The 57,671-nt window shown below is 33.7% G+C and carries 54 protein-coding genes, 2 rRNA genes, 1 other RNA gene and 1 pseudogene (2 of these 58 cut by a window edge); 13 read left to right on the top strand and 45 right to left on the bottom strand.

What is annotated here, in order from left to right; all coding sequences use genetic code 11:
- From ACZZZA_RS00575 to ACZZZA_RS00725, 31 genes are all read right to left on the bottom strand, one after another.
- Window positions 1-80, bottom strand: partial view of a sugar transferase gene (locus ACZZZA_RS00575; RefSeq protein WP_463429333.1) — the 5' portion only. Its footprint begins 526 nt before the window's first position; only the first 80 of its 606 coding nucleotides appear in the window; it begins with the start codon at window positions 78-80; the stop codon falls past the left edge of the window.
- Between the two features lie 3 nt (window positions 81-83).
- Complete coding sequence (locus ACZZZA_RS00580) at window positions 84-1,277, bottom strand: glycosyltransferase family 4 protein (protein WP_463429334.1); 1,194 nt, start codon at window positions 1,275-1,277, stop codon at window positions 84-86.
- Between the two features lie 6 nt (window positions 1,278-1,283).
- On the bottom strand, window positions 1,284-2,423 hold the full coding sequence (gene wecB / locus ACZZZA_RS00585) for a non-hydrolyzing UDP-N-acetylglucosamine 2-epimerase (RefSeq protein ID WP_463429335.1): 1,140 nt from the start codon (window positions 2,421-2,423) through the stop codon (window positions 1,284-1,286).
- Window positions 2,424-2,492: 69 nt separating this feature from the next.
- Entirely contained in the window at window positions 2,493-3,611 is a 1,119-nt protein-coding gene (locus ACZZZA_RS00590) for a polysaccharide biosynthesis C-terminal domain-containing protein (RefSeq protein ID WP_463429336.1), read from the bottom strand.
- Window positions 3,612-3,666: 55 nt separating this feature from the next.
- A complete protein-coding gene (locus ACZZZA_RS00595; RefSeq protein ID WP_463429337.1) occupies window positions 3,667-4,071 on the bottom strand; it encodes a WxcM-like domain-containing protein in 405 nt (134 codons plus the stop codon).
- A gap of 18 nt (window positions 4,072-4,089) precedes the next feature.
- Window positions 4,090-5,124: a polysaccharide biosynthesis protein gene (locus ACZZZA_RS00600; RefSeq protein WP_463429338.1), complete on the bottom strand. Its 1,035-nt coding sequence runs from the start codon at window positions 5,122-5,124 to the stop codon at window positions 4,090-4,092.
- Entirely contained in the window at window positions 5,125-6,048 is a 924-nt protein-coding gene (locus tag ACZZZA_RS00605; protein WP_463429339.1) for an NAD-dependent epimerase/dehydratase family protein, read from the bottom strand.
- A 1-nt stretch (window position 6,049) separates the two neighbouring features.
- Window positions 6,050-7,222, bottom strand: a complete 1,173-nt coding sequence (locus tag ACZZZA_RS00610; RefSeq protein ID WP_463429340.1) for a glycosyltransferase — start codon at window positions 7,220-7,222, stop codon at window positions 6,050-6,052.
- A complete protein-coding gene (locus tag ACZZZA_RS00615; protein WP_463429341.1) occupies window positions 7,222-8,265 on the bottom strand; it encodes a glycosyltransferase in 1,044 nt (347 codons plus the stop codon). Before ACZZZA_RS00615 ends, ACZZZA_RS00610 begins: the two co-directional genes overlap by 1 nt.
- Window positions 8,247-9,569: an O-antigen polymerase gene (locus tag ACZZZA_RS00620; protein WP_463429342.1), complete on the bottom strand. Its 1,323-nt coding sequence runs from the start codon at window positions 9,567-9,569 to the stop codon at window positions 8,247-8,249. The genes ACZZZA_RS00615 and ACZZZA_RS00620 overlap by 19 nt, the downstream gene beginning before the upstream one ends.
- Window positions 9,566-10,519: a glycosyltransferase gene (locus ACZZZA_RS00625; protein WP_463429343.1), complete on the bottom strand. Its 954-nt coding sequence runs from the start codon at window positions 10,517-10,519 to the stop codon at window positions 9,566-9,568. The genes ACZZZA_RS00620 and ACZZZA_RS00625 overlap by 4 nt, the downstream gene beginning before the upstream one ends.
- Window positions 10,516-10,857: a hypothetical protein gene (locus tag ACZZZA_RS00630; RefSeq protein WP_463429344.1), complete on the bottom strand. Its 342-nt coding sequence runs from the start codon at window positions 10,855-10,857 to the stop codon at window positions 10,516-10,518. Before ACZZZA_RS00630 ends, ACZZZA_RS00625 begins: the two co-directional genes overlap by 4 nt.
- 31 nt (window positions 10,858-10,888) lie before the next feature.
- Window positions 10,889-11,434 carry a glycosyltransferase family 2 protein gene (locus ACZZZA_RS00635; RefSeq protein ID WP_463429345.1) on the bottom strand — a complete coding sequence of 182 codons (546 nt, stop codon included), beginning with the start codon at window positions 11,432-11,434 and terminating at the stop codon, window positions 10,889-10,891.
- 2 nt (window positions 11,435-11,436) lie between these two features.
- A complete protein-coding gene (locus ACZZZA_RS00640; protein ID WP_463429346.1) occupies window positions 11,437-12,921 on the bottom strand; it encodes an O-antigen translocase in 1,485 nt (494 codons plus the stop codon).
- A gap of 12 nt (window positions 12,922-12,933) precedes the next feature.
- Complete coding sequence (locus ACZZZA_RS00645; protein WP_463429347.1) at window positions 12,934-13,905, bottom strand: hypothetical protein; 972 nt, start codon at window positions 13,903-13,905, stop codon at window positions 12,934-12,936.
- The gene (locus ACZZZA_RS00650) at window positions 13,896-15,005 is read right to left on the bottom strand and encodes a DegT/DnrJ/EryC1/StrS family aminotransferase (RefSeq protein ID WP_463429348.1); all 1,110 of its coding nucleotides are present in this window, start codon (window positions 15,003-15,005) and stop codon (window positions 13,896-13,898) included. The genes ACZZZA_RS00645 and ACZZZA_RS00650 overlap by 10 nt, the downstream gene beginning before the upstream one ends.
- An 11-nt stretch (window positions 15,006-15,016) precedes the next feature.
- On the bottom strand, window positions 15,017-15,502 hold the full coding sequence (locus ACZZZA_RS00655) for an acyltransferase (protein ID WP_463429349.1): 486 nt from the start codon (window positions 15,500-15,502) through the stop codon (window positions 15,017-15,019).
- The gene (locus tag ACZZZA_RS00660) at window positions 15,495-15,911 is read right to left on the bottom strand and encodes a sugar 3,4-ketoisomerase (RefSeq protein WP_463429350.1); all 417 of its coding nucleotides are present in this window, start codon (window positions 15,909-15,911) and stop codon (window positions 15,495-15,497) included. Before ACZZZA_RS00660 ends, ACZZZA_RS00655 begins: the two co-directional genes overlap by 8 nt.
- A complete protein-coding gene (locus ACZZZA_RS00665) occupies window positions 15,901-16,305 on the bottom strand; it encodes a sugar 3,4-ketoisomerase (protein WP_463429351.1) in 405 nt (134 codons plus the stop codon). Before ACZZZA_RS00665 ends, ACZZZA_RS00660 begins: the two co-directional genes overlap by 11 nt.
- A 59-nt stretch (window positions 16,306-16,364) precedes the next feature.
- Complete coding sequence (locus tag ACZZZA_RS00670; protein WP_463429352.1) at window positions 16,365-17,666, bottom strand: nucleotide sugar dehydrogenase; 1,302 nt, start codon at window positions 17,664-17,666, stop codon at window positions 16,365-16,367.
- A 43-nt stretch (window positions 17,667-17,709) separates the two neighbouring features.
- On the bottom strand, window positions 17,710-20,082 hold the full coding sequence (locus ACZZZA_RS00675) for a GumC family protein (RefSeq protein WP_463429353.1): 2,373 nt from the start codon (window positions 20,080-20,082) through the stop codon (window positions 17,710-17,712).
- Window positions 20,083-20,105: 23 nt separating this feature from the next.
- Entirely contained in the window at window positions 20,106-20,915 is an 810-nt protein-coding gene (locus ACZZZA_RS00680) for a polysaccharide biosynthesis/export family protein (RefSeq protein WP_463429354.1), read from the bottom strand.
- A gap of 93 nt (window positions 20,916-21,008) precedes the next feature.
- Window positions 21,009-22,988, bottom strand: a complete 1,980-nt coding sequence (locus tag ACZZZA_RS00685) for a polysaccharide biosynthesis protein (RefSeq protein WP_463429355.1) — start codon at window positions 22,986-22,988, stop codon at window positions 21,009-21,011.
- Window positions 22,989-23,458: 470 nt separating this feature from the next.
- On the bottom strand, window positions 23,459-23,695 hold the full coding sequence (locus tag ACZZZA_RS00690; RefSeq protein ID WP_463429356.1) for a hypothetical protein: 237 nt from the start codon (window positions 23,693-23,695) through the stop codon (window positions 23,459-23,461).
- Between the two features lie 8 nt (window positions 23,696-23,703).
- Window positions 23,704-25,986 carry a T9SS type A sorting domain-containing protein gene (locus ACZZZA_RS00695; protein WP_463429357.1) on the bottom strand — a complete coding sequence of 761 codons (2,283 nt, stop codon included), beginning with the start codon at window positions 25,984-25,986 and terminating at the stop codon, window positions 23,704-23,706.
- Window positions 25,987-26,060: 74 nt separating this feature from the next.
- A complete protein-coding gene (locus ACZZZA_RS00700) occupies window positions 26,061-26,528 on the bottom strand; it encodes a regulatory protein RecX (RefSeq protein WP_463429358.1) in 468 nt (155 codons plus the stop codon).
- Window positions 26,529-26,683: 155 nt separating this feature from the next.
- Entirely contained in the window at window positions 26,684-27,949 is a 1,266-nt protein-coding gene (gene glyA, locus ACZZZA_RS00705) for a serine hydroxymethyltransferase (RefSeq protein ID WP_463429359.1), read from the bottom strand.
- Between the two features lie 107 nt (window positions 27,950-28,056).
- A complete protein-coding gene (gene arsB, locus ACZZZA_RS00710; protein WP_463429360.1) occupies window positions 28,057-29,085 on the bottom strand; it encodes an ACR3 family arsenite efflux transporter in 1,029 nt (342 codons plus the stop codon).
- 4 nt (window positions 29,086-29,089) lie between these two features.
- Window positions 29,090-29,701: a low molecular weight phosphatase family protein gene (locus ACZZZA_RS00715; protein WP_463429361.1), complete on the bottom strand. Its 612-nt coding sequence runs from the start codon at window positions 29,699-29,701 to the stop codon at window positions 29,090-29,092.
- 28 nt (window positions 29,702-29,729) lie between these two features.
- Window positions 29,730-30,203: a DUF6428 family protein gene (locus ACZZZA_RS00720; protein ID WP_463429362.1), complete on the bottom strand. Its 474-nt coding sequence runs from the start codon at window positions 30,201-30,203 to the stop codon at window positions 29,730-29,732.
- Between the two features lie 74 nt (window positions 30,204-30,277).
- Window positions 30,278-30,607, bottom strand: a complete 330-nt coding sequence (locus ACZZZA_RS00725) for an ArsR/SmtB family transcription factor (protein WP_463429363.1) — start codon at window positions 30,605-30,607, stop codon at window positions 30,278-30,280.
- A gap of 155 nt (window positions 30,608-30,762) precedes the next feature.
- Here ACZZZA_RS00725 and ACZZZA_RS00730 point away from each other — a divergent pair, with 155 nt between their 5' ends.
- Window positions 30,763-31,056, top strand: coding sequence for a hypothetical protein (locus ACZZZA_RS00730; protein WP_463429364.1), 294 nt, complete (start codon window positions 30,763-30,765; stop codon window positions 31,054-31,056).
- A gap of 109 nt (window positions 31,057-31,165) precedes the next feature.
- Here the strand turns inward: ACZZZA_RS00730 and ACZZZA_RS00735 are convergent, their stop codons facing one another.
- The 4 genes from ACZZZA_RS00735 to ACZZZA_RS00750 all read right to left on the bottom strand — a co-directional run bounded on the left by ACZZZA_RS00735 (window position 31,166) and on the right by ACZZZA_RS00750 (window position 35,854).
- Window positions 31,166-32,362 (bottom strand): efflux RND transporter periplasmic adaptor subunit, encoded by a 1,197-nt coding sequence (locus ACZZZA_RS00735; RefSeq protein ID WP_463429365.1) that lies wholly within the window; start codon window positions 32,360-32,362, stop codon window positions 31,166-31,168.
- Window positions 32,363-32,439: 77 nt separating this feature from the next.
- The gene (locus tag ACZZZA_RS00740) at window positions 32,440-33,711 is read right to left on the bottom strand and encodes an ABC transporter permease (protein WP_463429366.1); all 1,272 of its coding nucleotides are present in this window, start codon (window positions 33,709-33,711) and stop codon (window positions 32,440-32,442) included.
- Between the two features lie 144 nt (window positions 33,712-33,855).
- Window positions 33,856-35,085 (bottom strand): ABC transporter permease, encoded by a 1,230-nt coding sequence (locus ACZZZA_RS00745; protein WP_463429367.1) that lies wholly within the window; start codon window positions 35,083-35,085, stop codon window positions 33,856-33,858.
- Between the two features lie 79 nt (window positions 35,086-35,164).
- On the bottom strand, window positions 35,165-35,854 hold the full coding sequence (locus tag ACZZZA_RS00750; RefSeq protein ID WP_463429368.1) for an ABC transporter ATP-binding protein: 690 nt from the start codon (window positions 35,852-35,854) through the stop codon (window positions 35,165-35,167).
- A 430-nt stretch (window positions 35,855-36,284) separates the two neighbouring features.
- Here ACZZZA_RS00750 and ACZZZA_RS00755 point away from each other — a divergent pair, with 430 nt between their 5' ends.
- From ACZZZA_RS00755 to ACZZZA_RS00785, 7 genes and pseudogenes are all read left to right on the top strand, one after another.
- On the top strand, window positions 36,285-37,259 hold the full coding sequence (locus ACZZZA_RS00755; protein WP_463429369.1) for a ribonucleotide-diphosphate reductase subunit beta: 975 nt from the start codon (window positions 36,285-36,287) through the stop codon (window positions 37,257-37,259).
- A 2-nt stretch (window positions 37,260-37,261) separates the two neighbouring features.
- A complete protein-coding gene (locus ACZZZA_RS00760) occupies window positions 37,262-37,606 on the top strand; it encodes a hypothetical protein (protein WP_463429370.1) in 345 nt (114 codons plus the stop codon).
- 546 nt (window positions 37,607-38,152) lie between these two features.
- Window positions 38,153-39,811 (top strand): ribonucleoside-diphosphate reductase subunit alpha, encoded by a 1,659-nt coding sequence (locus tag ACZZZA_RS00765; RefSeq protein ID WP_463429371.1) that lies wholly within the window; start codon window positions 38,153-38,155, stop codon window positions 39,809-39,811.
- Window positions 39,812-39,970: 159 nt separating this feature from the next.
- The gene (locus ACZZZA_RS00770) at window positions 39,971-40,420 is read left to right on the top strand and encodes a hypothetical protein (protein WP_463429372.1); all 450 of its coding nucleotides are present in this window, start codon (window positions 39,971-39,973) and stop codon (window positions 40,418-40,420) included.
- Window positions 40,417-40,617, top strand: coding sequence for a helix-turn-helix transcriptional regulator (locus ACZZZA_RS00775; RefSeq protein WP_463429373.1), 201 nt, complete (start codon window positions 40,417-40,419; stop codon window positions 40,615-40,617). The genes ACZZZA_RS00770 and ACZZZA_RS00775 overlap by 4 nt, the downstream gene beginning before the upstream one ends.
- Before the next feature lie 164 nt (window positions 40,618-40,781).
- Window positions 40,782-41,171, top strand: a pseudogene (locus tag ACZZZA_RS00780) (endonuclease domain-containing protein).
- 50 nt (window positions 41,172-41,221) lie between these two features.
- Window positions 41,222-42,112, top strand: coding sequence for a DUF72 domain-containing protein (locus ACZZZA_RS00785; RefSeq protein WP_463429374.1), 891 nt, complete (start codon window positions 41,222-41,224; stop codon window positions 42,110-42,112).
- Between the two features lie 9 nt (window positions 42,113-42,121).
- Here ACZZZA_RS00785 and ACZZZA_RS00790 read toward each other — a convergent pair whose 3' ends face one another.
- Window positions 42,122-42,619 (bottom strand): hypothetical protein, encoded by a 498-nt coding sequence (locus ACZZZA_RS00790; RefSeq protein WP_463429375.1) that lies wholly within the window; start codon window positions 42,617-42,619, stop codon window positions 42,122-42,124.
- A gap of 143 nt (window positions 42,620-42,762) precedes the next feature.
- Between ACZZZA_RS00790 and ACZZZA_RS00795 the strand changes: the two genes are divergently transcribed.
- Window positions 42,763-44,013, top strand: coding sequence for an outer membrane beta-barrel protein (locus ACZZZA_RS00795; RefSeq protein WP_463429376.1), 1,251 nt, complete (start codon window positions 42,763-42,765; stop codon window positions 44,011-44,013).
- Here the strand turns inward: ACZZZA_RS00795 and ACZZZA_RS00800 are convergent.
- From ACZZZA_RS00800 to ACZZZA_RS00820, 5 genes are all read right to left on the bottom strand, one after another.
- The gene (locus ACZZZA_RS00800; RefSeq protein ID WP_463429377.1) at window positions 44,010-44,654 is read right to left on the bottom strand and encodes an HD domain-containing protein; all 645 of its coding nucleotides are present in this window, start codon (window positions 44,652-44,654) and stop codon (window positions 44,010-44,012) included. The genes ACZZZA_RS00795 and ACZZZA_RS00800 overlap by 4 nt on opposite strands.
- 110 nt (window positions 44,655-44,764) lie before the next feature.
- Window positions 44,765-45,604, bottom strand: a complete 840-nt coding sequence (locus ACZZZA_RS00805) for an alpha/beta hydrolase family protein (protein ID WP_463429378.1) — start codon at window positions 45,602-45,604, stop codon at window positions 44,765-44,767.
- A gap of 90 nt (window positions 45,605-45,694) precedes the next feature.
- Window positions 45,695-46,585, bottom strand: a complete 891-nt coding sequence (locus tag ACZZZA_RS00810) for a ribokinase (RefSeq protein ID WP_463429379.1) — start codon at window positions 46,583-46,585, stop codon at window positions 45,695-45,697.
- Window positions 46,586-46,646: 61 nt separating this feature from the next.
- Window positions 46,647-47,288, bottom strand: a complete 642-nt coding sequence (locus ACZZZA_RS00815) for a DUF4241 domain-containing protein (protein ID WP_463429380.1) — start codon at window positions 47,286-47,288, stop codon at window positions 46,647-46,649.
- Between the two features lie 79 nt (window positions 47,289-47,367).
- The gene (locus tag ACZZZA_RS00820) at window positions 47,368-49,983 is read right to left on the bottom strand and encodes a valine--tRNA ligase (protein WP_463429381.1); all 2,616 of its coding nucleotides are present in this window, start codon (window positions 49,981-49,983) and stop codon (window positions 47,368-47,370) included.
- A gap of 127 nt (window positions 49,984-50,110) precedes the next feature.
- Between ACZZZA_RS00820 and ACZZZA_RS00825 the strand changes: the two genes are divergently transcribed.
- Window positions 50,111-50,578 (top strand): DUF1573 domain-containing protein, encoded by a 468-nt coding sequence (locus ACZZZA_RS00825; RefSeq protein ID WP_463429382.1) that lies wholly within the window; start codon window positions 50,111-50,113, stop codon window positions 50,576-50,578.
- A gap of 105 nt (window positions 50,579-50,683) precedes the next feature.
- The gene (locus tag ACZZZA_RS00830) at window positions 50,684-51,553 is read left to right on the top strand and encodes a polyphosphate kinase 2 family protein (protein WP_463429383.1); all 870 of its coding nucleotides are present in this window, start codon (window positions 50,684-50,686) and stop codon (window positions 51,551-51,553) included.
- A gap of 73 nt (window positions 51,554-51,626) precedes the next feature.
- On the opposite strand, the gene rnpB is transcribed toward ACZZZA_RS00830, so the two are convergent.
- An RNA gene (rnpB, locus tag ACZZZA_RS00835) (RNase P RNA component class A) lies at window positions 51,627-51,950 on the bottom strand.
- 160 nt (window positions 51,951-52,110) lie between these two features.
- Between rnpB and ACZZZA_RS00840 the strand changes: the two genes are divergently transcribed.
- Window positions 52,111-52,602: an RNA polymerase sigma factor gene (locus ACZZZA_RS00840; RefSeq protein WP_463429384.1), complete on the top strand. Its 492-nt coding sequence runs from the start codon at window positions 52,111-52,113 to the stop codon at window positions 52,600-52,602.
- Entirely contained in the window at window positions 52,595-53,266 is a 672-nt protein-coding gene (locus tag ACZZZA_RS00845; RefSeq protein WP_463429385.1) for a beta-carotene 15,15'-monooxygenase, read from the top strand. The genes ACZZZA_RS00840 and ACZZZA_RS00845 overlap by 8 nt, the downstream gene beginning before the upstream one ends.
- 65 nt (window positions 53,267-53,331) lie before the next feature.
- Here ACZZZA_RS00845 and rpoN read toward each other — a convergent pair whose 3' ends face one another.
- The 3 genes from rpoN to ACZZZA_RS00860 form a co-directional block, all read right to left on the bottom strand.
- Window positions 53,332-54,798, bottom strand: a complete 1,467-nt coding sequence (gene rpoN, locus ACZZZA_RS00850) for an RNA polymerase factor sigma-54 (RefSeq protein WP_463429386.1) — start codon at window positions 54,796-54,798, stop codon at window positions 53,332-53,334.
- 535 nt (window positions 54,799-55,333) lie between these two features.
- Window positions 55,334-55,441: ribosomal RNA gene (gene rrf, locus ACZZZA_RS00855) — 5S ribosomal RNA — on the bottom strand.
- A gap of 149 nt (window positions 55,442-55,590) precedes the next feature.
- Window positions 55,591-57,671: ribosomal RNA gene (locus ACZZZA_RS00860) — 23S ribosomal RNA — on the bottom strand (it continues 681 nt past the right edge of the window).

Here is a 57,671-nt window from a genome sequence, read left to right on the forward strand (position 1 = left end):
ATAAATACAGGACTTAAAATGATGAGTCCTAATAATGCGACAGTGAAATCTATTAATCTTTTTATAATGTTTTTGTACATTTTTTAAATCTTATTCATAATCAAATTATAGGATCTTTCGATTACATATTCATTCATAAGCAATCTTTCTGCATTGCTACCCAATTTTTGCAAATCATCCTTAAGTAAAGCTCCAAGCTTAGTCTGCATATCATTTTGATTGCCCGCCATTACTTTATAGCCACACTGTGCCTTCTCAATAATATCTCCAATATCAGTATGAGGATCTGTGGCAGCAAGTACCGGTAGTTTCATTTCCAAATATGACAGCAATCTTGATGGAAAATTAGGAATTAAAAAGTTCTTATTTAAAAAAATCAAACCTACATCACATGCCGCCAATAGTTTATCATAATCTTCTTTTGGTAAACGTTGCAATAGTTTTGCATTGTTGGGTTTGTTATTATTGAACCAATCCTGAATTTTAGGAAACTCAGTTCCGTCACCAACTATTAAAAAAAATATATCTTCACATTTTGTTGCCTGAATGGTTTCTAATAAAAAATCTAATCCTTGAGGTTTCCCCAGATTTCCGCCATAAACAAATACTTTTTTGTCTGTAGGAATCTGATATTTGTTTCGTATTTCTTTTTTCTGCTGATCAGAATATTCGTAGACGACAGGTTCTATCGTATTAGGATTAACTTCAACTTTGCTTTTATTTATTTCAGGATTATGATTTAAAACAAAATCTACATTTGCTTGAGACATACAGCCAATCGTATCTGAAATCTGATACAATTTTTTTTCTTTTTTTAAAAATTGTTTATGCAGAAAACCATCTTTCTTCAGCATATTCATATCCACAGCATTTTGCGGAAAAATATCTTTCAACAGAAGATATGATTTTGCATGATCTCTCTTCTTTATATATTCAATTACCTTTCCAAAAGTGATGGGCGGTGTAGAATATAAAACCAGATCAAATTTTTTATGAGACGTATGTTTTTTTATCGCAGAAAGATATTGGTATTCTATCGCAAGAGTACCGATACCTTTTTCTATAATATTAGTTTTCTGAATGTTGAATGTTTTTACCTGCAGAATTGAAATGCCCTCTTTTTCAATGAAATTAGTAGAGATATCTCTTCGTCTTTCAACAGGAGTTATTATAGTAACATCATGCCCTTCGTTACGGAATTTACGTAACAAATCCTGATAGATACCTCTGTCTTCTACCGAATTAATCTCAACTAAAGTCAAAAAAATAATATTCATTTTATCTTAGATCTCTTCTGACCAAACTGTTCTTTTAATATAATCTGTATAAGAAATAATAATTCTCACTACTTTTTCAGAAACATTCGGCATAGAATAATCAGAAACAGGTCTGAAATTTCTTTCCGCTCCTACTTTTTGCTGTAAAACCTGTGTTAATCCCTGTAAAATACGTTCTGGCGATAAGCCAACCATCATTACGCTTGCTTCTTCCATTGCTTCTGGTCTTTCATGCGCCTGGCGAATATTTAATGCTCTGAAATTCAATATCGAAGATTCTTCAGAAATGGTTCCTGAATCTGATAATACGGCATACGCTCTTTTCTGCAATGCATTATAATCGTGAAAACCTAATGGCTTCAAGAATTGAATTTCAGGACGCATTTCGATCTGCATTTTGTCGATCATGTTTTTCGTACGCGGATGCGTTGACACAATGATTGGATATTGGTATTTCTCTGCAATTGCATTGAGAGAATCCATCAAACCTCTGAAATTTTTCTCAGAATTAATATTTTCTTCTCTGTGAGATGACACTACGAAAAATTTTCCTTCTTCTAAATTTAATTTTTCAAGAACATCTGAAGCATCAATCTGAGGTAAATAATGATTCAGAACTTCAAACATCGGAGAACCTGTTTTAATAATGCGATCTGCAGGAAGCCCTTCTCTTAATAAATATTCTCTTGCAATATCCGAATACGTCAAATTAATATCTGAAGTATGATCTACAATTTTACGGTTAGTTTCTTCCGGCACTCTCTGGTCAAAACATCTGTTTCCTGCCTCCATGTGGAAGATAGGGATATGTCGCTTTTTTGCAGGAATTGCACACAAACATGAATTTGTGTCTCCTAATACCAAAAAAGCATCCGGTTTTAATTCTTCTAATAAAGGATCAATTTTTATCAAAATATTTCCTACAGTTTCTGTCGCTGTCTTTCCTGCTGCTTCAAGGAAGTAGTCTGGTTTACGAAGTCCCAAATCTTCGAAGAAAATCTGATTGAGTTCATAATCGTAGTTTTGTCCGGTATGAACGATAATATGTTCTACTGCTTCAGAAGCATCTAAAGCATCTATTACTCTTGATAATCTGATAATTTCGGGACGGGTTCCTACCACCGTCATTACTCTAAGTTTTTTCATTGTATGGCTGTTAGCGATTTACCTATAGCATTGAGCTTTTTGTATGCTGCATTGTTTAATCGTTACTATTTATACTTCAACAAAATAAGTATCTGAGTCTTCCGGGTTGAATGCTTCATTGATCCAGAAAATCGTATATAATTCTTCTTCTCCTATGTTTTTAATATTGTGAGTATACCAAATCGGCATATCTACATACGCAGGCTCATTACCGTCAAGATAAAAATCTAAAACCTCGTCGGTATCTATTTTTCTTAATTGAATTAAAGCTTTTCCTTTGATTACAGCAAAGCGTTCAATTTTTCTTGTATGATAATGATTCCCTCTTGTAATATCCGGAACGGTGGTAGAAAAAGAACACTGACCCCCAATTCCCAAACGAATTACTTCTACAAAAGCTCCACGAGGATCTGTATGCTGTGTAAACTTTACCGGATAATGTGTTTTATGATCTATATAAGAACGATACGTATTGAATAAATTATGTTCAAATGAGTCGTTAATGACAGGAATTTCTCCGCCGTCAAAGTATTTTGTTTTATAATTATTTAATAATGCTAAAACTTCGGATACTTTTTTGGTTGCAGTAGCTTCAATAAAAAATTCAGCTTTACTATTACCTTCTCTGATTTCGGAAATAATGGTATCCACTAATTCCTGAACGTAAATTAATTTCACTTCTCCATCATTAGCAATTGTAGGTGTTTCACCATGTGTTAACTGATGACAAAATGTAGCCACAAAAGAGTTGTAAAAAGGTTTTCCGAATGCACCGAATACATTAGGAATGATCAATCCTGTTACTTTACCTCCATTCTGTTCAGCCCAATTGGCTAAAGCTTCTCTCCCATGTTTTTTTGATCTTCCGTATAGATTATCTCTTTCTTCCTGAGTGGAAGACGAAATCATAACATGAGCTTTTGAACCTGTTCTTTTTAATGATTCAACTAATTTTTCTGCCAAAGCAATATTTGTATCATAAATAACCTGCTCACTTTCATGACGATTCATTGCTGCAAGGTGCACTATAACGTCACACTCTGCCACAAACTGATCAAGCTGAGTCTGATCTTCAAAATAGTCTTTATTAAAATTAACTCTGTGAAACTCTTCAGGAAATAATCCTAAGGTATTGTACAAATGCCTTCCTACAAAGCCATTCTGACCGGTAATTCCGATTTTTTTCATTGTATATTTACTTTTGACAACTGATGATTGGCAATAAGCCATATCAGATTGTTTTTTATTTAAAATAATCTAAACTATATCTGTATTCGTCGCTAATCTCACCTAATGCAAAATCAGCTAAAACCAACAGTTTGCTTTCATTAGATGATGCTTTAATAGCAGTAATGCAGCCTGCAGGAATATGGAGGTAAGTTAATACATCATCCTGTAAAAGATATTTCTTAATCATTAATTTTTCCGAAGGATTTTCAAAATTATCAACAACAATTACAGAAATCTCAAAACTCCCCTTCATACAGGCAAACCATCTTTGTTCTATTTTGTGACCTTGCCAACCACGAACAAAATCTGTTGAATGATTTTCTATCGTATAAATTCTCTTAACCTGCGAAGCATCAAAATCATTATTATACGTGATGATACCTCTATCGTCCTGATGTTTTTTTCCTTCTAACAGCATTTTTCCCTTTAGATATATTTAATAAGGGTACTGCATCACATCTTCACCAAAAACTTCTTTTCGGATTAATGGCAAAGTGGAAATCAATTTTTTCAATCCTTCCACACCTTCTTGCTTTGTGTTGTGAGAATGGTAATCTTCAATTTCGGCAACTTCTTCTTCTCCTTCAGAGAAATATTGCGCATAATTCAGATCACGGTTATCTGCCGGAACACGGTAAAAATCTCCCATATCTTCTGCTTTAGCCATTTCTTCACGAGTACAAAGCGTTTCGTATAATTTTTCTCCGTGGCGTGTACCAATTACTTTTACAGGAACTTCTTTCCCTGTCAGTTCTATTAAGGCTTTTGCCAAATCTCCAATACTGCCTGCAGGAGCTTTGTTCACGAATAAATCTCCAGGATTTGCGTGCTCAAAGGCGAATAGTACTAAATCTACTGCATCTTCCAATGACATGAAGAAACGAGACATATTCGGATCTGTGATCGTAATCGGCTCACCTTTCTGAATCTGATTTAAAAATAAAGGAATTACAGATCCTCTTGAAGCCATTACATTTCCGTAACGGGTAAGACAAACCACAGTTTCAGTGGTATTTCTGGATTCTGCAACCGCAACTTTTTCCATCATTGCTTTGGAAATTCCCATTGCATTGATTGGGTAAGCGGCCTTGTCGGTTGAAAGACAAATTACTTTCTGCACTTTATTGGCAGTAGCTGCACGTATCACATTCTGCGTTCCTTCGACATTGGTTTTCACTGCCTGCATCGGGAAAAATTCGCAAGATGGAACCTGCTTTAATGCTGCAGCATGAAAAATATAATCTACTCCTCTTGTTGCCGGCTCAACACTCGAAAAATCTCTTACATCTCCGATATAATATTTTATTTTATCGTTTTTGTACAAATTTCTCATATCATCCTGCTTTTTCTCGTCACGAGAAAAAATACGGATTTCTTTGAAGTGGTCTGTTTGTAAAAATCTGTTCAGGACAGCAGTTCCGAAAGAACCGGTGCCTCCTGTTATAAGAAGTATTTTATTTTGAATTTTCATTTATTTTAAATTTAAGTTTTGTAAAAATTTCCAAGTTTTATTTATACCGTCTTCTAAACCAACTTGTGGTGTAAAATTTAATTTTGTTTTAGCTTTTTCTATATCAAGGCAGACATGCTGTACATCAAATTTGTTTACAGGATAAAAATTAACCTGAAATTCTTTATTCACCACTAGTCTTATTGTTTCAATAATTGCATTAATCGAAACACCCTTTCCGCTACCGATATTAAATATCTGAGATGTTTCTTTGGAGATAGAGGCTTGGTAAATTGATTCTGCCAAATCTGTTATAAATATATAATCTTTATAGATTTCACCATTACCCCAAACCTCAATCTTTTCGTTTCTGAAAATCTTTCCTAAAAATACAGAAATAACTCCCTGATTTCCGAATGGATTTTGTCTTGGTCCATAAGGATTGGAAGGTCGTACAATATTGTATTCTATATTGAAATTTGATGAAAAATATGCTAAATATTTTTCTATTGCAAGTTTTGTAATTCCGTACGAAGATATAGGGTTTGTAGATGAATTTTCTTTAATAGGTACTATGTCGGGTTCACCATAAACTGCTCCACCACTTGATAAATAAATTATTCGCTTAATATTCTGCTCACAGGCAGTTCTAAATATTTTCACCGAATTTATTAAGTTTGATTCAATATCAAATTCAATATTTTCGTTTGAAGTGATAGGTACCGTTGTACTGATGCTATGGATAAGAATATCTTGACCTTTAAACACCTGTTGAATCAAATCTTGATCAGTTATGCTCCCAAACACGTAATTGACATTCGGTACAGGTTCTCTATATTTTTCCTTTCCAATATCTAATACAGTAACTTCGTGACCTTTACTTACTAAAATATCAACGATGTAAGATCCTATAAATCCGTTACCACCTAATACTATATATTTCATATTAATAAATAAAATCTGGTTTATTATCTTTGTACATCAGCCAATTGTAAAGCAAGAGTGTTTTTTTGGATATTTCATCCCATAAATATTTTTTGATAACTAAGTTTTTGGCGTTATGACAATATTTTAAATATTTCTCTTCATCCAAATTTATCATATTTATTAAAGCACTTTTAATAGCATTCTTATCAATATCAACCCAAAAACCACATGAGAAATCATTCAAATCTTCCCAGCTTGAAGATTTCGTTGTAATTACGGGTAAGCCATATGCTAAAGCGTCAACCACAACCATTGGTGAGCCTTCAGAATAAGAAGGTAAAATAAAAAAGTGGGAGGCATCAAAAACATCAAATTTTGCATCTCCTATTTGAGGTTCAATAATAAAAACAAAATCTGATAATCTCATTTCGTTTATCATCTCCTCTATCTTAATTTGATAATTGAATTCATCATTTCCAACGATTACCAATACCCAATCGGCAAATTCATTTTTGATTTCAGACATTGCTTTAAGCAGCATATCTAAACCTTTTTTAGGAGTAATCCTAGACAAATACAATAGTACTTTTTTGTCTTTTGGAATATTAAATTTCTCCTTAAAGATATCACCATTACCTTTTTTATTAATGAATTGAGATCCTATCCCATTTTCTATGTATGAAATAGGATTTTTTAAATTTAATCTTTTAAAATCTTCTATTTCAAATTCTGATGTTGCATGTAAAACATGAGAATTTTTCAAATTTGTACGTTCAAACAATGCTAAAGCAATATCTTTTTTAAATTTAGATTTATTTAATGCAAATTCGGATAATGTGCCATGTGCAGCAATACATGTTTTTGCGCCGTTCTTTCTTAATATTGAAGTCACCAAAGATTGGGAAGTCCATAGACTATGTTGATGTACAATGTTATATTGAAAACTCTTAGCAGCGACTTTCAACTGTCTTCTAGATCCGTTAAGTAGTGGTATGTCTGATGGAAAACCTACCAATCTATCTTCAGGAAAATTATAATTTTCAACAGCCCATTGCACATCTTCCTTTGAATCTCCACTCCAAACATATACATCTTCCCCCAACGAAAGTTGAGCTTTTGCTAATCCCATACTTATAGAACCTAAACCATAAGATTTTTTTCCAAAACTATTAACAGTATGTAGTATTTTCATTAGCCAGTCGTTTTATTGTTTTTTGCAAGGTAGACCTCGATTTGACTTTTAGCAATTTCTTCGAAATTCATTTCACTAATATTTTTTCTGAGATGATTGTATAAATCTAAATGTCTTATTTTTATAATGGTCTCCTTCATGTCGTTCTGATCTTCAACCCTGAAAATCAAACCATTATTTCCATCTTTTACAATCTCATCACCGCATCCTACTTTATTGCTTATGATTACTGGCATGCCATTATTCAACGCTTCTTCTACAACAAGCCCCCAAGGCTCTACGATAGAAGGAAGAATAAAAACATCATGCAATTTATAAAATTTGTGAAGCTCTGTATTTTTTATGGCTCCTAAGAACTTTATATTGTTTGAAGCGATTGATTTAAGATATTCTTCATCTGGACCAAAACCTATTATATGCAAAACTAACTCGGGTAATTCTTTAAATACTTTTATTAAACTTTCCAAATTTTTTTCTTTAGAAAGTCTTCCTACATAAAGAAAATTCACTACAGAATTTCTTTCTTTAAATGGTGGTTGAGGGCATATATTAAATATCCCTACCCCTTTTGTTTTTATAATTTTTCCTTTAAAATTTAACGCTTGTAATAGTCTAATTTGAGAATTCCCAGAAGCATAAGCTTTGCTGATTCTTTTAAGAAACAGTTTTTTCACCAATGATTTTATTCCATGAGTTTTAGATTCATGAATACTTGATTCTACTATAACGGAATTTTTTTTCTTTTTACTTAATATACTTACTAACCATAGTAATGGCTCATCCCAGCCTCCTATAATCAATTCTTTATATTTCGCGAACATAAATAATTTTATAATGAAATAAAACCGATAAAAAAATGACTTATTCTTTAAATCAACAAAATCAAACTCTATTAAATGTTGTTTAAAAAAATCGCTATTTCTGATTTCGGCTGTATTTCCAGTAAAGATCACAAATACTTTTTCATGATTTGATATTCTATTTAATAAATTTATTTTATAAAATGCTGGAAGATTTGTTATAATTATTTTATCAGTTTCCATCTTTTGAATATTTTTAAAAAAACATATGCGAGTAGAATTATAAAAAAAAGCATCATTGAAGATGTTAATACGGAACGAACAGCAAAAAATAACCATGCAATAATGGAGCTTGAAACTAACAGTTTAAAGTATGAATCAACATTTACGCTCAAAAGCTTCCTATTTAGTTTAGATATGAGCATTCCAACGAAAAAAAAGATAAATACGGTAAGATATTTACCAAAATCCATATAAATCTCACCCAAAAACCCTGAAGCTGTTGAGTGACCCGAATCATCATATTCATGAGTATATTTTCTGATTAGCCAGTGATCAATTTGGGTAGGTTTTGATTCCCAAATTACTCTCGGAACCCAAAAATATAAAATAAATGAAATACTCTTTCCATAGGTATAATCATTCTTAGTAGTATAATCATTTATCATTGCAGCATTTCGGAAAACTGCTTCTTCAGTAAAATTGCTGACTATCATTTTATTTATACTTCTATTCTCATCCTTGGATATAGCTTCTACTTTTGTATTTGCAGTAAAGCCATCGTTTCTGTATTTAAGAAAAAAGTTACCTATAAAACCCATTGCAATGACTATACCTCCCAACATAAGAATCTTTTTAACTTTCAGATTAATAAGTGAAGAATTGATCAGCGCAATTGCACCAAATAAAAGTAGAAATCTAGTACCACTCCCTACATATAAAATAAAAATTGGCAATGAATATAAAATTACTTTTAAATAGCTGTCTTTTCCATAAAACTGTTTAAAATAGTGTTTGTAATTAACAATACATATTACTCCTATTGCATAGCTTATTGAAGAAAATATACCATATTCAAAAGCATTTTGCCTTCCTTTCGTAAGCCCATTAATAATAAGAACTATATTTCCGAGAAAAATTAAATATGTTAAAAACAAAGTGACATTAAAAAATCTCTTTTTATTTTTAATGAAAAAAAACTCTTTCTTAGGCAGAAAATTATTGGCTTTTTTTATAAAAATGATTTCATAAATGTAGTATCCTGCAAAAAAAGCGATAGCCGTGAACATCACTACTTTATAAGCGGTATTTACATTGTCTTCGCCCCATTCCTGAATAAGATCTGGAGTATTATTTAAAATTTCTTTAAAATAGATGTAAATAAAACCAAAAATGAAGATCGAAGCAAGAGATACATATCGATCTTTTAAGATATTAAAGCATAAAAATATGATATATATCCATAGTAATATATTAGCAGATAATAACAGATCGCTAAAGGATATCAATGTTGCTAAAAATAATAAGCAAATTAAAAAAAATCTCACTTGAAATATGATAAGATGTTATACACTAAAGTTGGTCTGGTAAAAGGAAAGCAAAGAAGCCACCCTTCAATTTTGTATGCCAACTTATTGCTTTTTATTAAATATTTTTTTATAAAATTAAAATTATTTTTGTACTCTTCATCGAATTTTTTTTTATCTTGCTTTGTGGCAGTTTTAAGATTATTTAAAGCATTATTAAATAATAATCCTATCCTATTATAATATATATCTTTTTCTTCAACAGACTGCATAAATAAATGAAGCTGCGAAATTACGATTAACAAATCAAAACTTTTTTTAGGATTGATAGATCTTGTGATAGATCCTTCTCTTACATTTACACAATATATCAATCTATCAATATTTACAACACTACTAGCAACATAAAGCATTCTATTTATAAATTCTTCATCTTCATGATATATACCTCTATAAAACTTTAATTTATTTTTCTTCAAGAACGAAATATTCATGATGTAAACTACAGCTCCTACAAAATAGTTTTTATCACGCAATATACTTATTCCATTTTGATTATTTTCCGGAATAAATTCTTTAATTAATTGGTCATCTTTATATTCGCCTAAACCAATAACGATGATTTCTACTTCATCTTTTTTTATTATTTCAATGATATTATTCAGGCTTTGCTCCGCAATCCAATCATCCGAATCGAGAAACCATACGTATTTCCCTTCAGAAACTTGTAATCCATTATTACGAGCCTCACTCAATCCCATATTTTCCTGAGAAATTAAAGATATATAGTTGTATTTCTCACTGTATTTTTCAGCAATACTTCTGGAATTATCTATAGATCCATCATTTACCAATATAATCTCTATTTCCTGGTCATTACTACCATTAATCTGTGAAGTTATGCTTTGTAAACATTTCTCTAAATATAATTCTACATTATAAATCGGAATAACTATGGATAATAATTTCATTTTATGATTTTATTCAAAACAAAAAAAGGATTAATGTAACTGCAGTATTTAAAAAGTTTTCGATTAAAACTTTTATTCTTATTCAAACCAAATGCAGTAAAAAAATCTTTTTTGAAAATTTCAAAACGCTCGGTAAAATATTCCGTTTTACTCATCTCAGGATATCTATAAGTCTTGTTGAAATCTTCAATTTTCTTATAGAAATCAGAAAACAATTTAGTATTTTCTTCATTAGAAGCAGAATTATTTCTGACTCTGTATAGTACTGTTGGCTTTGGCAAATAATGGATAAAAATACCTTTTTTATTTAAATTGATTGCTAAAGGATAATCTTCCATATATTTTATATTTTCATCAAAACTTAAATCTTCAAAAATCTTTTTTTTTAATAAAGAAGGTAGGCGCATTTCCAAAAAAAGATTTTAGCAGTTTTCTAAATTGTTTACTGACATCTGTTGAAACAGAATATATATCCGGCTTTATCAATTTTAGATTCGTAGGTTCACCGTCAATAAACTCATACAGATCTGAAACACAAACTTCCAAGTTTTCTTTTGTAGTAGAAAACTCAAAAAAATATTTTAAACAATCTTTCATCAAAAGATCATCGCCAGCAATTACCTTTACCCATTCTCCGTTTGCTGCTTTTACTCCCCTATTGCAATTTGCGGGAATGCCAGAATTTTGTTCAACTGTAATAATTTTAGTTCTTAAAAAACGATTGCTGTTATTACTAGTCCATTTTTCGCAAATACCAATGGTATCATCTTTTGAACAATCATCCGAAATGATTAATTCAATATTACCATAACTCTGTTCTTTAATACTTTCTAGAGTCTCAATAACAAATTCTGCTGAGTTGTAAGTAATTACAATAACAGAAATCAGCGGTAGATTGTTTAAAGGTTTTTCCAAATTTATGAAGTTTTTTTTCTTTTAAATTTTTGTTTTAAAAAGTTCATTATATCTAATCTTTTGTTGAGATGACGATAACTGTAAAAAGCATTTAGGATAAATAATGTGATTGCGCTTCCATAAGCAATATATGTATTGGATATATAGAAACATAAAAAAACAAGAAATATGAATGAAAATGAAATAAACAAAAATTTGCTGCTTTCCTTATGCATTTTGAAATGATATAATTTTCCAGTAACTGTAATTATAGTTATAAAGTAAATAATATATAACGCTAAATAACTTACAGCCAAGCCAAAAAGACCATAGAAATGATACAAAATTAAACTCAACATAAGATTAAAGACATTTCCTACCAGACCCTCCATGATAAGATAGGTTTTACGGTCATTTTTTGCAAAAGATATATATCCCATACAGTAGGATGCTAACTGAAAAAAAGAACCCAGTGCAATGAATCTTATAAAATCTGTAATAGCAAAAAATTCTTTGGTCAACAAAACTTTGATTAATAATGGAGATGTAATGATCATGATAATCAAAAGAGGCGTAGCAAGTAGTAAAACTATTTCAGATTGTTCGTTAACTACTCTGTTTACTTCTTTAGTATCATGAGAAACAGCTGCTAACCTGGGAAAATAATCTGCACCCAATGAAGCAAGAATGAACCCGACATACTGCCCGCTGATGCTCATTGCTGCAGCATAAAGACCTACATCTTTCACATTACCCATTCTACCTATACCCACGCTTATGAGATATTTCACTAGCATTCCGACTAGGATAGAAAAAACAAGCATTAATCCCAGTTTCATCATCTGTTTTCCTTCCTGCCAAACTTCCAGATTACTGATCTGAAGTTTTACTTTGGGAATCTTCCGATAATAGTACCATGATAAAATTAAACTGCTCAGCGATGTAATAATCATTGTAGGAACAATACCCTCTATACCGAAAAAATAATAAAATGGTATAGAGATTATTACTCCGGCCAGAGTACCATAGAATCCTGATTTTATAATAAAGTTGATCCTCCTTAATCCTCGCATCACGGTTTGTTGACCTTTCGAAAGTGTTGTAAAAAAAACAAAAAAAGAAAGTAACAAATATGACACAGTATAATCATAATTCCCAAATGTGAAATAACTTAAAACAGGAGAAAATACTGCCGAAATTATTGCTCCAAGTAGTGCTGTATAAAAAAATAGTTTATGGACAATGGTAATGGTTCTATTTGATTTTTCTTCATTTTCCGTTTCATGTGCTTCAGATAGATTACGTACCGCACTAAGATCTAATCCTAAATCATTGAAAGTTGTAATCAAATTCATAGTAGTCAACAATAGATTATTAACTCCAATTCCCACTGGTCCTAAGTAAACAGCAATAAACTTCCCTTTAATAAGATTAAGGAGAATTGTAATAATTTGCAGACCGCCAAAAGCAAGCGTATTTTTAAAAGTTGATTTATATGATTTTTCCAAGGTCAATTGAGTTTATAATTCTGTACCTCCTATTCCAAATTTCTTTTGTATCTCTCTACCACTTCCATCAAGTGTGTAAAGTATTTTTTCCTCAACATCATTATAAACTTTTACTTCTTCCGGCACTAGATTAACTTTATCAATATATTGGGTAAGTTTCAATTTCAATCTAAACCCCTTTATAAACAATTGATTCAACGTTTCAGTATCTATATTTATTGTAGGATTATTTATTGCTTTAGATACCTGATTTAATAATGTACCTACAACTTTCGATGTAACAGGTCCTAAACCTATACCAAAATAACCATTTCTTCTGCAATATCCTTCCACATTTGCTTCCAGAGATACAGGATTATGATACGGAACTTTGCGCAATAATTTCAGCAATGTCTCTCTATGGTAAGCAGTCGCATCAATGGCAAAATTATATGACCAATGCGTGACATTTTTATCCCAAAAGTAATCCCATAAATAATGATTTCCCCATCGCTTAATATAAGATGGAAAATTCTCTAAATTCTCTCCTACATATGCTCGATAACTAACATTTTCAGGATTATTTCGTATCAGTGAAAAAACATCCTCATCAATAGTCAAATGATCGAAAAAATAACCGTCATCTGTATTAAACATTACAAATTCACAATTACTTTGTTGAAGAATTTTCTCTAAAAGCGATTTAAAATTATCACTATTCTTATTAAATAATCGTGAAGATTTAACAAAAAACTTCAGATCAGATTTGTTCTTTATAGAAAGTAAGCATGAAGTGTCTATTAAAGTTGGTTTTCTTTCAACAAAAGAAAAGTTGTCATATTTTTTATATTTTTCCTTTAGAATTTCATACCCTTCGTGATGTTTTCCTGTAGTATGATATAAGACTAAAATTTTAAAATCAATTTTAAGATTCTCTAAAATTGATCTTAATAAATAATCCAACTGCATAGCTCTGTTGAATGAAAAAATCACATTTAAGACCATTCTGCTTTATTTATATTTTCTATTATATAGAATACATCCTCATCACTCATTACCGGGCTAATAGGCAGACTTAATACTTCACTATGGATCTTTTCTGTTATTGGGAAAGACTGATTATTCATTTCCTTATAAGCCAGTTGTTGATGTGGAGGTATTGGATAATGTATAAGGGTTTGTACACCTTTTTCAGTAAGATAATTTTGAAGTTTTTCTCTTTGTTGTGTTCTAATCACAAATAAATGCCAAACATCTTCTTTTTCGTTATCGGGAAACGAAGGAAGAATGATATTTGAGTTTTTGATTTCAGAGATGTATTTTTTTGCTATATCTTTTCTTCTTTGGTTCTCTGCATCGATATATTTTAATTTCACATCTAAAACAGCAGCCTGTATTTCGTCTAATCTGGAATTTAACCCTTGATAAATATTTACATATTTCTCGTTAGAACCATAATTTGCTAATGCTCTGATCGTATCTGCCAAATCTTTGTCGTTGGTAGTTACTGCTCCAGCATCTCCCAAAGCACCCAGGTTTTTCCCCGGATAAAAACTAAATCCTGAAGCATCTCCTAAATTTCCGGTTTTTACGCCATTATATTCAGCGCCAATTGCCTGAGCATTATCTTCTATTATTTTTAAATTGTTCTTTTTAGCAATATTTTTTAACTCTTCAGAAAAAACGACTCTTCCATATAAATGTACGATCATTATCCCTTTTGTTTTTGATGTCAGTTTCTCTTCAATTTTAGAAATATCTAAATTAAAATTATCGAGATCCGGTTCTACAAAAACAGGGATCAATCCGTTATCTGAAATAGCTAATACTGAAGCGATGTAGGTGTTTGCAGGAACAATAATCTCATCCCCTTTCTGCATAATTCCTAGTTCTATATAGGCACGCAGGATTAATCTAAGCGCATCTAAACCGTTGGCAACACTAATCGCATATTTTGCTCCGATGTACTTTGATAAATTTTCTTCAAACGTTTTCACTTCGTTTCCTAAGAGATACCATCCGGAGCGGAATGTGTTTAGTAATTTTTCTTCTATTTCCTGCTGATGCGCAAGATTTATTTTCTGTAAATCAAGAAATTTGATCATTATTATTTTTTTTATAAATAAGTAATAGTTCCGTTATTATCAATTGTACCCTTTTGTTTTGCAGGGTTTCCAAACCATACCGTATGAGCAGGTACATCTTTAGTAATGACACTTCCTGCACCAACCAAAGCATTTTCACCAATGGTGTTTCCTGCAACTATCGTTGCATTGGCTCCTATAGAAGCTCCTTTTTTCACGATCGTTTTAGCAAAAATTTCCGGATATTTTTTTGAACGTGGTATTAAATCATTAGTGAAAGTAACATTAGGTCCTATAAATACATTGTCTTCTAAAGTTACTCCGTCCCAAATTTGAACGCCCGGTTTAATGGTAACACTATCGCCAATATTTACATCATTTTCAATTAAAACCTGACAGTTGATGTTACAGTGGTCACCTATGACAGCGTTTTTCAAAATAACACAATATTGCCAAACCATTGTATTTTCTCCAATGTTTTCACTTTGAACATCGGAAAGAGGATGTATTTTAGCCATTTTTTCTATAATTTAAAAATTCAGTATAATCTCTTATATAATCACTCTCTGTATATTCCATTGATGCTAGTACCAAACATATACTACCACTTGAGAAACCTTTCATTTCTCTCCATATACCTGGTTTTATATGTAATGCCTTATTGGGATGATTAAGAAAAACCTCTTTTTTATGGGTTCCGTCATCTAATATAAATGTAAAAGAGCCGCTAGCGGCAACAACGTATTGCTGCAACTCGTAATGGGAATGGCCTCCTCTTTCAGCATTCATGGGAACATCATATAAATAATATACCCTGCGAATATCAAACGGAATATTTAACTGGTTTTCAAGTACTGTAATATTTCCACTTTCATTGTGCACTATAGGTAATTCTATAATTTCACAATCTTCAACATTAAATACCATTCTTTAAAATTTTAAATTGTTCAAAATCTCTGATATAATCTGCTTCATCATAAGATCTGTCAGAAACTATCAGTGCCAGAGAATTGGTAGAAAAATTTTTTAAACTCCTCCAGTACATTTTAGGAATATATAATCCGTAATAAGAGCGGTTCAGAGAAAACGTTTCTTCTTTATCGCCATCGTTTAATACGATATCAAAACTACCTGAAAGTGCAATGATAAATTCTTGCTGTTCTTTGAAAGCATGACTTCCCCTAACTTCTCCTCCCGGGACATCGTAGATCCAATAAGTTCTGGAAATGATAAAAGGTAATTGATTGGGATGCTCAAAAAAAGATAAATTACCTCGTTTATCCAATATTTTCGGAAGTTCAATAATTTGAGGTTTATTCATAAAATGAAATATTTAAATTAATCAAATATTGACTTTAATATCAATATGGTCTGATACCATTATAATCTTTTATCTACTGTATGTTTTGCCAGTGTGCCTTTTACATCATAAATCACTCCGTTTTCTTTAAGATACACGCTTAGATCCAACTTGAGAAACTCTTCGTGAGAAACTGTAAGAATAATGGCATCAAACTTTTCTTTAATTTTATCCTGAGAATTTATTGAGCAAATTCCATATTCTTTCTCTACATCTTCAGGCTTTACCCATGGATCATACGCAGTTACTTCAGCACCGTATTCTTTTAAATTTGTTATAACATCAATAGCTTTAGAATTTCTTATATCCGGACAATTTTCTTTGAATGTAATGCCTAGATTTAAAATTTTAGAGCCTTTTATTTTGATATCATTTTTGATCATTAATTTCACAACCTGTGATGCAACAAATGCCCCCATTGAGTCGTTTAGCCTTCTTGCCGCTAGAATCAGTTCTGAATAGTATCCTATTTCTTGTGCTTTTTGGGCTAAATAAAAAGGATCTACACCAATACAATGTCCTCCAACAAGTCCCGGTTTAAATTTCAGAAAGTTCCACTTTGTTCCCGCAGCTTCCAACACATCATGGGTATCAATATCCATTAACGAGAAAATTTTAGCCAACTCATTCATGAAAGCAATATTGAGATCACGTTGTGAGTTTTCTATCACTTTTGAAGCTTCAGCAACTTTAATTGTTGGAGCCAAATGGGTTCCTGCTACAATTACCGATTTATATAAGTCATCAACAACTTTTCCAATTTCAGGGGTAGAACCAGATGTTACTTTTAATATTTTTTCAACGGTATGCTCTCTATCACCAGGATTAATACGTTCCGGTGAATAACCGACAAAGAAGTCATCATTGAATTTTAATCCTGATACTTTTTCAAGAACAGGAACACATTCTTCTTCAGTAACTCCAGGATATACAGTCGATTCATAAATAACAATGTTATTTTTTTTCAACACTTTACCAACGCTTTCACTTGATCGGTATAAGGGATTTAAATCAGGTCGGTTATGCTTATCAATCGGTGTGGGAACCGTAATAATATATATATCTGCATTCTGAATATCACTTATTTCTGATGAGCAAAACAATCCTTGGATATCGGTATCAAATGAATTGTTATCCACTAAAACCGATCTTAACATTTCATCATCTACTTCCTGAGTTGAATCAAATCCTTTATTCAGCTCAGAAATTCTATTCACATTGATATCAAAACCAATAACTGAATATTTTGTTGCAAAAAGGCGAGCTAATGGTAACCCTACGTAGCCTAAACCAATTATTGCAATTTTATATTTTGTGTTCATTTATGTTTATCACTACAATTTCACTGCTGAAATTTCTTCATTATTATTTTTTAAAAATTTTCTGTAAGAATGATTTCTTCTGATCTTCAGAATATCCGTAACCATATTTATAGCCATAGCCATATCCGCTATTCATTTTACTGACATCATTAAGAACCAAACCTACATTTTTAATTTTTTTATCTTTAATTTGCTTATTGATAAAACCAATTAATTCTTTTTCTGTATATCCTGATCTCGTTACATATACAGTAGCATCCGCTACATCTGCAATAAGGAATGAATCTGTAACCAGCATTAATGGTGCTGTATCTAAAATAATATAGTCATACAAAGGCTTTAAGCTTTCTACCAAATCCTGATATCTTCCGTTGGATAGAAGTTCAGTTGGGTTTGGAGTAATTGCACCGGAATAAATCACATCACAATATGGATTAAATGTTGTTTCATGAATAATCTCTGAAGCATTCATTTGGTCATCATACATAAATTCTGACAAACCTATTAGTCCTCTTCTGTTCTCATTGTATCTCTGTAGCTGTGGATTTCTTATATCAGAACCTATGATCACTACTTTTTTACGAGGTGTTGCCAGTGTTAAAGCTAAATTAACAGAAGTAAAAGTTTTGCCTTCTCCTTTTACAGTAGATGTAACAAAAATGACATTGCCTTTTCTATTTTTAGGCAACATGAAATTAATATTAGTAATCAATATTCTGAATGCTTCTGCCAAAGGTGATACATCATTTAATTGTACAATTTCCGAATCTCCTTTTTCCATTGAAGGTAACTCACCAATAATAGTTGCACCTTCAACTAACTTTTCTAAATCCTGTTTCGATTTAATTTTATTATTAAATAATTCTATTAAATATATGATTGCAAAAGGTAGTAATATACCCAATACTAAGGAACCTAAATAAATGATCTGTGTTTTCGGAGAAACTACAGCAATTGTCAAAGCATCATCAACAACCCTTGCCTTTGGAGCAGCAATCGCTAATGAAATTGCAGCTTCCTCTCTTTTTTGCAATAATAATAGATATAACTGTTCTTTGATATTTTGTTGTCTTTCTATGCTTCTAAATAACTTCTCCTGTACAGGAATTTTTGAAATTCTACCAGATAATCTGTTTTGCTCAGATTGAATATTATTTTTGGAAATCTGAAGTGCTGATCTGCTTTTCTGTAAACTTTGTAATACAGAACTTCTGAGGCTATTAATTTGTTTTGTAACATCCTGCACAATGGGATTAGCATTGGTAGAATTCTCTAATAGTCTGGCTCTTTCAGTAACCAGTTGATTGTACATAGCAATATTAGAATTTGAGTCAGAATCTGTAAGTCCTACATTTAATGGTAGAACCTCATAATTGCTATGTCTGTTCAAACTCCCTATAAGACTATTAACTAATTCAAGCTGTGACTCAGTAGATATTTGTTCTTGCTGTGTTGTAGCAGCAGTTGCTAACGATAATTCTGCTTCTGCTTGAATATCAGCAATATTATTCTGAACTTTAAAATCTTGTTTTTGAGATTCAACTTGCCCAAGCTCCTTACTTATCAAGTTGATTCTTTCGTCAATAAAAGCCGCAGTTTTTTGTGCTTCTGAGTTTTTATCTAAAATTGCTTCACGATTGTAATTTACTGCAAGTCTATTCAAAATATCTTCTGCTTTTTCAGAGCAAGGATGATTTAAACTTAATTTTACTACTGTAGAATTTTTCTCTACCAAACTAACTTGTAAACTAGAAAGTAACGACCTAGCTCTATTCATGGAAGACATAAATTGCAGTCTGTACTGTAAAGGTTTTTCTGAATTTATAAGTGATTTTGAATTTTTCTGAAACATTACGACACCGAATGGCATTGAAACCGCTTTGTTGAATTCTGTTTCTATGGGAGCATGAAAACTTTCTGATTCTAAAATGATTTTATTTCCCTGTACTTTTGCAAAAACTTGTTTTGCAGGATATACACTCTTATGTTTTTCATTAATAACTCTGACAATAAATGGTGCAGTTTCTTTATACAATTCTGTATCTTTTAGCTTACCCTTAGACAAAATAACAGTCTCCAAACCCAATTCTTTGACAACAGAAATCATAAGTTTTTTAGACTTAAAAATTTCAATCTCATTATCAACTGAATTTGTACCCATGCCTCCCACACCACCAATTTCTGAAATCACAGACATATCGGGCTGTCCTGATGAGGATTTTTTAACTTCTTTAATAAGTAAAGTAGATTCTATATTATAGACAGGAATAGTGTATCGTAAAAAAAACCATGCTAATAAAAAAGCAACAACTGCTCCTAAGACGAACCAATACCATCGATAAACGTAAGGTTTTATTATTTCTCTGATATTAATGGAGTCTTTTTGAGCCTCATCATTTATTTGATTATAATCCATTATGAAAATTGATTATTGTTTTATTAATTTTTTGTAAGGGCTAAAACACCTAATGCAATTGAAGCTATTACTGATGCCACAGAAATGTACAATCCTATATTTGGATCTACTCTAGCAGATTTTTCTTTTACTAAATTCGGCTGTACATAAATCATATCATTTTGTTTAAGATAGTAATAAGGAGAATTGATAAATTGTGCACTTGTGATATCTATTCTTTGCTGGGTAAACTTTCCGTCTACATTTCTAACAATCAAAATATTGTTACGTACTCCAAAAGTGGTTAAATCTCCAGCTAAACCTAAAGTTTGTAATAACGTAGTATTCCCGTCAGGAATTACATAGGTTCCAGGTCTTGCTACTTCTCCCAATACAGAAACTTTAAAGTTGATTAATTTCACATCTATAATAGGATTTTTCACATACGCTGAGATTAGTCCTGCCAATTTTGTTTTGAATGTCTCAGTATTCTCATCTTTTGTGTTGATCAAGCCAATTTGTGGAAAATTTATATTCCCATCAGTATCAACCGTATATGTAGGTCCAGAAGCAGCCATTGGTTGAAATTGAGAATTTCCACTAGGTGTGGAATATTGCGCTACAGTTGTAGTGGAAGAATAATTTTGATTAAAAGGTTTTACCACATCAAGATCTTTCGCTGAAACCGTAATCACCAATTGATCACCCGTCTGCAAAGTGCTTCTGCTATTCTTGATGGAATTATCCAGAGCAATACTTTCAATATCTTTCATATAATTGATTTCCTGCCTAGGTGTACAAGAAAATACTGACAAACTTAAAGCTCCGTATATAAAATATTTTTTTAAAGTCATTTTTAATAAATTTTTCACAAAAATAGGGTTATTATTTTAAACAAAATTTGTTTTGTACTAGTTAATTTAAAACCTGATCGATTTATTCGGAAATTAGAATTCACTATTTTCAACAGCAAGATTTTCAGTATCGCTTACTTTTTTCTTATCCAAAAATTCGTATTCAGAATTGTTGCTGATAAATTCAGGGACAATATTTTTTAACAGCGTAACTACCTGTACTTTATCCCTTCTTACTGCAGATTTAATAATTTGTCTGAATAAAATTTCGATTTCATCAAATTTAACGGTAGGATCTTTAGAGATCATGATTTTCTCATGATGTGTAGGAATAGTTGTAGCATCATTGCTCAACAGTTCTTCATATAATTTTTCACCTGGACGTAATCCTATGAATTTAATTTTAATCTCTTCATCAGGTGTGAAACCAGATAATTTGATCATTCTCTTTGCTAAATCTAAAATCTTCACAGGCTCACCCATATCAAACACATAGATCTCTCCTCCATCACCCATTGTTCCTGCCTGCAGAACCAATTCACAAGCTTCTGGGATTGTCATAAAGTATCTTATAATGTCGGGATGCGTAATGGTTACAGGACCTCCTTTTTCAATTTGTTTTTTGAAATGCGGAATTACAGAACCGTTTGAGCCTAAAACATTTCCAAAACGCGTGGTAATGAATTTTGTTTTATTCCCTTCAGAATTTTGCAGCGACTGCACAAATAATTCAGCCGTTCTTTTTGAGGCTCCCATCACATTGGTAGGATTCACTGCTTTATCTGTAGAAACCATTACAAAACGGTTAACTTTATATTTTTTGGAAAGCAAGGATACATTCTTAGTTCCCAATACATTTACAAAAATTGCTTCATGAGGGTTTTCCTCAATTAAAGGAACATGCTTGTATGCTGCAGCGTGATAAACCATTGAGAACTGATAGATTTCAAATAATTTTTCCAGCCTGTAGTTATTGGATATATCTGCCAAAACAAACTTAAATTTCTGCTCTGGATATTTTTCTAATAATTCTAATTCCAATTCATATAAAGGTGATTCTGCCTGATCAAGCACCACAATCAAAGAAGGACTGAACTGGGCAACCTGTCTTACGATTTCACTTCCAATAGAACCTGCACCGCCGGTTACCAATACAGCTTTCTCAGCATGTCTTTTGATCACATCAGCATTTTCAATTTTAATGGGTCTGCGGTTTAATAAATCTTCAATCTGTAGCTGGCGAATACCTCCTACTAAATCTGAGTCTCGCATTTTGCTTACAGTAGGTGCTTTCAAAACTTTTAGACCATGATCTAATGCTAAGGTCATCCATTCTTCCAGTTCATGCTTAGACATGATTTCCTTTATAATTAAAACTGCATCAAATTGACTTACAAGATCTTTATTCTTAAAAAAATGATCACTGTTATAAATTTTGTGACCCAGTAAAACCGCTTTATGAGAATCTGATCTTTTGGTAAGAAAACCTTCTAAACGATAAGGATAGTTAGGATTATGTAAAATTGCTCTTGCCAGAGAAACCGAAGCATCACCAACTCCCACTACAGCAATTCTAATTTTTGAAGATGATCCTTTATAATCAATCAAAATATTAAAAAACTGTTTGGTAATCATTCTGAAAAAGAACATTACTGAAACTGAAATGAAAAAATATAAGAAAAGATTAGGATATAGATATAAAGATTTCCCTAACCAAATTTCAGTGCAGTAATTAATAATGAGAATCGTTAATAAGGTACTACCTGAAGAAAGTATTATTTTAAAAAAGTCGAAAAAAGTAGAATGTCTTATGATGCCTGCATAAGTCTTGAAGACAAACATGAACATCACATTGACCAAAATAAGCACTAATCTCTGCCAAAAAATATAGTTTGGAAAATTAATTTTTACGTGGAGCTTTTCTAGGAAAAAGTAAGATATGACAATAGAAACTAAAACAATCAGAAGATCAATAAGTAGAACTGCCCATCTTGGCATGTATCTTAGCTCTGTAAGTTTCACGATATTATCCCCGTTGTAAAGAGCAGTAAAAGCATCATTTAGCTTTCTCATTCAGCATTCTGGTGTTTTATTATTTTGGCAAAGATAATCATATTATTTAATTTAAAAAAATGACATAGAACATATTTTTACGCTTGAAAAGTTATCGGGTCTGTTCAAAATTGAACAAAATTTATGTTAAAAAAAATATTTTCAATTACAATATTTTACACAAAGCTATGTATTTTTTTATCATAATAAAATAACTTTTAAATTATTATTGAAATTTTAATACTTAATAATAAATATTTTAATTTATTCTTCAATCCATAAATTGTTATTTTAAAAATTAATTTAATGATTTTCAGGAAGAAACATCAGTTTCGTTTTATGATACCGTATTGAAGTAGTATAAATTTTTCGTTTTGAAAAAAATGATAATTCGTACTTAAAATTAATACATCAGGTATGTTTATTAAAACATAATAAAAAAACCTCCCAAAAAAAAATATTAGGAGGTTTATAATTAATTTAAATATTGATTATTCTGAAATCACATTTCTTTTCTTATATACAACAATCATTGCTATTGCCATAATTAAGAGTGCAGGAATATACTCATCGATAGGAGCTGCATTGGGATCACCCGGACCTGCCGGAGCATCTCCTTCTGCCATTGTTCCCATTTCAGGCTCATCATATACGTAAGGGTTTTCTGACTGATCTGCAAATGCAAGACCTGAAAGAACTAATGAACACATTATTATTATTTTTTTCATAGTTTGTATTATTTAATTATTTTTTTAGAATATTCTTTTCCTGCTGAAGTTGCTTTAATGATATACAATCCTTTTGATTCTAATTTTATACGAACCAATTTAGAATTGCTGTCGATATTTTGCACCTTTCTACCTGCTGCGTCAAATATTTGAATATTCTCAATGTTTTTACTATTTCTTACGAAGAAATCTTCACCTTCTCTATAAACCTCAAAAGTATCTTTCTTAACTTCTGATGTAGCTAAAACATCTAATTTATAAACGATCTCAAATCTGTTAGCAGATTCTCCTGCATTACCTGTGAAAGTGTATGCTTGGTTTTGAAGATTTGTGTAAGTTCCAGTTGTTTTATCATGCAGATAGATTGCTTGTCCGTTTGTGAACAAACCTTCTTTATGAGATAGAGAAACTGTAAAACTTCCGTTTTCAAAATGTTTAGTACCTAATGGAACTACATCATTAATATTAAATGAAGATTTCCCCTGAATAACTAATTTTTCAGTACCTACCAAAGAGTAGAACGCATCAGAACCCATACCCATAGCTTTTGAATCATATACATCATAAGCATCTGAAGCACCTTGACTGTAAGTAACTGCTTGAGTAGCTGTATTTCCGTAAGATGTCGTCAATTTAATCCAGAATTTCCCTGCATTCGCATCTACGTTTTTATTTAACGTAACTCCAGTAGCAGAAGAACGCATTGCGTTTGTGAATGAAACAGAACCTGCGTCAACAGCTTTTACAATAAAAGCCTGACCAGCTTTTGCCACATTTCCTATTGCGTTAAGAGAAGCTGAAGAATACGATGGCGATTGCGTACCTGGAGCTTCAACCCAAGTCGTACCTGCAGGATTCGCTAAATTTACAGTTGCATATCCTACATTTGTAGAAGTGTTACCTGTTTGAGTTGTAACGTTTCCTGTAGTATTATCCCAAAACCATAAGGTTGATCCTATTGCAGTATTATTTGCAGTGTAGAAAGCATTAAGGTCTAAATTTGAAGGGTAAGGATTACCAATTAAATTGAAATTGTTTAAACTACCAGCAGTTCCTACTAAAACAACATTAACAACTCCGTTATTTGGAATTTTATTAGTTCCGCCGAAGCTCAGTCCTGCATTTGTCTGAGGTACTTTTACTGAATACCCTTTTCCTGCATTGCTTGTAAAATTTGCATCTGCATTTGTTACAATGTCATAAAAGTTTGATGTTGTATTGTAAGTCATTACATATTGTGGTGCAGTTCCTGAAGGTGCAGATGTGTAAGCGGTAAACAAATTCTGATCTGCTACCGGAGACGCCCAAAATACATATTTATTTGCTACACTTGTACTGTTTCTGTTTGCAACAAATGAAGATCCTGTTCCTGATGTGTAAGTTGAACCTACAGTTTGAATAAGATTTCCACCATCATTGACGATGATGTTACCATTATTTGAAAGATTTCCTGTTGTAACAGTCTCTCCAGAATTAATAGTTAAAGTGAAAGTAGGATTAACCGTAACAGACTGAGCGGTAAAACCTCCTGCTGTATAGTTACCAGCAATTACAGCATCTGTACTTGCCGTTGGTGTTCCGCCTACCCATTGAGATCCATCCCAAGTTGGAGGTAAAATGGAACTTGTAACAGAAATATTATCAATTTGAAATTTATCTCTAGCTCCTGAACCCGTAGCAGTAGTACCTGCATGATTATAAAAACGTATTCTAGCCGTAGAAGTATTATTAAATTCCGATGGAAGTGCAATAGATGTAATAGAACCTGTGTTGTTACTTACCTTATCTAATAACTGAGCAGCTGATAACTCAGTAAATGTAGTACCATTGGTACTCCAAAAAACTCTGAGAGAAGTCGGACGTGATCCATTGCTATTATCAATTGCTGCCCAGTCGAAACTTAGAGTTTCTGCTTTTCTTCCTGTAAAATTTAACAACAAATCTATTGCTACAGCTTCCGGAGTGCTGGTTGAACCAGTAGAAAGAAACTGTATTGTTCCTGATGGTTTTTGAAGCCCTCCAGATGTTGTCGTTGTGATTGTCGCAGATGTTTTTGTTGTTCTTGTTCCTGATGTCACCTCGTTACCAGTACCACTAATTCCAACACTTTGCCAGTTATTTGCGTCTGTTCCGGTGTAAGTACTTCCACTTACTGTCCAAGTTCCAGACAAGTCCCATGTTTTATCTCCTGAAGACATTAAATAAGCAGTTTGCCCCCATCCCCAAACTGAGAACGTAGTCATCAAAAATGCCATTGACACCTTTGATATTTTTTGTAGTTTTAAATTCATAAAATTATTTTTTTTCGTGAGACAAAACTATGTCATTTTGGAAAAAAAATACCGAACTTAAAATTACATATATATTAATTCTCAACTACTTGCAGAATATTTTCGTACTCGAAACCGCGGCTTAAGAGATATTTAATGGTCTTTGATTTTTTTTGATATAATTGCAATCCCTTTAGTTTTGAAAAGTAATTTTCGTACACTTTTTTGATTATGTTTAAATAATCGTCATCGTCAATTTCGTCAAAACATCTGGTTATTAGCTTTTCTGTGATCCCTTTTTGTTTTAATGAGATTTTAATTTTAATTTTTCCCCAATGTTTCATGTAAAATTTTCCTCTAATGTAACTTCTGGTGAAACGTTCTTCATTCAAATAATTTTCTTTCATCAAATACAAAAGAATTTCCTCCTTCGCTTCGGGAATCAGCACAAACTCTCTCATTTTTTGCTCTACCTCTGCATGACACCGATCCTGATAAACACAATAATTCACCAGTTTCTGCTTGGTTTCTTCAAAAGTAAAAAGTTTTTTTTCCGGCTGCATAGTTTAGTTGATAGTTGATAGTTGATAGTTGATAGTTGATAGTTGATAGTTCAAAATTACAATTTATAAAAAAGAGGCACAAAATACTTTGCACCTCTTTATCTTATTTAATATTACCTAAAGCTAATAGCTAAACGCCATTACCCAAAAGCAGATTAGTAATTGAATAAGGCTTTGCCTTCCATCAATCCGTTTACTTTTTTTCTAACTTCAGAAATTACTTCTTCATTTTTGATATTATCCACCACTTCAGAAATCAATTCTGCAATGGTCTTCATGTCGTTCTCTTTCAAACCTCTTGTCGTAATTGCCGCAGTTCCCAATCTGATCCCGGAAGTTGTAAATGGCGATTTATCATCAAAAGGAACCATATTTTTATTACAGGTAATATCTGCCAGAACCAAAGCTTTCTCAGTTTCTTTTCCGTTTACACCTTTATTTCTAAGGTCAACCAACATCAAATGATTGTCTGTTCCACCGCTCACAATATCAAATCCTAAATCTACCATTGCTTTTGATAAAGCCTGAGCATTAGATTTCACCTGTTTTGCATACGTTAAGAACTGGTCATCAATCGCTTCAGCAAATGCTACAGCTTTTGCTGCGATTACGTGCTCTAAAGGACCACCCTGAATCCCAGGGAAAACAGCGCTGTCTAAAACCTGACTCATCTGTTTGATTTCGCCTTTTGGAGTTTTGTGACCGTAAGTGTTTTCAAAATCTTTACCCATCATGATCATTCCGCCTCTTGGACCTCTTAAAGTCTTGTGAGTGGTTGTAGTTACAACATGACAATGCTCAAATGGATTATTTAAAAGTCCTTTAGCCACCAAACCTGCAGGATGTGCAATATCTGCCCAAAGTGTTGCTCCAATTTCATCTGCAACCTCTCTGAATTTAGCGTAATCTAAATCTCTTGAATATGCCGAAAAACCTGCAATCATCATTTTTGGTCTTTCTCTCAATGCCACTTCTCTCATTTGATCATAATCGATCAAACCGGTTTCCTGCTGAACTCCGTAAGAAACTACTTCATACTGAATTCCAGAAAAGTTTACTGCAGAACCGTGAGTAAGGTGACCTCCCATAGAAAGATCCATCCCCATGATTTTATCACCCGGCTTCAAAACTGCCAGATAAATTGCAGCATTTGCCTGAGAACCGGAGTGTGGCTGAACATTTACATAATCAACTCCGAAAAGCTGCTTTGCTCTTTCGATCGCCAAAGTTTCAACCTCATCTACCACTTCACAACCTCCGTAATATCTTTTTCCCGGATATCCTTCTGCATATTTGTTTGTGAGTATACTTCCCATCGCCTTCATTACATTTTCAGAAACGAAATTTTCTGAAGCAATAAGCTCTAAACCGTGGGATTGTCTTTCTCTTTCTTTTTCGATAAGGTCAAAAATAATATCCATTTACTTGTAAATTTTGATTTTGAACATCAAAAATACGGAATTTCATATAGACTACCATATTCATGATGATGATTTTTAAGCTTTTGATAGGGTAAGCTTTTTTATATTTAATAAAATTTGTTCTTCAGCCATAAACTCGCTCTCACCAATAAAATCAATACAGGAACTTCTACCAAAGGGCCAATCACCCCAACAAATGCTTGTGCAGAATGAATTCCGAAAACAGAAATCGCTACCGCAATCGCCAATTCAAAATTGTTTCCGGTTGCGGTAAATGAGATGGAAGCATTTTTATCATAAGGTACGTTCATCGATTTATTCATGAAAAAACTCACAAAAAACATTAGTACAAAATAAATAATCAACGGGATGGCAACTTTCACCACGTCCATCGGAAGTTCTAAGATTTTATCGCCTTTCAAACTGAACATTAAAACAATAGTAAATAATAAAGCGTATAAAGTTACCGGTGAAATTTTCGGTATAAATTTTCTGTTGTACCACTCTATTCCTTTAGCTTTCACTAAGAAATATCGGCTTAAAAATCCTGCCAGAAAAGGAATTCCCAGGTAGATCAGAACGCTTTCCGTAACATCTTGCATCGGTACAGAAACATTGAAATTTCCCAATCCTAATTTTTGTGGCAAAACATTAATGAACAGCCAAACAAAAAAGCTGTAAGAAAATATTTGAAAAATACTGTTCAATGCCACCAAAAGTGCCGCATATTCCCGGTTTCCTTTGGCTAAATCATTCCAGACAATCACCATTGCAATACATCTTGCCAAACCGATTAAGATTAAACCAATCATATAATCCGGTTCGTTTTTCAGGAAAATTATTGCCAAAACGAACATCAAAACCGGACCGATAATCCAATTGAGGAATAATGATAATGACAGTACTTTTTTATCTTTAAAAGCCATTGGCAAGAGAGAATAATTGACTTTTGCAAGTGGCGGATACATCATCAAAATCAATCCGACAGCTAACGGAATATTGGTGTTTCCCACAGAAAGCGAATTGGTAATTTCTGAAATATTTGGAAATAAAAAACCTAATCCCACTCCAATTGCCATGGCAAGGAAAATCCAAAGCGTAAGAAACCGGTCGAGAAATTTTAATTTTGGCTGCATTAAGTTATTTTTTAATTAAAGAAAAAACATACAGACATTCCATTGCAATCTGGTTGCTTCTTTCAGTATATTTTTCGTCCTGAAGAACAGAATGATCAAAAGATTTCGGATCAAAATAGGTGGTTCCGATTCTCAAATCGCAACCCGGAATAAAAGGACAATTTTCATCAGCATCGCCACAGGTCATTACAGCAACAAAGTTTTCTTTAGGCAAACTTTCATCATCAATGGTTTTAGAAAAACAAAGATTTGATTTTCCTTCACCAAAAATCACTTCATATTTCGGATTGCTTGTTTCGTCTAATTGTTGCACGTCAAAACCTGCTGAAATCAAAGCATTGATAGCATTTTGATTGAAAGCCGTAGCTTCTGTTCCTGCGGAAAAAGTATTGATATTGAAACCGTAAAAATCGGCGGCAACTTTTGACCACACTTGTCCGAGATGACTTCTGCGGGAATTGTGCGTGCAAACGTAAACCAAGCTGACTTCTTGTTCAGAATTTAATTTTTCCTGAATATGATTGGCTAATTTTTCGAGTAAAACTTTACGATCAGCATTGATTTCTTTAAAATTTTTGCTGAGAATTTCGCAACGGTTTTTGATGTTTTGATTCATTATTTAAATAATTTAATTTTAAATAATTTTAACAACATCCACCACCTGGAGTGCAAGAATTTGATGAATCTGCTGTCAATTCAGATAAGTTTTTCTTTTGCTTTTCAGAAGGAATTCCACAAGCATCCTGTGCTAAACAAGCAGTTGTTTTGCTGACCAATACAAAGTTTTTTCCGTTGAATTTCAAATCGTATTTTCCGATGGTATCGCTCTGATATTCAACTTCAATTTCTGAATCTTCAATGCCTAATTTATCTTCAGAAAGTTTGATAATGCTCAACAATTTGCCGGGTTTCAAACGATGTTCAAAATCATCGGCATTCCACAGTTGAAAGCTGACTACTTTTTCTGAACGGATGACACCACCGCAATCGATAAAGTTTTTAGTAATCTGACCGACCTCCGTTACGTGAAAATGTTCCGGAACCATTGTTCCGTTTTCCAATTGAAATTCAACATTTTCTAATGTTGGAAGAATTTCTTTAATAGATGAAAGTTTCATATAATAAGATTTTAATGAAGTTTTTAAAAATGTTATATTGCTATATAACGATGATATTTATATAAAAAAAAGATTTAACAGCAAGATTCAGATTGTGGATCTTGAGTAAAAAACAATCCTAATTCTGTTTGAACGGTTTTCCAAACCTTTTCGTCGATACAATAACACACAGATTTTCCTTCGATAGACCCTTGGATGATTCCGATGTTTTTCAATTCTTTTAAATGTTGCGAAATTGTTGCCTGTGCTAAACCCAGTTCTTCCACCAAATCATTACAGATGCAGGCTTTTTGATTGATGATGTGCTGCAAAATCGCTATACGAGCCGGATGTCCCAAAACCTTGAAAAGCGTAGCCAATCGATTTTGTTTTTCTGTGAAAATTTCAGTTTTAGTAAGTCCCATTTTTGTATTATAACATTGCAATATTACGATATTAAATTATTCTGACAAATTTTTTTTCTGTTTACTATTTTATTTTGCAGGATTTTATGAAAAATAGTTTTAATGAAAACGATATATTTGCATAAATCTTAAATTAGCGGAAATCGTTACAAATTATGGGAAAGAAAAAATATAAAAAACAATTGCTCAACTCTTTAAAATCTCTTGGTGATTCTGAACATCTGATCCTTGAAAGCATGACCAATCTTATGTTACAAGGAGAGCTGAAGAAAAACAACATCAGTTTTGAAGATGGTGATACATTCAGTTTTAAAGACAATATTTTTGATTACAGCGAAGATAAAAATGTAAGAAGACTCGCTAAACTTCGCAGAAAAATGTTGGCAGCTATGAATAAACTGGTTGTAAAAAACAATTTTAAAGATAAAGAAATTAAATTTTTGAGTTAATTTGAAAATCAGTTTTGATTAAAATTCAGGCCAAGAAAACTATTGGTTTTATAGTACAACAAAAAAGTCCCGGAATTTCCGGGACTTTGGTATTTATACGAAAACGAGATTATTTCTTCGCTTTCTCTTTTAATTCTTCTTTATCTTTATCAGACGGATTCCATACTTTTACGTTTGCATTTTTATCAATACCTGAAAGAATCTGTACGTTGATACCGTCACTTGCCCCTAATTTTACAAACACTTTTTTGAATTTTCCGTCCGGTTGTTTCACTTCCACGAAAGCTTTGTCTTTTCCGTTGCTTTTCTCATACTGCACCAAAGATTCATCCAGCAACAAAGCATTTTTCTGTGAGCTCATCACAATTTCTCCGTTTGCAGAAAATCCGGCTCTGATGTACTCATTGCTTGGATTGTAAACATCACCTTCAACCGGGAATTTTATCGTTCCGTTGTTGTCTTTCCCTTTTGGAGCAATCATTGTAAGCCTTCCCGGAAAAGATTTATTCTGCAAAGCACCGATCACAATATTCATATCCATTCCTTGCTTCAGCTTTCCTGCTTGTGCTTCATCAATTTCGCCCTGAAAAATCAATGAATTCAAATTTGCAATTGAACAAATTGTAGTTCCTGCGTTGAAAGAGTTGGCTTCAATTACCTGGCTTCCAACTTTTACGGGAACTTCAAGAACGGTTCCTGCTGCTTTTGAGCGAATTTGAGTCGTTGCCAAACCCTGCAGTTCAGGAGTAGCTCCTGTTTTTACAATTTGCAACCTTTTTTGTGCGGTCTGAAGTTGCTGATTGGCATTCTTCACCCCTTGCTGCATTGAATATAATTGCTGCTGAGAATTCAGATATTCCTGTTTTGAAATCACACCCTGACTGAACAGTTTCTGCTGCATGGCAAACTGCTTTTGCATATTATCAACATTCATTCTCGCATTGCTGATCTGAAGCTGAGAGTTTAAAACTTCCTGTTGCGCATTGTTGACTTCAGCGATATTTGGAATAATTTTTACAGTCGCAATCAATTGACCTGCTTCTACTCTATCTCCTTCATCAACCAATATTTTGTCAATGATTCCTGCAATATTTGGTTTGATTTCAATTTCTTCTTTAGGAATAATTTTTCCTGTTGCCATCACTTTGTCATCCATATTCTGAACGGTCGGTTTTCTGGTAAGGAAAGCTTCACTTTCTGTAGAATTTGATTTCACTAAATAGCTGATTCCGGAAAATAAGGCAAGCGCAAATAAAAGCCCAAGGACGATGTAAATAGCTTTTTTCCAGGTAAACTTCTTTTTCATATAGTAGTATAGTTTATTTTTAAATTTTATTATTAAGGTTCCGATCACAATGCAAGAATGAATTCTTTATTTTCAAATTACTCACTTCTTAATGCTTCAATCGGTCTGATTTTCACTGCTCTCTGTGCCGGAATCATTCCGATGATTAATCCCAGCAAAATCATCACACCCATTGCTGCAAAAACCTCCGAATAATTAACCGTAGGATTATAAAACGGAAATTCATCCTGGTTTTTCGTCATTGCATCAATGATCATCAACATAAATATCCCGAAAATAAATCCCAAAAGTCCTGAAGCTAAAGTGATGACTACGCTTTCCAGCAAAATTTGGTTACGAACTTCAGAAGGTTTTGCTCCTAAAGCTCTTCTGATTCCTATTTCTTTCGTTCGTTCTGTAACGGTAATCAGTAATATATTTGAGATCGCAATAACTCCTGCAAGTATGGTAAGCGTTCCTACGATGATTGTTAAAAGCTGCATTCCTGTTAGAAAGCCTGTTACTTTTTCAAACATTTTTCCGAGGTTAAACGTTCCAAATGCATTGGTATCTTCCGGTGAAACATTGTTTTTCTTTTTAAGCTCTGTTTTGGCGAAATCTTCTACCACTGCAAGATCAGCATCTGGTTTGCTCACAATGGCAAAAAAATCAACTTTATCGCCGTCATTGAACATTTTTGTAAACGTTGAAAGCGGGATGAAAGCTGTTGTGTCATTGTTATTGGGTCCGCCTGCTTGTGCTACTTTGTAAACGCCAATCACATTGAAGAAAAGACCTTTGATGTTGATTGATTTTCCTATAGGATTCTCTTTCTTTTTCGCATCAAAAAAGTTTTTGTAAATACCTTCCCCGATGATCACTACATTTTTGTTTCCGGTGACATCCGCATCGTTAAGATAACGACCGAAAATCAATTTTTTCTCCGAAATTTTATTTCCTACGGGATAATCTCCTGTCAATGTGTACACGGCAGTTTTTCCATTTGCGCTCATTTGCTCACCCGGATTTCCGAAACTTCCTCTGGAATTTTGAGGCGAAATATAATCGATCTGCGGAATTCTTCTTTGCAGTAAATCCATATCCTGTAAATGAAGACTTACTTCTCTTCCTTTAGGAAAACCGTTGTAAGGAATCGATGTATTTTGCGCCCACATAAAAATGGAGTTCGTCGCAAAACCTGAAAACAATTTATCAAAACCGTTTTCCATACCTTTTGCAGCGCCCAAAAGACTTACAAAAAGAAACATTCCCCAACCCACACCAATCATGGTAAGAAACGTACGAAGTTTATTATTCTTCAATGAATAATAAATTTCTTGCCAGGTATCTTTTTTAAATAAAATGTTCATTTTTAAAATGTCAATTTTTTACTTTAATAAGAACGAATTTGCTTTGCTGTGAATTTTGCTTCGCAAGTCAAATTTTAATATTGTGTCAAGCTTAAGCATTCGTTAAGAATTTCATTAAAATTCACAATAGACCATTCACTTTTGTTATTCCGTTCTTAAAGCTTCAATAGGTCTGATTCTGGAAGCTCTGTAGGCAGGAATAAATCCGGCAATCAATCCTGAAAGAACGAGACTTATAAATGCTGCGAAAATCAATCCCCATCCCACACTTGGATCTTTAATAAAATATTTTTCTAAACTGTCTCCAATCAGTTCTAAAGTCAAAACACCAACGCCCACTCCTACAAAACCGGAAATCACAGTGATGACAATACTTTCCTGCATGATTAATGCGACAATACTTTTTGGCTTGGCTCCGATGGCTTTTCTTACTCCGATTTCTTTGGTGCGTTCTTTTACGATGTACACCATGATATTGCTGATTCCGATGATACCGGCAAGCAAAGTACCCATACCAATGAATCCTACAATAATGGTAATCACAAAAAGAAATGTAAAAGAATCCTGCAATCCTTCTGCACGGTTATTGACTCCTACCGCATTCTGATCATCGGGAGAAACTTTTTTTCGGGCTCTTAATTCTTTTTCCAGCTCTTTCCCATACTCAATTGCCTCATTGGGTTGCATTTTTTCATCATAAGCAATGAAAATAGTACTGATCGTATCTGAACCTTTTTTCACCTGTTGAAGTGTTGAAATAGGAACACTGATCATTCTTTCATCCCAATCTCCCCCATCATCACTGAATACACCAATTACTTTATAAATACTTCCGTTGATTTCCAGTTCTTTACCAATAGGATCTCCGTTCTTTATCAGATCTCGCTGTACCATTCTTCCGATGACAGCAACATATTGATTGTTGGCAATATCTCTTTCAGAAATAAATCTTCCGTTCATCAGTTTCCTGTTTTCAATAAAAGCTTCCTGATCATTGGCTCCGGAAATCTGATAGCTTCCACTTTCTTTTCCGTACTTCACAAGAAAATTAGTAGAATATCTGGGAGTTGAGTATTGCACTTTTTCGGGTTGAGATTTTGTCAGGGCTTGATAATCTGAATTATTAAGTGTAATGGTTCTGTCGGCTTGTAAACCTCCGTATGCAATATTGGTACGTCCTGTAAAAATTGTAATCAAATTTTGAGCATCCCTGGTAAAACCTTCCTGAAAAGCATTTTGCAAACCATTCCCTATACCGAAAAGCACAATAAAAATATACAGTCCCAAAGCTACCGTAAAGCCCGAAAGCACCGTCCGCAATACATTACTGCGAATAGAACTGAATATTTCCTGCCAACGATCTAGGTCAAACATATTTTCTTAATTAAATGATTAAAAAATTTAAAGATTAAAAAAATTAATGACTTTAAATTTTCAGTTGATTTTATTTTAATTACAAAACAATCTGTTTTATATACTCATCACTCTCAATGATTCCGTCTCTAAGAATGACGTTTCTTTTGGTTTGTGCTGCAACATCTGGTTCGTGGGTCACGACGATGATCGTTTTTCCTTCGTTGTTGATGTCCTGAAGGAGTTTCATAATATCGTGGGTTGTTTTAGAATCTAATGCTCCGGTAGGTTCATCCGCCAAAACAACTTTTGGATTGGTAATTAATGCTCTTGCAATCGCAACCCTTTGCTTTTGACCACCTGAAAGTTCGTTTGGAAGGTGCGTTGCCCATTGTGCCAAACCTACTTTTTCCAAATATTCCATTGCTTTTTGGTTACGCTCTTTTCTCGGTACATTTTGATAGTATAAAGGAAGTGCAACATTATCCAAAGCAGTTTTGTACCCTATTAAATTAAAAGACTGAAAAACAAAACCAAGAAATTTTGAACGGTATTCAGCAGCTTTTACTTCATTAAGGTGTTCAATCGGAATTCCATCAAGATCATAAACCCCGCTGTCTTTTTCATCTAAAATTCCGATGATATTCAGCAAAGTTGATTTTCCTGAACCCGAACTTCCCATAATAGAGACAAATTCACCTTCATCAATAGTAAGATTAATACCTTTGAGAACGTGCAGTTTACTCTTGCCCGTGTCGTATGATTTATGTAGATCCTGAATTACTAACATTGAGTGATTACTGTTTTTGTTCCCAATAAGTAGTATATATTTTCAATTTGTTACAAGAATAAAAAAATCTTTAAAAAAAAGGCTGTTTAACTAATAAATACCTCAATACCAAATATTTAAAATAAAGTGTTTAAGTACAAACTTAACATAACTTAGTTTTACACTGGTTAAGTATCTCTAAACCAATATCAGAGCGAGTTTCATGTAAATGTGGAAAACTTTTAAGGTTAAAAGTCAATCAATTACTCTTTACCCCTTTTAAAATCAGTCTGCGTTGTCTAACTTTGTGCTTAGCACGTAACAAGAAATGAATACAAAACACTGTTGAGTTATTTTAAGCATAAAAACCAACATATCAAAAGGTTATCCGTTTCCTGAACTTCAATACAGTGATCATTTTAATAAATTTTAAAGACATTACAATTTACATATGGGAATTTTTGACAAAAGAATAAGCTACAAGCCATTTGAGTATCCTGAAGTTCTTCAGTTTACAGAAGCGATCAACAAATCATTCTGGGTACACTCGGAGGTTGATTTCACGGCAGACGTTCAGGATTTTCAGTCGCAGCTGGAGCCGCACGAGAAAAATGCGGTAAAAAATGCACTTTTAGCGATTGCCCAAATTGAAGTTTCGGTAAAGTCATTCTGGGGAAACCTTTACAACCACTTACCAAAACCTGAATTAAATGGTTTAGGATCCACATTCGCTGAATGTGAATTTCGTCATTCTGAAGCGTATTCTCGTTTGTTGGAAGTTTTGGGATACAACGAAGAATTCACCCACGTTGTAGAAGTTCCTGCGTTAAAGAAAAGAATTGATTTCTTATCCAATGTGTTGAAACACGCAAACTCTGCAACTCCAAAAGAATATGTTTCCTCTTTGCTTTTATTCAGCATTCTTATTGAGAATGTGTCTTTGTTCTCACAGTTTGCCATTATTTTATCCTTCACAAGATTTAAAGGTTTCCTGAAAAATGTTTCCAATATTATTGCGTGGACGTCTATTGATGAGCAGATTCATGCAAACGGCGGAATCTACCTGATCAATAAAATCCGTGAAGAACAGCCGGATCTTTTAACCGATTCTGATATTGAAGATATTTATACTTTGGTCGACCAATCTATTGAGCTTGAAGGAGAAATTCTTGACTGGATCTTTGAAATGGGCGAACTGGATAAATTCTCTAAAGAAGATCTGATTAACTTTATGAAATACCGTGTTGACGAAAGTTTAACCAAAATCAACATGGACAAACGTTACAACACCACTGCAGAGCAATACAGCCCGATGAAATGGTTTGAAGAAGAAGTTTTCGCCAATTCTATGGATGATTTCTTTGCAAAAAGACCGGTAGATTATACAAAGCATGATAAGAGTATTACGGCGAATGATCTTTTTTAAGAATGAATAATTTAGAATACGCTAAACAGCAACTAGATCGTTTTTATCTTGACATTAAAGAACATGGAAGACAAAATCCATCCTATCCTTTTATACAGAGTTATTCGGAAAATTTATTGAATTTAATTTCATATATAAGAGAAAATGATAAAATAATGGATACCACATTATTATCTCTATGGATGGAAGCGGATATATTAAAAGCAGATATTCCTGGAGAGTTACATGATGATTATAAAAAGGGAAATAAAAGATATAGAGAAAATTGGCAGACTCAAAAGAGAAAAATTGATAATGTCACATCAGAACTTTACGATCATCTTAGCAAACTTTCTGATTTCAGTTAAATTGAAAATCGGCTTTTACTAATTCAATGATTAAACAGTTAGTATTAGAGATGTCATGCTGAGCTTGTCGAAGCATCTGCACAAAAGATGAGATTGCTTCGTTCCTAGCAATGACGGTGAAAAATAAATATCTCAACCAAACCTCATAGGTTTTAGAAACCTATGAAGTTTGATAAGAATATCAATAGAAACGGGCTTTAGCCCGTTTTCAAAAGAAAAAAATTTCATTGGCTTTAGCCAAGACTTAAAGAACTAGAAACGAAACAGTTAGTATTAGAGATGTCATGCTGAGTTTGTCGAAGCATCTACGAAAAAAATGAGATTGTTTCGTTCCTCGCAATCACAAAGTGGTCGCAATGACGAGATTCAGAAGTAAAGAAAACAAACCGTCGTCTTAGCCCTGATTGAGCGGTATGTTTGAGCTCTTTTTCTTTGCAAAAGAAAAAAGCGAGTAGTGAAAGCAGGTACACAAGTGAGAAGAAAGACAAAACTTTCTGCTCCTAAAAATTAATAAAACAATGCATATTGCATTTTACAATATAGAAAATGGAAGAACAAAAAAACGATATCTGGTGGCTCAACGAAGAATCTGAGCAAATGCTGAACAGAGGTTACCTTCTGAAAGGGGAAACCGTAGACGGTGCAATCGACAGAATCACCACTGCCGCAGCAAAAAAACTATACAAACCTGAACTTCAGCCGGCTTTTAAGGAGATGATCATGAAAGGATGGATCAGTTTTTCTTCTCCGGTCTGGGCAAATATGGGAACGCAGAGAGGTCTTCCAATCTCTTGTTTCAACGTGCATATTCCGGACAGCATTGAAGGAATTACCCACAAAATGGGCGAAGTAATCATGCAGACGAAAATCGGGGGCGGAACTTCGGGATATTTCGGGGAACTGCGTAACAGAGGAACTGCGGTAACCGATAACGGAAAATCTTCTGGTGCAGTTTCGTTCATGAAATTGTTTGACACTTCGATGGATGTCGTTTCTCAGGGCGGTGTAAGAAGAGGTGCTTTTGCAGCCTATCTTGATGTAGACCACGGCGATATTGAAGAATTTTTATCCATTAAAGACATCGGTAGTCCGATTCAGAATCTTTTTACAGGAATCTGCGTACCGGATTACTGGATGCAGGATATGATTGACGGTGATGCCGACAAACGTAAAATCTGGGCAAGAGTTTTAGAAAGCCGTCAGCAAAAAGGTCTTCCGTACATTTTCTTTACCGATAACGTCAACAGAAATAAACCGCAAGTTTATAAAGATCTTGGATTAACGATTAATGCGAGTAATCTTTGTTCGGAAATTATGCTTCCGTCTACCAGAGAAGAATCTTTCATCTGCTGTCTGTCTTCTATGAATTTAGAGTTATATGACGAGTGGAAAGATACGAACGCAGTACAGTTGGCAATTTATTTCCTTGATGCTGTTTTATCTGAATTTATAGAAAAAACCGAAGGAAATTATTACCTACAGGGAGCGAGAGACTTTGCAATGCGTCACAGAGCACTTGGTTTAGGAGTTTTGGGTTACCATTCTTACCTTCAGAAAAATATGATTCCTTTTGAGAGTTTTGAAGCAACACAGTTTAATGCAAGAGCTTTCAAACACATCAGAGCTCAGGCAGATATTGCATCAAAAGAACTGGCAAACATCTATGGTGAGCCGGAACTTCTGAAAGGTTACGGAATGAGAAATACAACCGTAATGGCGATTGCTCCAACTACTTCAAGTTCTGCAATTTTGGGACAGACTTCTCCCGGAATCGAGCCTTTTGCATCCAATTATTACAAAGCTGGCTTGGCGAAAGGAAACTTTATGCGTAAGAATAAATATTTGGCTAAATTGTTGGAAGAAAAAGGTCTAGACAATGAAGATACGTGGAGAACAATTATGCTGAACCACGGATCTGTTCAGCACTTAAACGAACTGACTGACGAAGAAAAAGCAGTATTCAAAACGTTCAAGGAAATTTCTCCGATGGAGATTATTTCTCAGGCTGCACAAAGACAGCAATACATCGATCAGGCACAGTCTCTGAACTTACAGATTCCGTCTACGATGCCTGTGAAAGACGTCAATTATCTTTACATCGAAGCTTGGAAGAAAGGGGTGAAAACTTTATACTACCAAAGAAGTTCGTCTGTTTCTAAGGAAATGATGGTGAATTTTGTGAGCTGTTCGGCTTGTGAAGCTTAATGTAAGTAAAAAGACAGAAGTTTAAAGAGCAGTTTTTAGGCTTTAAATAATATTAAACCGTAGGAATTATTTCTGCGGTTTATATTAAAAAATAAATGTAAAATAAACTTTACACATTGTAAAATATTTATTACATTTGAGTATCAAAAAATTACATACATGAATACTTTACAACTTTTACCGAACCGTTTTAAAAATATCGGCTGGTTTATTTTTATTCCGTCACTTATTTTAGGATTGATCTCTTTTTCCGGAGTTTTGAATTTTGAAATATCTTTCCCCGTGATCTACAATTCAGGATATTTTAGTAGCGTAAACAGCGGTTTCCTGAAAACTGCCCAAATTGATTTATTCCCAAATTTATTTGGGATTCTAATCATCATCGGCGGAATTCTCGTAGGATTTTCAAAAGAGAAAATTGAAGATGAATATATTTCAAGCCTACGTCTGAAATCCGTTTTCTGGAGTCTTACCGTAACCTACTCTATCATCCTGATCCTTTTTCTGACTATTTTTGGAATCCTTTTTTTTACGGTCATGATCGTTATTATCTTTTTGCCGTTGGTTCTGTATATTTTCAGATTTAATTATTTATTACTCAAAAAATGAAAAACAGCATTAAGGTGGAAAGAGCCATTAAAAATATAACACAGGAAGATTTAGCAAAAATAATAGGCGTTTCCCGGCAAACCATTAACGCCATGGAAGCCGGAAAATATGTTCCTTCAACGGTTTTAGCTTTGAAAATTGCGAGATATTTTGACAAGAACGTGGAAGATATTTTTGAGTTGGAGGATGAAGACTGAAATTTGTTTGCACCGACCCTAAAGGGAGCAAATTTCAAATTAGATGAAGTCTTGTGATCAAAAATCCTCCCTTTGGGTCGGGGTAAAGGTTTTTGATTTGAATAAATGTCTTATTTTTATTAAAAAACACAATGAAAAAAATAAAACCAAATTATGATGATGGTATGTGGAAAGGTGCGCCCAAAAGTTCATTTTTAAAAGCAAATTCTTTAAGAATTAATGAAACTGAGGCAGAGAAAATTCTTTGGGGAAAATTGAGAAATAATCAATTGCGAGGTTTCAAATTCAGAAGATAGCATCCAGTCGATTTGTACATTGCTGATTTTTATTGCCACAAAACGAAACTAATCATAGAATTTGATGGAGAGTATCACAATGTTGCGGAGCAGATAGAAAAGGATAAAGAACGAACTCAAATTTTAGAAAGTCATGGACTTCATGTTATTCGTTTCGCAAATCATGAAATTCAGGAAAATTTAGATGAAATTATTTCTAAAATATCTTTAAAAATTGATAAGATTATCAATGACAAAGATTCAAATGAATCGCATTAATTTATTTATATTTGTTTAAAACTAAACCTTCCCACTAAAAACTAAGTCAAATGAAATTCGGACAAGTAGAAGATCCTTCAAAGATAGATTTTACATTACCAAAAGATCATTCAAGAACCAAAGAAATTTTAAAGCAAAATAAAAAAGGGCTCGAAAACATCTCCATTGGTTGTGCTAAATGGAATAAAACAGACTTGAAAGGTTTCTATCCCAAAGGAACAAAAGACGAACTGACGTATTATGCTACACAATTCAATTCTATAGAACTGAATGCCACATTTTATAGCCTTCCATCTTCTGAACAGGTTTTGACATGGAAAGAAAAAACTCCAGAAGATTTTAAATTTTTCCCGAAAATCACCAATACAGTTTCGCATTTCAGAAGACTGTTGAATATTGATGACGTCGTGACTCAGTTTGCAACGGCGGTTCTCAATTTTGATGAAAAACTGGGAATGGTTTTTTTACAGCTTCACGATAACTTTAAGCCAAAAGATTACGAAAGACTAGAACAGTTTGTTAATAAATGGCCCAAAGAAGTACCTTTAGCGATAGAACTCAGAAATACAGAATGGTTTACAGATGAAGAAATTTTCGATAAAACATGCGATCTTTTTGAAGAAAATAACATTACAAATATCATCGTTGATACTGCCGGAAGAAGAGATATGCTTCATATGAGAATGACAACCACAAGTGCATTCATTCGATATGTCGGAGCCAATGCCGAAAGTGATTACGAGAGATTGGATGATTGGTTAAAACATCTCACAAAATGGAAAAAAGAAGGTTTACAGAATTTATATTTTTTCGTTCATCAGAATCTTGAAAAAGCTTCGCCTTTACTTTCTGCTTATCTCATTGAAAACATGAATAAAGAATGGAAAACAGATTTACCCGTTCCTAAAATGGGACAGGAAAATATGCCGAGCTTATTTTAAGAATAAGAGTTATTTTTTTCTCACCATCAAAGAAATATTCAAAAATATCAACAAAAAACAGAGCGTCACCCAAATTCCTAACTGGATATTTTCAAAGTTGTAGGTTTCCACATGCTTTTTTGCCTGTTCGGAAAGCTTCTCACTTTGAATGATATAGTTTTGGACCTCAATGATTTGATCCATATTTTTATTAGGAATGGCGTGTTGGGAAAAATAAACCATATTTTTCTTTCCCAGATAACCTACGATCCAGTATTGGTCTGATTTGGTTAGCTTTAAATGCTCAATACGATAATATTCCGGGCGAACATTTCCTATATGCTTTGTTTCAAAAGTTCCGCTTTTATCGAGATTATTGACATTGATTACATAAAAATCTAATGGCTGCGGAAGTTTATTAATAACCTGCAACGAAACCGAATCTTTTACAATCCCAATCGAGCTTTTTTTGATAAACCAATATGTAAAAAGGGAAATCGAAAAGACTAAAGTACTTATTCGAAACACTTTAGCCCATTTGGCAAACTGACCGACTTTCACTTTAAACAAAAAAAGCGAAAAAATCAGTGAAAAAAAAATGATTGAAATAATGAATCCCATGGTGCAAAGGTAATTATTTTCAATATTTTTGCAGAAATAAGAATCAAACAATGAGAAAAATTTTACACTTATTACTTTTATTCATTACCATTTTTGGAAAATCACAAGTCGGATTTGAAAAAGGAACAATTATCTCAAATGAAGGAATAAAAAAAGAAGTATTAATCAAAAACATGGGATGGGTTAATACTCCAACTTCAATAATCTATAAAACCAATAAAAATTCTAATGAAGAATATGGAAACCCTAAAAACATTAAAGAATTTCATATTTATGAAAATAAGAAATTTGTTTCATATGATGGTCCGGTAGATAAATCATCGTACAAGCTAACAGAACTTTCTAATAAATATGAACCAGAATATTTTTCAGATATAATATTCCTTGAAGAAGTTACTGGTGGGAAAAAAAAATTGTTCATTTATAACAATAAAAGTTTAATAAAGTTTTTTGTTAAAGATGAAGATTCAGCTTATATACCATTGATATTCAAGAAATACAACCCAAATGGTGATACATATTCTATCGCTACCAACAATACTTATTTATCGCAGTTGAAAAATATCTTTGGAGATAATAATGAAGTACTTAAACTTATACCAAAAACAAGATACTTAGAGAAAGATTTAGTTAGTTTATTCAACCTTTACAATAAGAATTTAAAAACTGAAATTTCAAAATCTTCAACTGATATAGTTGATCATATAAAACGTAAATCAAATTTAAGAATGAACATAAGACCAGGATTAAATATTTATTCACCTGTTGATGTTAATCTAACAATTGAAAATTCTGGATTTTCTGGCAAATCTTCTTACAGAATTGGTGCAGAGGCCGAATTACTTTTGCCATTTAATAAAAATAAATGGTCTTTAATAGTTGAGCCAACTTTTTCAAATTACTCTTCTAACGTTGCTACAATAAAAAGTAACAATGGCATTTATGACATAAGTTTCAGGAAATTTTCTTTCTTAAATATACCTATAGGTGTTAGACATTATATGTATCTCAATAAAAAGTCAGCATTTTTTTTAAATGCAAAAGCAAACGTACTTACTCTTAATTTGAGTGAAAAAGAAAACATAAGATTTGCTTATCAAGATCAGGATTTTTTAAGAGTTAATTTTAAGAATGTTATCAATTTGAAAAGTTTTTGTTTAGGTGCTGGATTCTCATATGACAAATTTAGCATTGAAGCCAATTTTACTACATCCGCAAACCTTGTTGATCAAAATCTAAATGCTCCAATACAAGCAAATCTAAAATACATTTCATTTGTTCTAGGATATAGAATTTTTTAATCAACATTCCATTCTTTATAAAACTGGTCGAGGAAAGTCAGCATAAAATCATGTCTTTCTTCGGCTATTTTTTTTCCTTCTTCGGTATTCATCAAATCTTTCAGTAACAATAGTTTTTCATAAAAATGATTGATGGTGGTTCCGTTTGATTTTTTATATTCGTTTTTCGACATATTTGATTGCGGCTTTAGATCAGGATGATACATCAGATTATTTTTGAAACCACCAAAATTAAACGTACGCCCAATTCCAATTGCTCCGATTGCATCGATGCGATCTGCATCCTGTACAATTTTTAACTCTATTGGCAAATCTTTCGGCGCTTCTCCTCTATTTTTAAAGGAAATATTCTGAATTATGAATACAACCTGCTGAATAACTTCTTCATCAACATTTTGACCTTCAAGAAATTCTCTTGAAATTTTTAAAGCTAAAGTCTCATCACCATTGTGGAATTTCGGGTCGGCAATATCATGCAACAATGCCGAAAGTTCTACAACTTCCAGATTACAATTTTCAGTTTTTGCGATCTTTTTTGAAAGTTTCCAGACTCTTTCAATGTGAAACCAGTCGTGACCGGCTTCCGCACCTTCAAGTTTTTGTTTTACGAATTGCACTGTGTTTTCTATGATGTTGCTCATTTTTAGTTTTAATTATTCTTACGATTACTATACTTTTAAACCACCCCGTCAAAAATTCTTTGAATTTTCGCCACCCCTCCAAAGGAGGGGAATTATTTCGCTTCGTTTCGTTATTTTATTTCGTTTAAAATAATTTTCCAAAGATTTTTGTTATAGCTTCTGAAAAAATTAATATGTCCTATTTCTCCCTTTTCAGACTCAGAAGTTTTGATCCATCTATATGTTGGTTGTAAATTCGGGTAGGTATCATTTAATAAAGATTTCACCCCTTTTTCTGTTAACCAAACATCATCTTCAGCCTGAATAACGAAAACCTTCTGTTTTAAATCTTTCGAAAAATCATCCGCTTTAAGCAATAATTTGTTGGTAGATTTCCTGTTCAAAATTAAGATTCTCCAATCATAAGCGCAATTTTTTGGAAGACTTTCTCCAAGACCAAACCAATGCGCCGGAAAATAGCCAAATAGCTCGGTAAACAAAGGCTGAATAATTCCAAAACCAAATAAAGCTTCAATTTTCGTCCGCCATTTTAAGTTGCCGATGAAGGCATTTTGTGTTCCGACAAAGAAAAATTCGTCAAATATTGCAGAATCTTTATTCATTCCGAGAATTAATGCTCCAACCGAATGTCCGAGACAGAATTTCTGATCATCAGGGAAATTATTGATAATGAATTGAGTCAAAGTTTTGAAATCTTCACTTCCCCAAATTCTCATTGATGCATTAAAATTTCTCATCTTCTGAGGTTTAGAGAGTCCTATTCCTCTATAATCATAAGTAATGACGGTAAATCCTTCTGAAACAAAAAACTGAGCAAATGAGAAGTAGATCTGTTGCTTTACACCAGTCGCAGAATTGATCAGCAAAACTTTATTATTGCTTTTTTCAGGTCTGAAAATATGTGCAGTAATTCGAACTTTGTCAGCAGTTTGCAGGAGCAGTTTTTCCATAGGATGACAATAAAATATCCACCTATAAAAGTGGATATTTTTATCATCAGTTTTTAGTAATTCTTAAAATTTCGATATGCAGCAAATAATTTACTTCAATAAGTCTGAAAGCATTGGAAGAGCAGTCTGAGCACCTTTCCCTAGAGATACTTTTGATGAAACTTCATTTCCGAATTTCACGCATTCAGCAATGGTATTTTTGTGGCATAATGCAATGGCAAATCCTGAAGTAAATGCGTCACCCATCCCCATTTTATAAACCATACTTTCATCTTCATTTCGGTAATACTTCATTTCAATTCCGTCGAAGTATATTGTTGAATTGGTTTCGTCCCGAATAAAAACTTTATTGAAATATTTCTTTAAAACTTTCTCCTTTTGACCTTCCCCAAAAATAATTTCAAGTTCACTGCTTTTAGCAACAATAAAATCAACATTCTCAATGATTTGATTACTCAGAGGTTTTCCTGGCGAAGCATACAGACCTACCATTTTCCCGTAGCTCTTTGCCTTTTTAATGGTAAATTCTACAACATCCATCGGAATTTCCAGTTGCAGCAGAACCATATCTGAAGAATGAATATATCTATCAGCTTCTTCTACATCGTGAGTGTTCAAATATAAATTGGCAGCCGGAACGACCACAATGGCAGCATCACCCTCTGAACTTGTAACATAGGCGGTTCCTGTAGAGTCTTTATCAGTTTCTGTAACAAAACCTACGTTTACGTTTTCACTGACCAGATTGCGCATGATTTGCTGTCCCAAAGGATCTACACCAACACAACCGATGAAGTAAACACTTGCTCCCAATCTAGCCGCACCCACAGCTTGATTAGCACCTTTACCACCAAAATAATTATCGCAGTGACTTGCCATCACCGTTTCATTGGCATATGGTATTTTTTCGGTATATAAAATCAGATCTAATGAGCAACTCCCAACCACTACGATTTTGGGTTGTGTTGAAGAAAAATTCATATTTCGTACTTTTAGTTTTCAGTAAATTTAAACAACTTAATCTTACAAAAAATAAATATTTTCAATTTACCAGGATCTCTATAAATTCGGTAACAATTTTAACAGGATTATTGTTCTTATCATAAGCAATGTAGCTTGCATAAAAACCTTCTCCATAACCTGTTTCAAATCCGAAAATAGTTCCCGGAAGTTCTTCTGCCGGCTTGAGGAAAGCATATTGATCAATCGCACCGTTTTCGTCAAAAAAATGCTCATGGAAAAATTCTTCATAAATTCCCATAAAATCGACGCCTTTGCTTTGATATAATTTTTGTTCTAAATCGTTCAGACTTTTTTGGGTTTCTACATCCATAAAACAGCCCATTCCGCTTTCTACAGGATAACCGAAAACTTCACCTTCCGCCAAATCTTTAACATTCTGAGCATCGGTGGTTGCCAATTTCCAAGATGTGATTTCGGCATCGCTAAAAACAATTTCGGCATAAGCAACACAATTGCTTTCTCTTTCTTTATGCAGCAAAACAGAAAAACTGCCTTTAGGAAATATCGCAGAGAAAGATGCCATATCGTTTGTAATCAAAGGATCGCACGCAACCAGCTTTCCGGTTGAAAGATATATTTTTCCCACATCGAAACTTTCGAGTAGCGGACTTTCTACGAAGTCTTTTGAGAATAGTTTTTTTATATTTTCTAGGTGTGTCATTATTTTGATGGGTGTTTGATGATGGAAGCTTGATGTTTGATGAAAATTTACGTAATTCCTACATCCAGCTTCCTGCATCCTACAATGTTTTTAATTTCTCTTCGAGAATCGCAATCTTATCCTGCGCATCTTTTTGTTTCTTGCGCTCTACTTCTACCACTTCTGGTTTTGCGTTGGCAACAAATTTTTCGTTGGAAAGCTTTTTATCAACAGAAATTAAAAATCCTTTCAGATATTTTACTTCTTCTTCTGTCTTCTTTTTTTCTTCTTCCAGATCTAATTTTTCACTTAAAGGAATTGAAACTTCAGTAGATCCAACCAGGAAAGTAAAGCTTGGTTTATCTGTCTTCTCACCAAAATGAATTTCAGAAATACTCGCTAATTTTTTAATGACTGCTTCATTTTCAAAATTGGCAGCATTTGTATACACTTCAACCGCTTCTCGTGGCGAAATTCCTTTTGTTTGACGGTAATTTCTTACTCCAGAAATAATTTCTTCTGCAGTTTCAAAGTTTTTAATAATATCTTCATTAAATTCTTCGGCTTTTTTCTGTTGAGCGATTACTAAGGCTTCCTCAGGTTTTCTTTCTGAAATCAACTGCCACAATTCTTCTGACAAGAATGGCATAAAAGGATGAAGAAGCTTCATTAATTCTTCAAAGAAAACAATCGTCTGATTATATACTTCTCTCGAAATTCCTTCTCCATAATTTGGTTTAATGGCTTCAAGATACCATCCGCAGAAATCATCTTTCACTAATTTTTGAATCAAATGCAATGCATCAGAAATTCTGAATTTGTCAAACTGATCATTGATTTCAGCAACTGATTTATTCAATTGATTTTCAAACCATTCAATCGCCTGATTATCTGAAACAATCAATTGTTTATCTTCTTTAGTCCAATTTTGCGTTAAACGGAATGCATTCCAGATTTTTGTCATGAAATTCCTTCCCTGCACCATCAAATCTTCATCAAACAATAAATCATTTCCGGCTGCTGAACTCAATAAACTTCCCACACGCACACCATCTGCACCGTATTGAGAAATTAAATCTAAAGGATCTGGTGAATTGCCCAATTGCTTAGACATTTTTCTTCTCTGCTTATCTCTTACAATCCCTGTAAAATAAACGTTTTTGAAAGGAACTTCCCCTTTAAACTCTAATCCTGCCATAATCATTCTGGCAACCCAGAAAAAGATGATATCCGGACCTGTTACCAAATCTGAAGTTGGGTAATAATAGTTGATATCTTTATTATCAGGATCAAGCAAACCATCAAAAACTGACATTGGCCACAACCAAGAAGAGAACCATGTATCAAGAGCGTCTTGGTCTTGTTTTAGCTTGTCAGTTGTCAATTGTTGGTTGTTGGTTTTTTGCTTCGCCAGTTCCAATGCATCTTCGATATTTTCTGCAACTACAAAATCATTTTCACCGTCTCCATAATAGAACGCAGGAATTTGCTGTCCCCACCAAAGCTGACGGGAGATATTCCAATCACGGATGTTATCCATCCAATGTTTGTAGGTGTTTTTAAATTTTTCGGGATAGAATTTTACTTCGTCATTCATCACAACATCCAACGCAGGTTTTGCGATATCAGACATTTTCAAGAACCACTGAACGGAAACTTTAGGCTCGATAACCGCACCTGTTCTTTCAGAAGTTCCCACTTTATTAACATAATCTTCTGCTTTCAATAAAAGATCATTTTCTTCTAATTCTTTTGCGATTTGCTTTCTAACGTCAAATCTGTTTTTTCCTGCGTAATGTAGACCGTGATCATTCAGATTTCCGTCATCATCCAAAGAATCAATCATCTGAAGATTGTGCTTTTGTCCGATTTCGTAATCATTAATGTCGTGAGCAGGCGTAATTTTCAAGGCTCCCGTTCCGAATTCAATATCAACATATTCGTCTTCAATAATCGGAATTACTCGGTTGACAATGGGTACAATTACATTCTTGCCTTTCAGGTGTGCATATCTTTCGTCATTTGGGTTAATACAAACGGCAGTATCTCCGAAAATAGTTTCAGGACGTGTTGTAGCAACCGACAGAAATTCTTCCGTACCTTCAATTTTATATTTTAAATAATATAATTTTCCGTTTTGTTCTTTAAAAATAACTTCTTCATCAGAAATATTAGTTTTTGCTTCCGGATCCCAGTTGACCATTCTGTATCCTCTGTAGATAAGGCCTTTGTTATACAGATCAACAAAACTTTTGATAACCTGCTGAGACATTTTATCTTCTAAAGTAAAACGAGTTCTGTCCCAATCGCACGAGCAACCCAGTTTTTTTAATTGTTCGAGAATCGTACCACCATATTTATCAGTCCAGTCCCATGCGTGTTTCAAAAATTCTTCACGTGTGATATCAGATTTATTAATTCCTTCAGACTTTAATTTGGCAACAACTTTAGCTTCAGTGGCAATAGAAGCATGATCTGTACCGGGAACCCAACAGGCATTAAAGCCCTGCATTCTTGCACGACGTACCAAAACATCCTGAATGGTATTATTCAACATATGCCCCATGTGAAGAATTCCTGTGACGTTTGGCGGAGGAATTACAACCGTATACGGCGGCTTGTCGTTAGGTTCTGAATGGAAAAATTTATTTTCCAGCCAGTAGCTGTACCATTTCTGTTCTGTTTCCTGTGGATTATATTTTTCTGAAATCTGCATAAATTCTATTTCTTGGCTTATAATTTGCAAAAATAGCTTAAAGTAAAAAAATTATAAGTAATAATTAAAATAATTTTTAACTTTGTTTCTCAAAATTTATCTAACAAACATATTAACATTCAAGAATATGAAAACATTATTTGCAGGTATTGCATTATTCGGAACAATTGCTTTGGCATCTGCACAAACAATTACATTCGACAAAACTACTTTTGACTATGGTGCTATTAAACCAAGTTCTGACGGTACAAGATTTTTTAATGTAACGAACACTGGCGATAAGCCTTTGATTATTTCAAACGTAAAGCCATCTTGCGGATGTACAACTCCTGAATTTAGCCAAGACCCTATCTTACCAGGTAAATCTGCTAAAATTAAAGTTGGTTATAATACAGCTACTCCAGGTGCTTTCAACAAAATGATTGAAGTATTTTCTAATGACCCTGTAAACAGCAGAAGTGTAATCTACATTAAGGGTGATGTAAATGCAAATGCTCCTGAGCCTAAAGTTTTAACGCCAGCTGAACAAAAAGCTGCTGCTAAAATTGAAAAGAAAGCTGCTAAGACTGCTAAAAAAGTTGCTGCAAGAAATTAATATTATTTTAAAATATTACTGAACCGTCTCAAAAGAGGCGGTTTTTTTATTATATTTATTTAGTAATAATCAAAATTTTAGCAAATCAAATAAATCATTCATCATATGGCAGATAATTTTTCAGACGATTTTATTGTAAAAAATAAATTTTCAATCAAAAAAGCATCAACAGAATATCGTGGAAAACTCACCAAGGAAGAAGGAATTCAAATCCTTATTGAGGAAAAAGAAAAACTTCGTGAACTTCAGGAAAAATTGTATGCTGATGGAAGTAAATCTCTTTTGGTTATACTCCAGGCAATGGATGCGGCTGGAAAAGACAGCCTGATAGAACACGTTTTCGGTGGGGTAAATCCTCAAGGGTGTCAGGTTACGAGTTTTAAAACTCCAAGCTCAAAAGATTATTCTCACGATTTTCTATGGAGACATTATTTAGCTCTGCCACAAAAAGGGATGATTGGAATTTTCAACCGTTCTCATTACGAAAGCGTTTTGGTATGTAAAGTACACCCAGAATATAATTTAAGCGAAAAAACCTGGAGTTCAGTAAGCGATTTTGATGATAAATTTTGGAAAAACCGTTATGAAAGCATTAGAAATTTCGAAAAACATCTGGCTCAAAACGGAACAACCGTTGTGAAAATTTTCTTACACGTTTCTAAAGATGAGCAGAAAAAAAGATTATTAGACAGAATCAACGAGCAAGAAAAAAACTGGAAATTCTCTGCAGCAGATCTTCCGGAAAGAGCTTTGTTTGATGAATATATGAACTGTTACGAAACAGCCATCAATGAAACTTCAAAAGATGAAGCACCTTGGTACGTTATTCCTGCAGATAATAAATGGTTTGCAAGACTTGCGGCAGTACAAATCATCATTGACACTTTAGAAAAAATGAATTTAAAATTCCCACAACTTTCCCAAGAAGACAAGGATGGATTAGATAATGCTAAAAAACAATTAGAAAGTGAGTAATTGATGAAAAGAAATGAGTTTGAAGATGCTTTTTAAAATTTCTTTCTTCAAGCTCTTATTATCAGATATAAAAACCACGAGAAAATCTATAAGCCGGATTTTGTACTTCCTAAAAAGTGCCTGTTATTTATCTACGCATTACATTACTGTAAAGCTTGAGCTGATTACCCCTCGGTTTTCAGGACGAGCCGCCCCTATTTTCATTGCTGAAAAGAACCGATATACTTATCATTGCACCGCAAAGAGTTTACCTGGTTTCACTACAGCCGAACTGTACTTGCTTTCTGTTGCACTTGTCCTATCCTTACGGATGACGGATGTTATCCGCTTTGCTGCTCTATGGTGTCCGGACTTTCCTACCCTTATCGAAATAAGAATCAACAAGCCGACTTTCTCGTGGCTGCAAAGATAAGAAATAGTCATGAGTTAAAAGTTATAAGTTAGGAATCGATGAAATCTTGATATAACATATTTTAAAATATAACTCATAATTAATAACATATAACTCTTCATCAATTAGTACATTATTATTATCTTCGTTGCAATTATACAATATTTTGATTTCTAAAGAGAAAGAATTTGCCCAGCTTATAAAAGATAATCAAGGTTTGATTATTAAAGTGTCGCGGCTTTATACCAATTCTCTCGAAGATGAGGAAGATCTTTTCCAGGAAATTGTTCTGCAATTATGGAGAAGCTATGATTCTTTTAAAGGAAATTCAAAAATATCTACCTGGATGTATCGTGTGGCTCTTAACACGGCAATCACTCTTTTTAGAAAGAAAAGTAAGAGTTTACAAACTAATGAACTGGATATTAATCACAGAGATTTCATAGAGGATGAAGACGACAAGCAACAGCAGATTTCTTTGTTATATACTGTGATTAAAACGCTTCCTAATGTTGAAAGAGCGATTGTGATGATGTATCTGGACGATCTTCCCTACAAAGACATTGCCGAAAACCTTGGTATTACCGAAGTAAATGCACGGGTGAAGATGAACAGACTCAAGAAAGTCCTTAAAGAAAAAATGGAAAAAAATGCCTGAATTTGATTTAGATAGCTTTAAGAAAACATGGCAGGAACAGCCTGTGGAACCAAAATATGACAACGCTGAAATTCTTCAGATGCTGAATAAAAAATCGCGTAATTATGTAAAATATATATTTTGGATCAGTGCAATTGAATTTATGTTTTTTACAGCATTCGGTTTATTTTATATTTTACAGAATAAAGAATCGAATACATTTCTCACCTCGCTACAAAAGCTGGGAGTTGAGAAAAACCCTGAACTGGAAAGCAATTTAGACAATATTTATTTAACGATAAAGATTGTGAGCTTATTAGTAACAGGATATTTTGTCATCAAGTTTTATCAAAACTACAGAAAAATAAAAATTGAAGAAAATTTAAAAGAGTTTATTACCAGAATTATTAGTTTTAAGAAAACAGTTAATGCTTTTATACTCACAAATATTGTTTTGTTTGTACTCTTCACAACCACTTTCACACTTTTTGTTTTTTATGTATTAAAAGAACAGAATATTCTACTCACAAATTCTTCAAAAACTGGATTTTTAATAGGAATAGTTGTAAGTACGCTACTGTGTATTCTCCTAATATGGATCTATTACAGATTGGTATATGGTATTATAATGAAAAGACTTGATAAAAATCTCAGTAAACTCAAAGAAATCGACTTGCAAGAATAATAAAATTACTAAGCAAAACTTTTAAAAAAAAAAAGCATTTCAGTTATTTGAAATGCTTTTTTATTTTATAATTCTTTCCTTAATCTCGCAACAGGAATATTTAACTGTTCTCTATATTTTGCAATTGTTCGTCGTGCGATGTTATATCCTTGTTCTTTTAGAATAACAACCAAAGCATCATCTGTCAATGGTTTTCTCTTGTTTTCTTTACTAATGACTTCCTGCAAGTGCATCTTAATTTCTTTGGTAGAAACTTCTTCACCATCATCATTTGTTAAACTGTCAGAAAATAGGTCTTTTAAATAAAGAATACCATTTGGTGTATCTGCATATTTGCTTTTTACAACTCTTGAAATTGTGGAAATATCAAACCCGGTAATGTCGGCAATATCTTTTAGAATCATCGGTCGTAATGACTTTTCGTCACCTGTAATAAAATAATTATGCTGGAATTTCACAATTGCATTTATGGTCTGTAACAAGGTATTCTGACGTTGGTTAATCGCATCAATATACCATTTTGCAGCGTCTAATTTTTGCTTAATAAATAATGCCGCTTGTTTATGCTCAGATGAATTTTTATCGTGTGAATAGGTTGTTAAAATATCTTTATATTCTTCAGAAACCCTTAGAGTAGGTGCATTTTTACTGTTTAACATTGGAATAACGACTCCGTCTTTTACAGAAATTACAAAATCAGGGATAATTTCCTGATTGATTGTAATGGTTTGGGTATCAAAATTACCTCCTACTTTTGGAGAAAGTTTAGAGATCTCATCTAATGCATCTTTTAAATCCTCCTCTTCAATATCGTATTTCTGAATAATCTTGTTATAATGCTTATTTGTCAGTGCATCAAATTGAAATCTCAGAATATTGGCTGCCAAAGAAACGGCTTTGTTTGAGCTCACCTTTTTTTCAATCTGCAAGAGAAGACATTCTTGTAAACCTCTTGCTCCAACTCCTGAAGGATCTAATTTCTGAATGTAATTCTCTAAAATATCATCTACTTTATCTACAGTAGTATAGATACCTTGAGAAAAAGCCAGATCATCGACAATAGACTTCACTTCTCTTCTTAAATATCCGTCAGTATCTAAATTACCAATAATATATTCTGCAATTTTCAAATCTTCCTGATTGATATTAATCAGATTAATCTGCTCCATTAAATAATCATATAAAGATTGACCTTCAGTTAAAAGGCTCTCATTATCAAAATCTTCATCGTCCGCAGAATAATTGCTTGAAGCTGTTTTGTAATTAGGTTCATCATCATAAATATAGTCGTTGACATCAAAATCAGTTTCGATACTATCTGTACCTTCCGTTTCATAAGATTCTTCTAAAGAAGAATACTCTTCCTCTTTAGTAGGTTCTTCTTTTGCAACCTCTAAAGCTGGATTTTCCTCTAATTCCCTTTCTAATTCCTCCTCAAATTCTAATGTATGAAGCTGAATAAGTTTCATCAGTTGGATTTGCTGAGGCGCAAGCTTTTGCCCTAATTTAAGCTGTAAATGTTGTTTTAGCATATCTACTGTGATTTAAACATAACGTATTCTACGAATTTATGAAATATTTTTTAATAAAAATAATATTTAGCACGATTTTTGCTGCATGTGGTAAATAATTAATTTCTCACAATCCAATATTTAAAATATTGGATTATTTTATTTATTTCAGTTATAAACTTATTGCTTCGAAATACTCTATTTACAGGAATTGTTTCTTTGTACAAGTATTTCTACTTTACCTTAAGTTCAGATTTTTTGCATAAGTATAAGTATGTTTTTTCAGTTTAAAGTTTTCCTGAATCTCTATTTCCGTAAACCGGTTTTACTTTCTTTAGGATATAAAAAGACTTTATAACCAAATACTAGCAATAAAAAAACTCCCATACTATTGAGTACAGGACTTTTTAGGGTTGATTGTTATTAGTAATTGATTACTTGTTATAACAAAAAAGACTTCTACTTTTCAGTAGGAGTCTTTTTTTTAGGAGTGTTTTGTTGAATGTATTGCATAAAAAAAGCTCCTCAATCTTTCGATTGAGGAGCTTTAAAAAAAAACTGGCGGCGACCTACTCTCCCGCTTTCGCAGTACCATCGGCGCTGGTGGGCTTAACTTCTGTGTTCGGAATGGGAACAGGTGAGCCCCACCGCTAAAACCACCCTAAAGGTTGTATATAAGATATCAGAGGATAGATTTCAGATTTCAGACTTTTTTAGTCTGTTATCTGATGTCTTATTTCTGACATCTGTTTTAAGCGATAAGAATATTCACAAAGAGAGAACCTTGATTGCGCAATTAAGCGATGCCAATTAGGCTATAAATCTACGGGTAATTAGTACTACTCGGCTATGCTGTTACCAACTTTACACCTGTAGCCTATCAACGTCGTCATCTCCAACGACCCTTAAAAGATGTCTCATCTTGAGGCGAGTTTCGCACTTATATGCTTTCAGTGCTTATCTCTTCCAAACGTAGCTACTCAGCGGTGCTCCTGGCGGAACAACTGATACACCAGAGGTTTGTTCAATTCGGTCCTCTCGTACTAGAATCAAGCCCTCTCAAACATCTAACGCCCGCAATAGATAGAGACCGAACTGTCTCACGACGTTCTGAACCCAGCTCGCGTGCCACTTTAATGGGCGAACAGCCCAACCCTTGGGACCTTCTCCAGCCCCAGGATGTGACGAGCCGACATCGAGGTGCCGAACCTCCCCGTCGATGTGAGCTCTTGGGGGAGACTAGCCTGTTATCCCCGGAGTACCTTTTATCCTATGAGCGATGGCCCTTCCATACGGAACCACCGGATCACTATGTCCTGCTTTCGCACCTGATCGACTTGTAGGTCTCACAGTCAAGCACCCTTATGCCATTACACTCTACGCACGGTTACCAAGCGTGCTGAGGGTACCTTTGAAAGCCTCCGTTACTCTTTTGGAGGCGACCACCCCAGTCAAACTACCCACCACGCAATGTCCTTCTAAAAGAAGTTAGGCTCCAAGTAAGTAAAGGGTGGTATTTCAACGTTGACTCCACAAACACTAGCGTGCCTGCTTCAAAGTCTCCCACCTATCCTACACATTACTTACTCAAAGTCAATACGAAGTTATAGTAAAGGTTCACAGGGTCTTTTCGTCCCATTGCGGGTACTCGGCATCTTCACCGAGACTACAATTTCACAGAGCTCATGGTTGAGACAGTGCCCAGATCGTTACACCATTCGTGCAGGTCGGAACTTACCCGACAAGGAATTTCGCTACCTTAGGACCGTTATAGTTACGGCCGCCGTTTACTGGGGCTTCAGTCAAACGCTTCGCATTGCTGCTAACGCCCTTCCTTAACCTTCCAGCACCGGGCAGGTGTCAGACCCTATACAGCATCTTTCGATTTAGCAGAGTCCTGTGTTTTTGATAAACAGTCGCCTGGGCCTCTTCACTGCGGCCAACATTGCTGTTGGCGTCTCTTCTTCCGAAGTTACGAGACTATTTTGCCTAGTTCCTTAACCATGATTCACTCTAGCACCTTAGGATTCTCTCCTCGACTACCTGTGTCGGTTTTGGTACGGGTTGCTTCACTTCGGCTTTTCTTGGAAGCACTTTCCTTACAGCAACTTCGCCCGAAGGCTAGGTCTTGACTATTCCGTCAGTCTCCAGTAAGTACGGCACTCCGTCCCCTTTTTAGTGTGAGCAAGTATGGGAATATTAACCCATTGTCCATCCACTACCCCTTTCGGGTTCGCGTTAGGTCCCGACTAACCCTCAGCTGATTAGCATGGCTGAGGAAACCTTAGTCTTTCGGTGAGCGGGTTTCTCGCCCGCTTTATCGTTACTTATGCCTACATTTTCTTTTCTGTACGCTCCACAATAGCTCACGCTACTGCTTCTGTGCAAACAGAATGCTCCCCTACCAGATACAACCCGAGGTTGTAAATCCATAGCTTCGGTACTCTATTTATGCCCGATTATTATCCATGCCGGACCGCTCGACTAGTGAGCTGTTACGCACTCTTTAAATGAATGGCTGCTTCCAAGCCAACATCCTAGCTGTCAATGCAGTCCAACCGCGTTGCTTCAACTTAATAGAGATTTGGGGACCTTAGCTGTTGGTCTGGGTTCTTTCCCTCTCGGACACGGACCTTAGCACCCGCGCCCTCACTGCCGTGGAACATTTATTAGCATTCGGAGTTTGTCAGGAATTGGTAGGATTTGACTCCCCCGCATCCAATCAGTAGCTCTACCTCTAATAAACTTATACACGACGCTGCACCTAAATGCATTTCGGGGAGTACGAGCTATCTCCCAGTTTGATTGGCCTTTCACCCCTACCCACAGGTCATCCGAAGACTTTTCAACGTCAACCGGTTCTGGCTCCTCCACTTTGTGTTACCAAAGCTTCA

This window comes from Chryseobacterium sp. AC405b (assembly GCF_979258685.1).

Excerpts from the sequence above, each read along its gene's own strand:
- ACZZZA_RS00595 (WP_463429337.1), bottom strand. The coding sequence starts at position 4,071 with ATGCTGTTAGAAGGAAAAAAACATCAGGACGATAGAGGTATCATCACG.
- arsB (WP_463429360.1), bottom strand. The coding sequence starts at position 29,085 with ATGCAGCCAAAATTAAAATTTCTCGACCGGTTTCTTACGCTTTGGATT.
- ACZZZA_RS00590 (WP_463429336.1), bottom strand. The coding sequence starts at position 3,611 with ATGAAAAAAATCGGAATTACCGGTCAGAATGGCTTTGTAGGAAGGCAT.
- ACZZZA_RS00610 (WP_463429340.1), bottom strand. The coding sequence starts at position 7,222 with ATGAAAATACTACATACTGTTAATAGTTTTGGAAAAAAATCTTATGGT.
- ACZZZA_RS00825 (WP_463429382.1), top strand. The coding sequence starts at position 50,111 with ATGAAAACATTATTTGCAGGTATTGCATTATTCGGAACAATTGCTTTG.
- ACZZZA_RS00600 (WP_463429338.1), bottom strand. The coding sequence starts at position 5,124 with ATGAAAATTCAAAATAAAATACTTCTTATAACAGGAGGCACCGGTTCT.
- ACZZZA_RS00615 (WP_463429341.1), bottom strand. The coding sequence starts at position 8,265 with ATGGAAACTGATAAAATAATTATAACAAATCTTCCAGCATTTTATAAA.
- ACZZZA_RS00700 (WP_463429358.1), bottom strand. The coding sequence starts at position 26,528 with ATGCAGCCGGAAAAAAAACTTTTTACTTTTGAAGAAACCAAGCAGAAA.
- ACZZZA_RS00760 (WP_463429370.1), top strand. The coding sequence starts at position 37,262 with ATGAATAATTTAGAATACGCTAAACAGCAACTAGATCGTTTTTATCTT.
- wecB (WP_463429335.1), bottom strand. The coding sequence starts at position 2,423 with ATGAAAAAACTTAGAGTAATGACGGTGGTAGGAACCCGTCCCGAAATT.
- ACZZZA_RS00715 (WP_463429361.1), bottom strand. The coding sequence starts at position 29,701 with ATGAATCAAAACATCAAAAACCGTTGCGAAATTCTCAGCAAAAATTTT.
- ACZZZA_RS00750 (WP_463429368.1), bottom strand. The coding sequence starts at position 35,854 with ATGTTAGTAATTCAGGATCTACATAAATCATACGACACGGGCAAGAGT.
- ACZZZA_RS00770 (WP_463429372.1), top strand. The coding sequence starts at position 39,971 with ATGAATACTTTACAACTTTTACCGAACCGTTTTAAAAATATCGGCTGG.
- ACZZZA_RS00785 (WP_463429374.1), top strand. The coding sequence starts at position 41,222 with ATGAAATTCGGACAAGTAGAAGATCCTTCAAAGATAGATTTTACATTA.
- ACZZZA_RS00755 (WP_463429369.1), top strand. The coding sequence starts at position 36,285 with ATGGGAATTTTTGACAAAAGAATAAGCTACAAGCCATTTGAGTATCCT.
- ACZZZA_RS00830 (WP_463429383.1), top strand. The coding sequence starts at position 50,684 with ATGGCAGATAATTTTTCAGACGATTTTATTGTAAAAAATAAATTTTCA.
- ACZZZA_RS00645 (WP_463429347.1), bottom strand. The coding sequence starts at position 13,905 with ATGGTCTTAAATGTGATTTTTTCATTCAACAGAGCTATGCAGTTGGAT.
- ACZZZA_RS00660 (WP_463429350.1), bottom strand. The coding sequence starts at position 15,911 with ATGGTATTTAATGTTGAAGATTGTGAAATTATAGAATTACCTATAGTG.
- ACZZZA_RS00775 (WP_463429373.1), top strand. The coding sequence starts at position 40,417 with ATGAAAAACAGCATTAAGGTGGAAAGAGCCATTAAAAATATAACACAG.
- ACZZZA_RS00820 (WP_463429381.1), bottom strand. The coding sequence starts at position 49,983 with ATGCAGATTTCAGAAAAATATAATCCACAGGAAACAGAACAGAAATGG.
- ACZZZA_RS00735 (WP_463429365.1), bottom strand. The coding sequence starts at position 32,362 with ATGAAAAAGAAGTTTACCTGGAAAAAAGCTATTTACATCGTCCTTGGG.
- ACZZZA_RS00675 (WP_463429353.1), bottom strand. The coding sequence starts at position 20,082 with ATGGATTATAATCAAATAAATGATGAGGCTCAAAAAGACTCCATTAAT.
- ACZZZA_RS00695 (WP_463429357.1), bottom strand. The coding sequence starts at position 25,986 with ATGAATTTAAAACTACAAAAAATATCAAAGGTGTCAATGGCATTTTTG.
- ACZZZA_RS00810 (WP_463429379.1), bottom strand. The coding sequence starts at position 46,585 with ATGAATTTTTCTTCAACACAACCCAAAATCGTAGTGGTTGGGAGTTGC.
- ACZZZA_RS00815 (WP_463429380.1), bottom strand. The coding sequence starts at position 47,288 with ATGACACACCTAGAAAATATAAAAAAACTATTCTCAAAAGACTTCGTA.
- ACZZZA_RS00625 (WP_463429343.1), bottom strand. The coding sequence starts at position 10,519 with ATGAAATTATTATCCATAGTTATTCCGATTTATAATGTAGAATTATAT.
- ACZZZA_RS00630 (WP_463429344.1), bottom strand. The coding sequence starts at position 10,857 with ATGGAAGATTATCCTTTAGCAATCAATTTAAATAAAAAAGGTATTTTT.
- ACZZZA_RS00725 (WP_463429363.1), bottom strand. The coding sequence starts at position 30,607 with ATGGGACTTACTAAAACTGAAATTTTCACAGAAAAACAAAATCGATTG.
- ACZZZA_RS00765 (WP_463429371.1), top strand. The coding sequence starts at position 38,153 with ATGGAAGAACAAAAAAACGATATCTGGTGGCTCAACGAAGAATCTGAG.
- ACZZZA_RS00580 (WP_463429334.1), bottom strand. The coding sequence starts at position 1,277 with ATGAATATTATTTTTTTGACTTTAGTTGAGATTAATTCGGTAGAAGAC.
- ACZZZA_RS00670 (WP_463429352.1), bottom strand. The coding sequence starts at position 17,666 with ATGAACACAAAATATAAAATTGCAATAATTGGTTTAGGCTACGTAGGG.
- ACZZZA_RS00685 (WP_463429355.1), bottom strand. The coding sequence starts at position 22,988 with ATGAGAAAGCTAAATGATGCTTTTACTGCTCTTTACAACGGGGATAAT.
- ACZZZA_RS00740 (WP_463429366.1), bottom strand. The coding sequence starts at position 33,711 with ATGAACATTTTATTTAAAAAAGATACCTGGCAAGAAATTTATTATTCA.
- ACZZZA_RS00605 (WP_463429339.1), bottom strand. The coding sequence starts at position 6,048 with ATGAAATATATAGTATTAGGTGGTAACGGATTTATAGGATCTTACATC.
- ACZZZA_RS00655 (WP_463429349.1), bottom strand. The coding sequence starts at position 15,502 with ATGGCTAAAATACATCCTCTTTCCGATGTTCAAAGTGAAAACATTGGA.
- rpoN (WP_463429386.1), bottom strand. The coding sequence starts at position 54,798 with ATGCTAAAACAACATTTACAGCTTAAATTAGGGCAAAAGCTTGCGCCT.
- ACZZZA_RS00795 (WP_463429376.1), top strand. The coding sequence starts at position 42,763 with ATGAGAAAAATTTTACACTTATTACTTTTATTCATTACCATTTTTGGA.
- ACZZZA_RS00745 (WP_463429367.1), bottom strand. The coding sequence starts at position 35,085 with ATGTTTGACCTAGATCGTTGGCAGGAAATATTCAGTTCTATTCGCAGT.
- ACZZZA_RS00690 (WP_463429356.1), bottom strand. The coding sequence starts at position 23,695 with ATGAAAAAAATAATAATAATGTGTTCATTAGTTCTTTCAGGTCTTGCA.
- glyA (WP_463429359.1), bottom strand. The coding sequence starts at position 27,949 with ATGGATATTATTTTTGACCTTATCGAAAAAGAAAGAGAAAGACAATCC.
- ACZZZA_RS00730 (WP_463429364.1), top strand. The coding sequence starts at position 30,763 with ATGGGAAAGAAAAAATATAAAAAACAATTGCTCAACTCTTTAAAATCT.
- ACZZZA_RS00650 (WP_463429348.1), bottom strand. The coding sequence starts at position 15,005 with ATGATCAAATTTCTTGATTTACAGAAAATAAATCTTGCGCATCAGCAG.
- ACZZZA_RS00845 (WP_463429385.1), top strand. The coding sequence starts at position 52,595 with ATGCCTGAATTTGATTTAGATAGCTTTAAGAAAACATGGCAGGAACAG.
- ACZZZA_RS00665 (WP_463429351.1), bottom strand. The coding sequence starts at position 16,305 with ATGAATAAACCTCAAATTATTGAACTTCCGAAAATATTGGATAAACGA.
- ACZZZA_RS00805 (WP_463429378.1), bottom strand. The coding sequence starts at position 45,604 with ATGGAAAAACTGCTCCTGCAAACTGCTGACAAAGTTCGAATTACTGCA.
- ACZZZA_RS00720 (WP_463429362.1), bottom strand. The coding sequence starts at position 30,203 with ATGAAACTTTCATCTATTAAAGAAATTCTTCCAACATTAGAAAATGTT.
- ACZZZA_RS00680 (WP_463429354.1), bottom strand. The coding sequence starts at position 20,915 with ATGACTTTAAAAAAATATTTTATATACGGAGCTTTAAGTTTGTCAGTA.
- ACZZZA_RS00800 (WP_463429377.1), bottom strand. The coding sequence starts at position 44,654 with ATGAGCAACATCATAGAAAACACAGTGCAATTCGTAAAACAAAAACTT.